50 protein-coding genes and 1 pseudogene (2 of these 51 running past the window's edge) are annotated in these 57,288 nt (G+C 70.6%); 19 read left to right on the plus strand and 32 right to left on the minus strand.

Translation table 11 applies throughout. The annotated features are described in order from the left end of the window. On the plus strand, nt 1-194 hold the final stretch of the coding sequence (locus ACWDR4_RS21705) for a RecQ family ATP-dependent DNA helicase (protein ID WP_450410695.1). Its footprint begins 1,972 nt before the window's first position; the window shows 194 of its 2,166 coding nt (coding positions 1,973-2,166); its start codon lies beyond the left edge, outside the window; the stop codon is at nt 192-194. Nucleotides 195-476: 282 nt separating this feature from the next. After that, nucleotides 477-1,118 carry a hypothetical protein gene (locus tag ACWDR4_RS21710; protein ID WP_450410696.1) on the plus strand — a complete coding sequence of 214 codons (642 nt, stop codon included), beginning with the start codon at nt 477-479 and terminating at the stop codon, nt 1,116-1,118. A 381-nt stretch (nt 1,119-1,499) separates the two neighbouring features. On the opposite strand, the gene ACWDR4_RS21715 is transcribed toward ACWDR4_RS21710, so the two are convergent. The 3 genes from ACWDR4_RS21715 to ACWDR4_RS21725 form a co-directional block, all read right to left on the minus strand. After that, entirely contained in the window at nt 1,500-2,189 is a 690-nt protein-coding gene (locus tag ACWDR4_RS21715; RefSeq protein ID WP_450410697.1) for a hypothetical protein, read from the minus strand. Between the two features lie 68 nt (nt 2,190-2,257). Next, on the minus strand, nt 2,258-2,959 hold the full coding sequence (locus tag ACWDR4_RS21720) for a ribonuclease HII (RefSeq protein WP_450410699.1): 702 nt from the start codon (nt 2,957-2,959) through the stop codon (nt 2,258-2,260). 59 nt (nt 2,960-3,018) lie between these two features. Beyond that, a complete protein-coding gene (locus ACWDR4_RS21725) occupies nt 3,019-3,642 on the minus strand; it encodes a TetR/AcrR family transcriptional regulator (RefSeq protein WP_450410701.1) in 624 nt (207 codons plus the stop codon). A gap of 226 nt (nt 3,643-3,868) precedes the next feature. Here ACWDR4_RS21725 and ACWDR4_RS21730 point away from each other — a divergent pair, with 226 nt between their 5' ends. After that, on the plus strand, nt 3,869-5,425 hold the full coding sequence (locus tag ACWDR4_RS21730; RefSeq protein ID WP_450410703.1) for an MFS transporter: 1,557 nt from the start codon (nt 3,869-3,871) through the stop codon (nt 5,423-5,425). Nucleotides 5,426-5,973: 548 nt separating this feature from the next. Here ACWDR4_RS21730 and ACWDR4_RS21735 read toward each other — a convergent pair. From ACWDR4_RS21735 to ACWDR4_RS21745, 3 genes are all read right to left on the minus strand, one after another. Continuing rightward, nucleotides 5,974-6,891 (minus strand): ADP-ribosylglycohydrolase family protein, encoded by a 918-nt coding sequence (locus ACWDR4_RS21735; protein WP_450410705.1) that lies wholly within the window; start codon nt 6,889-6,891, stop codon nt 5,974-5,976. 12 nt (nt 6,892-6,903) lie between these two features. Beyond that, on the minus strand, nt 6,904-7,563 hold the full coding sequence (locus ACWDR4_RS21740; RefSeq protein WP_450410706.1) for a histidine phosphatase family protein: 660 nt from the start codon (nt 7,561-7,563) through the stop codon (nt 6,904-6,906). Nucleotides 7,564-7,678: 115 nt separating this feature from the next. Continuing rightward, nucleotides 7,679-8,284, minus strand: coding sequence for a YdbC family protein (locus tag ACWDR4_RS21745; protein ID WP_189147543.1), 606 nt, complete (start codon nt 8,282-8,284; stop codon nt 7,679-7,681). A 154-nt stretch (nt 8,285-8,438) separates the two neighbouring features. Here ACWDR4_RS21745 and ACWDR4_RS21750 point away from each other — a divergent pair, with 154 nt between their 5' ends. Then, complete coding sequence (locus tag ACWDR4_RS21750) at nt 8,439-8,972, plus strand: TerD family protein (protein WP_450410707.1); 534 nt, start codon at nt 8,439-8,441, stop codon at nt 8,970-8,972. Here the strand turns inward: ACWDR4_RS21750 and ACWDR4_RS21755 are convergent. The 3 genes from ACWDR4_RS21755 to nrdR form a co-directional block, all read right to left on the minus strand. Further along, nucleotides 8,963-9,778, minus strand: coding sequence for a DUF2785 domain-containing protein (locus ACWDR4_RS21755; protein WP_450410709.1), 816 nt, complete (start codon nt 9,776-9,778; stop codon nt 8,963-8,965). The two genes, ACWDR4_RS21750 and ACWDR4_RS21755, sit on opposite strands and share 10 nt — an antisense overlap. A 78-nt stretch (nt 9,779-9,856) precedes the next feature. Continuing rightward, a complete protein-coding gene (locus ACWDR4_RS21760) occupies nt 9,857-12,760 on the minus strand; it encodes a vitamin B12-dependent ribonucleotide reductase (RefSeq protein WP_450410710.1) in 2,904 nt (967 codons plus the stop codon). A 170-nt stretch (nt 12,761-12,930) separates the two neighbouring features. Next, nucleotides 12,931-13,482, minus strand: coding sequence for a transcriptional regulator NrdR (nrdR, locus tag ACWDR4_RS21765; RefSeq protein ID WP_235474406.1), 552 nt, complete (start codon nt 13,480-13,482; stop codon nt 12,931-12,933). A gap of 543 nt (nt 13,483-14,025) precedes the next feature. Between nrdR and lexA the strand changes: the two genes are divergently transcribed. Next, nucleotides 14,026-14,805, plus strand: coding sequence for a transcriptional repressor LexA (gene lexA / locus ACWDR4_RS21770; RefSeq protein ID WP_450410712.1), 780 nt, complete (start codon nt 14,026-14,028; stop codon nt 14,803-14,805). Between the two features lie 145 nt (nt 14,806-14,950). Here the strand turns inward: lexA and ACWDR4_RS21775 are convergent, their stop codons facing one another. From ACWDR4_RS21775 to ACWDR4_RS21790, 4 genes are all read right to left on the minus strand, one after another. Next, nucleotides 14,951-16,966, minus strand: a complete 2,016-nt coding sequence (locus tag ACWDR4_RS21775; protein WP_450410714.1) for an ATP-dependent DNA helicase — start codon at nt 16,964-16,966, stop codon at nt 14,951-14,953. A gap of 63 nt (nt 16,967-17,029) precedes the next feature. Beyond that, nucleotides 17,030-17,725, minus strand: a complete 696-nt coding sequence (locus ACWDR4_RS21780; protein ID WP_450410716.1) for a GNAT family N-acetyltransferase — start codon at nt 17,723-17,725, stop codon at nt 17,030-17,032. A gap of 72 nt (nt 17,726-17,797) precedes the next feature. Then, nucleotides 17,798-19,738 carry an IucA/IucC family protein gene (locus ACWDR4_RS21785; protein WP_450410718.1) on the minus strand — a complete coding sequence of 647 codons (1,941 nt, stop codon included), beginning with the start codon at nt 19,736-19,738 and terminating at the stop codon, nt 17,798-17,800. Between the two features lie 81 nt (nt 19,739-19,819). Then, nucleotides 19,820-21,316 (minus strand): diaminobutyrate--2-oxoglutarate transaminase family protein, encoded by a 1,497-nt coding sequence (locus ACWDR4_RS21790; protein WP_450410780.1) that lies wholly within the window; start codon nt 21,314-21,316, stop codon nt 19,820-19,822. Nucleotides 21,317-21,674: 358 nt separating this feature from the next. On the opposite strand from ACWDR4_RS21790, the gene ACWDR4_RS21795 reads away from it, so the two are divergent. Further along, nucleotides 21,675-22,904, plus strand: a complete 1,230-nt coding sequence (locus ACWDR4_RS21795) for a trypsin-like serine peptidase (RefSeq protein ID WP_450410720.1) — start codon at nt 21,675-21,677, stop codon at nt 22,902-22,904. 112 nt (nt 22,905-23,016) lie between these two features. Here ACWDR4_RS21795 and hflX read toward each other — a convergent pair whose 3' ends face one another. From hflX to miaA, 6 genes are all read right to left on the minus strand, one after another. Beyond that, entirely contained in the window at nt 23,017-24,513 is a 1,497-nt protein-coding gene (gene hflX / locus ACWDR4_RS21800) for a GTPase HflX (RefSeq protein WP_450410722.1), read from the minus strand. A 180-nt stretch (nt 24,514-24,693) separates the two neighbouring features. Further along, nucleotides 24,694-26,148 carry a M1 family metallopeptidase gene (locus tag ACWDR4_RS21805; protein ID WP_450410723.1) on the minus strand — a complete coding sequence of 485 codons (1,455 nt, stop codon included), beginning with the start codon at nt 26,146-26,148 and terminating at the stop codon, nt 24,694-24,696. Nucleotides 26,149-26,217: 69 nt separating this feature from the next. Next, entirely contained in the window at nt 26,218-28,458 is a 2,241-nt protein-coding gene (locus ACWDR4_RS21810) for a RelA/SpoT family protein (RefSeq protein ID WP_450410725.1), read from the minus strand. 297 nt (nt 28,459-28,755) lie between these two features. After that, nucleotides 28,756-29,625, minus strand: a complete 870-nt coding sequence (dapF, locus tag ACWDR4_RS21815) for a diaminopimelate epimerase (protein WP_450410726.1) — start codon at nt 29,623-29,625, stop codon at nt 28,756-28,758. An 82-nt stretch (nt 29,626-29,707) separates the two neighbouring features. Beyond that, nucleotides 29,708-30,199: a hypothetical protein gene (locus tag ACWDR4_RS21820; RefSeq protein ID WP_450410782.1), complete on the minus strand. Its 492-nt coding sequence runs from the start codon at nt 30,197-30,199 to the stop codon at nt 29,708-29,710. A 108-nt stretch (nt 30,200-30,307) separates the two neighbouring features. Beyond that, nucleotides 30,308-31,246 (minus strand): tRNA (adenosine(37)-N6)-dimethylallyltransferase MiaA, encoded by a 939-nt coding sequence (gene miaA / locus ACWDR4_RS21825; RefSeq protein ID WP_450410728.1) that lies wholly within the window; start codon nt 31,244-31,246, stop codon nt 30,308-30,310. Between the two features lie 181 nt (nt 31,247-31,427). Between miaA and ACWDR4_RS21830 the strand changes: the two genes are divergently transcribed. Continuing rightward, on the plus strand, nt 31,428-31,703 hold the full coding sequence (locus tag ACWDR4_RS21830; protein ID WP_450410729.1) for a hypothetical protein: 276 nt from the start codon (nt 31,428-31,430) through the stop codon (nt 31,701-31,703). 23 nt (nt 31,704-31,726) lie between these two features. Next, nucleotides 31,727-31,999: an antitoxin gene (locus ACWDR4_RS21835; protein WP_450410730.1), complete on the plus strand. Its 273-nt coding sequence runs from the start codon at nt 31,727-31,729 to the stop codon at nt 31,997-31,999. Nucleotides 32,000-32,107: 108 nt separating this feature from the next. On the opposite strand, the gene ACWDR4_RS21840 is transcribed toward ACWDR4_RS21835, so the two are convergent. Genes ACWDR4_RS21840 through ACWDR4_RS21855 form a run of 4 tightly spaced genes read right to left on the minus strand, consistent with a single transcriptional unit; the run spans nt 32,108 to nt 35,139 of the window. Beyond that, complete coding sequence (locus ACWDR4_RS21840) at nt 32,108-32,818, minus strand: class III extradiol dioxygenase subunit B-like domain-containing protein (RefSeq protein WP_450410732.1); 711 nt, start codon at nt 32,816-32,818, stop codon at nt 32,108-32,110. A gap of 34 nt (nt 32,819-32,852) precedes the next feature. Then, on the minus strand, nt 32,853-33,122 hold the full coding sequence (locus tag ACWDR4_RS21845) for a hypothetical protein (protein ID WP_450410734.1): 270 nt from the start codon (nt 33,120-33,122) through the stop codon (nt 32,853-32,855). A gap of 36 nt (nt 33,123-33,158) precedes the next feature. Next, a complete protein-coding gene (gene miaB / locus ACWDR4_RS21850) occupies nt 33,159-34,676 on the minus strand; it encodes a tRNA (N6-isopentenyl adenosine(37)-C2)-methylthiotransferase MiaB (RefSeq protein WP_450410735.1) in 1,518 nt (505 codons plus the stop codon). 40 nt (nt 34,677-34,716) lie between these two features. Continuing rightward, complete coding sequence (locus ACWDR4_RS21855) at nt 34,717-35,139, minus strand: pyrophosphohydrolase domain-containing protein (protein WP_450410737.1); 423 nt, start codon at nt 35,137-35,139, stop codon at nt 34,717-34,719. Nucleotides 35,140-35,268: 129 nt separating this feature from the next. Between ACWDR4_RS21855 and ACWDR4_RS21860 the strand changes: the two genes are divergently transcribed. Continuing rightward, nucleotides 35,269-36,267, plus strand: a complete 999-nt coding sequence (locus ACWDR4_RS21860) for a TAXI family TRAP transporter solute-binding subunit (protein WP_450410739.1) — start codon at nt 35,269-35,271, stop codon at nt 36,265-36,267. A 6-nt stretch (nt 36,268-36,273) separates the two neighbouring features. Here the strand turns inward: ACWDR4_RS21860 and ACWDR4_RS21865 are convergent, their stop codons facing one another. Continuing rightward, the gene (locus ACWDR4_RS21865) at nt 36,274-37,686 is read right to left on the minus strand and encodes an ATP-binding protein (protein WP_450410741.1); all 1,413 of its coding nucleotides are present in this window, start codon (nt 37,684-37,686) and stop codon (nt 36,274-36,276) included. 9 nt (nt 37,687-37,695) lie between these two features. After that, nucleotides 37,696-38,382 carry a response regulator transcription factor gene (locus ACWDR4_RS21870; protein ID WP_450410743.1) on the minus strand — a complete coding sequence of 229 codons (687 nt, stop codon included), beginning with the start codon at nt 38,380-38,382 and terminating at the stop codon, nt 37,696-37,698. A 292-nt stretch (nt 38,383-38,674) separates the two neighbouring features. Here ACWDR4_RS21870 and ACWDR4_RS21875 point away from each other — a divergent pair, with 292 nt between their 5' ends. The 8 genes from ACWDR4_RS21875 to ACWDR4_RS21910 all read left to right on the plus strand — a co-directional run bounded on the left by ACWDR4_RS21875 (nt 38,675) and on the right by ACWDR4_RS21910 (nt 45,294). After that, nucleotides 38,675-39,436, plus strand: coding sequence for an amino acid ABC transporter ATP-binding protein (locus ACWDR4_RS21875; protein ID WP_450410783.1), 762 nt, complete (start codon nt 38,675-38,677; stop codon nt 39,434-39,436). A 105-nt stretch (nt 39,437-39,541) separates the two neighbouring features. After that, a complete protein-coding gene (locus ACWDR4_RS21880; RefSeq protein ID WP_450410744.1) occupies nt 39,542-40,384 on the plus strand; it encodes a glutamate ABC transporter substrate-binding protein in 843 nt (280 codons plus the stop codon). A 97-nt stretch (nt 40,385-40,481) separates the two neighbouring features. Beyond that, a complete protein-coding gene (locus tag ACWDR4_RS21885; RefSeq protein WP_450410746.1) occupies nt 40,482-41,156 on the plus strand; it encodes an amino acid ABC transporter permease in 675 nt (224 codons plus the stop codon). Next, nucleotides 41,153-42,037: an amino acid ABC transporter permease gene (locus ACWDR4_RS21890; protein WP_450410748.1), complete on the plus strand. Its 885-nt coding sequence runs from the start codon at nt 41,153-41,155 to the stop codon at nt 42,035-42,037. Before ACWDR4_RS21885 ends, ACWDR4_RS21890 begins: the two co-directional genes overlap by 4 nt. A gap of 278 nt (nt 42,038-42,315) precedes the next feature. Continuing rightward, nucleotides 42,316-44,052 carry an FAD-dependent monooxygenase gene (locus ACWDR4_RS21895; protein WP_450410750.1) on the plus strand — a complete coding sequence of 579 codons (1,737 nt, stop codon included), beginning with the start codon at nt 42,316-42,318 and terminating at the stop codon, nt 44,050-44,052. Nucleotides 44,053-44,234: 182 nt separating this feature from the next. Beyond that, a complete protein-coding gene (locus ACWDR4_RS21900; RefSeq protein WP_309506048.1) occupies nt 44,235-44,282 on the plus strand; it encodes a hypothetical protein in 48 nt (15 codons plus the stop codon). 77 nt (nt 44,283-44,359) lie between these two features. After that, nucleotides 44,360-44,905: a cupin domain-containing protein gene (locus ACWDR4_RS21905; protein ID WP_389356033.1), complete on the plus strand. Its 546-nt coding sequence runs from the start codon at nt 44,360-44,362 to the stop codon at nt 44,903-44,905. Beyond that, entirely contained in the window at nt 44,896-45,294 is a 399-nt protein-coding gene (locus ACWDR4_RS21910; protein ID WP_450410784.1) for a rhodanese-like domain-containing protein, read from the plus strand. The genes ACWDR4_RS21905 and ACWDR4_RS21910 overlap by 10 nt, the downstream gene beginning before the upstream one ends. A 144-nt stretch (nt 45,295-45,438) precedes the next feature. Here ACWDR4_RS21910 and recX read toward each other — a convergent pair whose 3' ends face one another. The 4 genes from recX to ACWDR4_RS21930 form a co-directional block, all read right to left on the minus strand. After that, complete coding sequence (recX, locus tag ACWDR4_RS21915; RefSeq protein ID WP_450410752.1) at nt 45,439-46,377, minus strand: recombination regulator RecX; 939 nt, start codon at nt 46,375-46,377, stop codon at nt 45,439-45,441. 3 nt (nt 46,378-46,380) lie between these two features. Beyond that, entirely contained in the window at nt 46,381-47,526 is a 1,146-nt protein-coding gene (recA, locus tag ACWDR4_RS21920) for a recombinase RecA (RefSeq protein WP_450410753.1), read from the minus strand. 383 nt (nt 47,527-47,909) lie between these two features. Beyond that, complete coding sequence (locus tag ACWDR4_RS21925; RefSeq protein WP_450410755.1) at nt 47,910-49,223, minus strand: AI-2E family transporter; 1,314 nt, start codon at nt 49,221-49,223, stop codon at nt 47,910-47,912. Between the two features lie 82 nt (nt 49,224-49,305). Then, nucleotides 49,306-49,500 (minus strand): DUF3046 domain-containing protein, encoded by a 195-nt coding sequence (locus ACWDR4_RS21930; protein WP_450410757.1) that lies wholly within the window; start codon nt 49,498-49,500, stop codon nt 49,306-49,308. 80 nt (nt 49,501-49,580) lie between these two features. Between ACWDR4_RS21930 and ACWDR4_RS21935 the strand changes: the two genes are divergently transcribed. Continuing rightward, the gene (locus ACWDR4_RS21935) at nt 49,581-50,525 is read left to right on the plus strand and encodes a hypothetical protein (RefSeq protein WP_450410759.1); all 945 of its coding nucleotides are present in this window, start codon (nt 49,581-49,583) and stop codon (nt 50,523-50,525) included. Nucleotides 50,526-50,551: 26 nt separating this feature from the next. On the opposite strand, the gene ACWDR4_RS21940 is transcribed toward ACWDR4_RS21935, so the two are convergent. The 3 genes and pseudogenes from ACWDR4_RS21940 to ACWDR4_RS21950 form a co-directional block, all read right to left on the minus strand. Continuing rightward, the gene (locus ACWDR4_RS21940) at nt 50,552-50,860 is read right to left on the minus strand and encodes an AzlD domain-containing protein (RefSeq protein ID WP_450410760.1); all 309 of its coding nucleotides are present in this window, start codon (nt 50,858-50,860) and stop codon (nt 50,552-50,554) included. Then, on the minus strand, nt 50,857-51,594 hold the full coding sequence (locus tag ACWDR4_RS21945; RefSeq protein WP_450410762.1) for an AzlC family ABC transporter permease: 738 nt from the start codon (nt 51,592-51,594) through the stop codon (nt 50,857-50,859). The genes ACWDR4_RS21940 and ACWDR4_RS21945 overlap by 4 nt, the downstream gene beginning before the upstream one ends. Beyond that, nucleotides 51,498-52,510, minus strand: a pseudogene (locus tag ACWDR4_RS21950) (helix-turn-helix domain-containing protein); the annotation flags it as partial. The gene ACWDR4_RS21945 and the pseudogene ACWDR4_RS21950, both read right to left, overlap by 97 nt. Nucleotides 52,511-52,755: 245 nt before the next feature. Here ACWDR4_RS21950 and ACWDR4_RS21955 point away from each other — a divergent pair. Next, nucleotides 52,756-57,288, plus strand: partial view of an ATP-dependent helicase gene (locus ACWDR4_RS21955; protein WP_450410763.1) — the 5' portion only. Its footprint extends 333 nt past the window's final position; the window shows 4,533 of its 4,866 coding nt (coding positions 1-4,533); its start codon is at nt 52,756-52,758; the stop codon falls past the right edge of the window.

A 57,288-nucleotide genomic window follows, 5' to 3' on the forward strand; every position in this document is an offset into this window, starting at 1 on the left:
AGCGACTGAAGGCGCTCGACGGAGCCCTGACCGTGCCGCCCGCGCTGGCCGCCGCCCTCGTCGATGCGCAGGGGCCAGTCCTCCTTTTGGACGACTTCACGGAGACCGGCTGGACGCTCGCGGTGGCGGCCCGGATGCTCCGCCGGGCCGGGGCGCGGGGGGTCCTGCCGCTGGTCCTCGCCCTGCAAGGCTGATGACGAGCACATGAACCAGGGTGGACACCCGGACCAACGGCATGTTCCGGGCCACCCCAGGCATCTACAAATGACACACCCGGCAGGGATATAATCCACAGATCACCAGAAGACGGTCGGTGGCCCCATTTGCTCGTTGCCGCAACCCAGTTCGACCGCAAGAATTGGAGTCCGCTCCCCGCACGGCTTCTTGCCCGTGGTCCGGCAGGGCTTCGCTGCGGTGTGCGCTCCCCCAAGTCCGATCTCCGCCCGCAGTGTGGGCGCGTAGCCGAAGGGAGGACCGTGACCTTCGGATTCGCTCCGTCCCCCGCGGCATCCATGTCGACGTCTGCCGACCTGTCCGCCGCTTCCACCAACTCAGCAGCCCGCATGCTCGAACCCGCGGAGTGGGCCGCAGCCGGGATTCCCCTGCTGCGCAATCCGCGAGAGGTCGTCAGCGGACTGCACTCCAGGCACAGCCCCAGACCCGCGACCGCGATCGTGGCCGTCCTCGATCCGGACGAGCGGGTGCGGGCGAGTGCCTCGTTCATCCGCCGCTCCGCGCCGGCCGACGGCTGGATGTTCCGCAACTCGCTGCTCGCGCAGCTGCGCCGGGTCATCCCGCACGACCTGCGCCGCCGTACGCCGGTGCGTACGGCCGTCCTGCTCTACTGCCGTGACGGCGACGCCCGTTGGACGCAGGAGGACGGCGCGTGGATGTGGGGTCTGCGCGACGCCTGCACCCTGCACGGGCTGCGCTGCGGGGCGTACATCACGCTGACCCGCGACGGCTGGCAGGTACTCGGCGAGGGCCGCGGCGGGCGTCGCCCGAACGCGGACTCCCCACCGGAGCCCCTCGCCATGTCCGAGGCACCGCCACCGCTGCCGATGCCCCGCACCGGAGGCGCCGCCTCGGACATCCTGCGCCGCGCGGCGGCCCGCTGACCCCGGCGCCCGACAGGGCCGCACCTGACGGCCATGGGGAAGGCGACCACGTCGTACGAGAACAGCCACCGCGGACAACGGCGTCCACCCGGTACGACGTACGACGACGCATCAGGGCATGCGTCAGCGATCATCTGCACGCGCGCGCACGTCGGCCCGGCACACGACGGCTCGCCCGTACGGCGTCCACAGCACAGGACGGGCGCACGCGCACGCGTGCCCCGGTCGACCGTACGATCTCGCTCTGTTGCCTGGGCCATGACATCACCGGCGTACGACCGCCCGGACGCGTCGAAGCGCGTCAGGGCATGCCGGATCACCCGCCGTACGAATACCGCTTCAGCGGTTCTCCGTCAGCCCGTCCGATGGCGCTGGACCGGCTCAGACCCCCGCGCCCAGCACCGAGTTGATCTGCTGCGGGTCGCCGCAGACGATCAGCAGGGCACCGGCTCGGCCGAGGGCCAGGGGAAGGGCCGTGGCGGCCGTGGTGTCGGCACCGCCGTTGACGGCGACCACGACCACGGGACGTGAACCGGCACGGCTCACAGCGGCGGCGTCGGCATAGAAGACGTCGTCGCCCGCGTCGTGCTGCGCCCAGTACGGGGCCTCACCGAAGGACAGTTCGTGCGCGGCCCACGGGTGCGGATCGCCGGTGGTGATCACCAGCACCTCGCCGGGGGCGCGGCCCGACTCCAGGAGCAGGTCGACGGCTTCCTCCGCAGCGTCCAGCGCGCCCTCGGCCGAGGCCGGGATCAGCTGGATCTGCGGGGCCGTCGAAGCCGCGGAGGCAGGGGCAGAGGGGGCGGAAGGGACAGGGGCGGCCGGAGCCGCGGACGGCCCGGGCTTGACCGCACCCGCGGTCGCGGCCACGGCGGTCGCGGGCGCGTCGTGCGGTGCGCGCTGGGCCGGCGCCGTGGGCCGGAAAGGCCCCGGACGGCCGGGACGCGGCGCAGCCGCGGGGCGGGGGCCGGGTACGGGACGGGGGGTCTGCGCGGTGCGGCCACTGGCCGGAGTGACGCGGGGACCCTGGGCACTCTCGTGAATCTGAGGCTCCTCGGGAATGAGAGGCATGACCTGATATTTATCAAACGCCCGTGCGACTCGCGTCGGCGGGTGGCACATGAGTGCGAACGGAACTGTCAGAAGTCGAAGCCGAGCTGGCCCTCGATCTCCGGAGCGTTCCCGTTCGCCCAACTGCGGGCCTTCTTGAGGTGCCGCCACTGGGGCAGCGCATCAAGATACGCCCACGACAGCCGGTGGTACGGGGTGGGACCCCGCTCCTCCAGCGCGGCCTTGTGCACGGGGGACGGATACCCGGCATTGGCCGCAAAACCGAAGTCTGCATGGTCGATACCCAGTTCGGCCATCATTTTGTCGCGCTGAACCTTGGCGATCACGGACGCCGCCGCGACCGCCACGCACGACTGGTCACCCTTGATCACCGTGCGGACCTGCCACGGCGACCCCAGGTAGTCGTGCTTGCCATCGAGGATGACCGCGTCGGGGCGGACGGGCAAGGCCTCCAGTGCGCGCACCGCGGCGAGCCGCAGCGCGGCCGTCATCCCCAGGTCGTCGATCTCCTCCGGAGAGGCGTGCCCCAACGCGTACGACGTGACCCATGTCCGCAGTTCTTCCGCGAGTTGGGTACGCCGCTTGACCGCGATGAGCTTGGAGTCGGTGAGCCCCTCGGGGGGCCGCCGGAGACCGGTGACCGCCGCGCAGACGGTGACGGGACCGGCCCACGCGCCCCGGCCCACCTCGTCGACGCCGGCGATGACCTTCGCTCCGGTCGTGGCGCGCAGGGAGCGCTCGACGGTGTGGGTGGGTGCTTCGTACGGCATGGCGGTCTCAGCCTACGCCGCCCGGAACCCCACGCGACACCCCGGCCCCCCAAGCCACTTCAGACACTTCCCGCCCGCAACAGCGGAACCATCAACTGGTCGATCATCTCTTCGATGTCCCGCTCGTCCCATTCACTCGCGCACATCTTCGAGCGGTACATCATCATGGCCGGAATGGCGTCGAGGACATAGCCGTTGGCGGCGTCGGGACGGGTCTCCCCTCGCGTGATTCCGCGGTCGATGATCTCCCGGAGGAGCCTCACCGTCGGCTCGACGAGCCCTCCGAAGATCACGCCCTGAAAGCGTTCCGCCTGCGGGCTGTCGCATTCGTGAATCACCGAGCGCAGCGCGAACCCCGGGCGCGAGAACATCGCCTCGCGCACCTGCCGGCACAGTTCGAGGAGGTCGTCCCGCACGTTCCCGAGGTCGGGCGCCCGGTCGAAGCGCGGCAGCCCGGCCTGGAGCGCGTCCGCGACGAGGTCCTCCTTCGAGGGCCAGCGTCTGTAGACCGCGGCCTTGCCGGTCTGGGCGCCGGCGGCGACGCCCTCCATCGTGAGGCCGTTCCAGCCGACCGTACTGAGCTGCTCCAGCGCGGCGTCGAGAATCGCGCGTTCGAGCACGGCGCCGCGCCGGCGGGGGGAGGCCGTCTGAGCGGGGGCGGCCGTCCAGCGCGAGGTAACCATCTGATGTGTCTCCAGCGGGCAAGGGTGAGCGGGCGGTGCGAGGATTATCAGGATTGTCGGTATTGAGGGGATCGCCGACGGGGTGAATCGCAGAGATTACCCGGGCGACCGGGGTGCGACACGGCGGCGACTTCAGTGAACGCTTGCGTTCACTGTCGGGGACTCACTACCGTTCGACGCAACAGTGAACGCGAGCGTTCACTAGTGCTCTTATGGGGGACCCATAGTGACTACCTCTTCATTGATGAAGGACCAGAAGCCAGGTGCGGCCCGCCGGGAGGGGCATCCCGGCATAGCGCTCACCGTCATCGCGGCCTGCCAACTCATGGTGGTACTCGACGCGACGATTGTGAACATCGCGCTGCCGCACATTCAAGACGCCCTCAAGTTCAGCACCACCGACCTCACCTGGGTGGTCAGCGCCTACACGCTCACCTTCGGCGGCCTGCTGCTGCTCGGCGGCCGGGCGGGCGACATCCTCGGCCGCCGCCGGGTCTTCATGACCGGCATCCTGGTGTTCATCGCCGCCTCCCTGCTGGGCGGACTCGCCCAGGAACCCTGGCAGTTGCTGGCCGCACGCGCCCTCCAGGGCGTGGGTGGCGCGATCGCGTCGCCCACCTCGCTGGCGCTCATCACCACCACGTTCGCCGAAGGCCCGGAGCGCAACCGGGCGTTCGGGGTCTTCGCCGCCGTCTCGGCGGGCGGCGGCGCCGTCGGCCTGCTCGCCGGCGGCATGCTCACGGAGTGGCTCGACTGGCGTTGGGTGCTGTTCGTCAACGTACCGATCGGCATCCTGATCGCCGTGCTCACGCCGCTGTACATCAGCGAGTCCGAACGCCACCCCGGCCGCTTCGACATCGTGGGCGCGCTGACCTCGACGCTGGGCATGGCGGCCCTCGTCTACGGCTTCATCCGCGCGGCGGAGGAGGGCTGGCGGGACAGCCTGACCCTCGCGTCCTTCGGCACGGCGGTGATCCTGCTGGCCGCCTTCGTCTTCGTGGAGATGCGCGCCAAGGAGCCGATCACCCCGCTGAAGATGTTCGCCGACCGCAACCGCTCGGGCACGTACGTGATCATGCTGAGCCTGGCCGCGGCGATGTTCGGCATGTTCTTCTTCATCGTCCTCTTCGTGCAGAACGTGTTGCTGTACACGCCGATCGAGGCGGGCCTCGCCTTCCTGCCGGTGACCTTCGCCATCGCCATCGGCGCGGGCCTGTCGCAGCGGTTCCTGCCGGTCCTCGGACCCAAGCCGTTCATGGTGGTCGGATCGGCACTGGCGACTCTCGGCCTCATCTGGCAGGCCTTCATCACCCCCGACAGCTCGTACGTCGGCGGGGTGCTCGGCCCGATGGTGGTCTTCGGCTTCGGTATGGGCCTCAACTTCGTGACGCTGACCCTGACCGCGGTCTCCGGGGTCGCCGCGCACGAGGCCGGCGCCGCGTCCGGGCTGCTCAACGTCACGCAGCAGGTGGGCGGTTCGCTCGGCCTCTCCATCCTGACGACGGTGTTCGGCGCGGCCAGCCGCGACGAGGCGGCGAAACAGGTACCCAAGTTCCTCGCCGAGGCATCGCCGGAGCAGAAGGCGGAGTTCGCCAGGACCAACCAGCTCCCGGCTCCCTGGAGCCACGAGGTACTCGCCCACGGCATCTCCACGGCCTTCATCCCGGCCGCCGCGATGGCCGTACTCGCCCTCGCCACCGCCTGGTTCGTGATCCGCGTCCGCAAGAGCGACCTGGAGGCCCTGTCGGGCACGGCGAGCACCGCGGGTCCGGCGGGCGGCTGATCTCCCGGCAGCGGGCCCGCAGGCGCCGCCCTGCGGGGTCGCAAGCGACGACGGCAGCCCTGCTCGCTCCGGATGCCCGGAGCGACGCAGGGCGCCGTGGGCCTCGCGAGGCGGCCACCCGCGCGGACGACGTCCCGTGCCCTACCGTCGCCGGCAGGGCATGTACGTCACTCCGGTACGTCACTCCGGGCACCGACGCGACACGCGGCGCTGCGGGCCCCAAGTGCCGGCCGCGCGGACGACGCCCAGCGGCACGGCGACGCTCCCGCAGCGGCCCGCGCCGTCAGCGCCTGACCGGGACCTACCTCGCCCCAGGCTCGCGTTTCCGGCACGCACGCGCGTGTGTGCGCCGCCATACGGCTTGCGCCGGCGTGGGGTCGGGGACACCGGCACGCACGCGCGCGTGCGCCAGCAGTAGATGCCGTCCTGCTCCATGGGTTCGCTCCCGGTGCGCACGCGCGCCCGGGCCCGCACGACACCTCTACGTCGCCCCGGCACGAAGCCGGATCACCGCCCGAGGCCGCCCCAGGGGCCCACACACCGCAGGACTAGGCCCCCGTCGGCACCCACTCCGGCAGCCCTTCCGTCCGCTCCAGCCACGCCAACGGCGGTGCCCCCGCCTTCCCCGCGGCGAGTACGCCGCCCACGATGGCGCAGTTCGTGTCCACGTCGCCGCCCGCCCGGGCCGTGACCCAGAAGGCCTCTTCGTAGTCACCGAGGGCGCGCGCGGCGGACCAGAGCGCGAAGGGCACGGTGTCGTGCGCCGACGTACGCCGGCCACAGCCCAGTACGGCCGCGACCGTGCCCGCGTCGGCGTAGTCGAGCATGTCCCGAGCGCGCCGCAGCCCGGCGGCGACGGCGCTTCGCGGGACGAGCGCGATGACACCGTCGAGGAGCGCACCAGGGCTCGGCGGGCCGTCCGGAGCGGCTGCCAGGGCGGCTGCCGCGGCGACGGCCATGGCGCCGACCACGGCCTCGCGGTGCTGGTGCGTGGGGTAGGCCGAGATCTCCGCCTGGTGGGTCGCCTGCTCCGGGTCGTCCGCGTACCAGGCGCCCAGCGGAGCGATACGCATGGCCGCGCCGTTGCCCCAGGATCCCTGCCCGTTGAACAGGGCGGACGCCAGCTCGCGCCAGTCGCCGCCCTCCCGGACCAGCCGCAGGAGCCGGTTCACCGCAGGGCCGTACCCGCGGTCGAAGTCGTGGTGGTGCGCGAAGGAGTGGGCCAGCGCGTCCTGGTCGATGCGGCGGTGCGCGGCCAGTACGGCCACCACAGAGCACGCCATCTCCGTGTCGTCGGTCCACTGCCAGGGGCCGGGCGGCAGCTCGCGGAGCCCCAGCAGCGGGTGGTTCACGGGCACGAAGAACTGCGACCCCAGCGCGTCCCCCACCGCGAGCCCGCGGAGGCTGGCCAGGGCGCGCTCCAGGCGCTCGTGCGCAGCGGAAGCAGGAGAGGAGTCAACGGTCATCGCCCTACCACCCTAACCGCTGATTCCGTACGATTCCGGGTCACGCCAGCGCTCGAACGGCCGGTCGAGGGTGTACCTGCCGTCACCCCCGAGAACGAGCATCCGCATCTCCGCGTTCCCCGGATTCGACAGCGACTCGAACTCCGCGACCGTCCAGTGGAACCAGCGCATGCAGAACAGCCGCATGGCCAGACCGTGGGTCACCAGCAGCACGTTGGGCGGATGGTCGGGGGCCTCGAAGCTGCGGTAGAGGCTCTCCAGGAAGCCTCCGACCCTGTCGTACACGTCGGCGCCGGACTCCCCCTGGGCGAACCGGTAGAAGAAGTGCCCGTAAGCGTCCCGGTACGCCTTCTGCAGCTGTACGTCGTCCCGGTCCTGCCAGTTGCCCCAGTCCTGCTCGCGCAGCCGGGGCTCCTCGCGTACGCGTATGAGGTCGGGGTTCAGGCTGAACGCGCGCAGGGTCTCGTGGGTACGGCGGTACGGGGAGACGTACACGCTGACCTGCTCCTGCCCGAACACCTCGCGCAGCCGTTTGCCCGTCTCCTCCGCCTGCCGCCAGCCGCGTTCGGTGAGGGCGAGGGCATGGTCCGGCTCGCGTTCGTAGACGGTGTCATCGGCATTGCCCATTGACTCGCCGTGCCGGACAAGGACGATGCGCCGTGGTCTTACCATGCCAAAACCCTAGATCGGCTCGGCGTCGAGCGGGCACTCGCACGGTCTCTATACGGCGTATGTCACACATGTCGTGCGCATTGGAGCACTCAGAGTGCTGATCCGGTACGGATCTTCAGACTATCCAGCTCGGTTCCAGCTCGACGATGTCGCCGGCGAGGGCGGCGACATCCGCCTCCAGCTGGGCCCGCAGCGCCAGCCGCTCCACGCGCTCGGCCCGGTACTTGCCGTGCTCGGCGGCCGACCGCCACATCGACAGGATCAGGAACTCGTGCCCCGGCGCCTCGCCGAACAGCCCACGCACCATGCCGGGGGAACCCGCCATCGCAGGGTTCCAGACCTTCTCCTGCATCAGCGCGAAGTGCTCCGCGCGCTCCTCGTGGACACGGCAGTGCGCCACCCGTACCAGGTCGGAGTCCGTGAAGCGCGGCTCGAAGCCGGTCTTCACGTCGAACCGGTGGTCGAACAGCTTGACCTGCTGTTCCTTGAACGTGCCCGACTGAGCGGTGGCGAGCCGGTCATGGGACCGGGCCATGAAGGAGTCGTAGAAGGCCCGGCTCTCCCAGAAGGCGAAGACGTGCGCCACGCCGGGACGCCCCCGGCTCCAGCCCCCGCCCTGCCCCCGGAATCCCGGCTCCCCCAGAAGTCCCGCCCACTTTCGCTGCCCCCGTTCGAAACCGCGGCGGTCCACCACGGTGCAGCGAATCCACTTGACCAGCACCGCGCCATCGTAAGGCCACGGAGCGTGGCGCCGGTCACGCTCGGGCGGAGTACAACCGCGCGAGCGCCCCCGCGCACGTGGCACGATGGACAACCAGCTGTGATGTACCGGCAGTTGGAGCGACCGCACACGGCGAACGGGGAAGGGAAGTCTGGTGAAGGCCCTCAACAAGGGGATCCGCAAGGCCGAAGTCTCACTGAAGTGGGATCCGAGTCCGGCGGGGCAGCCCCCCACCGATCTCGACATCGTCGCCGCGACCTACCCGGCGACCGATCCGTACGGCGATCCCGCCTATGTGGTGCACTTCGACAGCCGCTCCCCGGACGGCACGATCACGCTCAACCGGGACAGCAAGGACGGCAAGGGCTTCGGCTGGGACGAGGTCATGACGCTGGAGTTCGACCGCCTGGCCGCCCAGTACGCGCGCGTGGTGGTCGGCGTCATCATCCAACAGCGTTCCACGCACCGGACGTTCGTCAGCGTGATCAAGCCCGGCCTGCGCATCCGCGAGGGCTACGGCGTCCTGGCCGAGGACGACTTCGGCGGCGTTCTGGGGTCGACGGCGGCCACGGTCGCGGAGTTCGTCCGCGACGAGAGCGGGTCGTGGGACTTCCACTCCGGCGTCCAGGGCTTCGAGGACGACCCGGCTACGTTCACCAGGACGATGGGCCGCACGCGTCAGACCTGATCCTTCCCCGAAGGGGAGGGTAGGTAAGGGGTGACGATCGCGAGGGTGGCGGCCAGGGCATCGAGTACGGCCTCCCGATGGGTGACCGTGCTCAGCGGGCCGTCCCCTCCCGGCGCGCGAAGTCCGCGGTCCGCCAGCAGGTAGAGCATGCGCAGCGTGCGCATGGTGTTGGAGGCCCATGGCGGAACCGGCCCGGACTCTCCCGTCCGGAACGCCGCCGTGACGGCGTCCAGCCATCCCACCGACTCGGCGGCGCCGAGCCCGGGCCGGCACAGAACCTGAGCCAGCGCACGGGCGATCCGGTCGTCCTCCTGAGCGTCGAAGACATGGTCGGTGTCGGCCAGCAGCCGCGCGACGGCCAGTTCGATCAACGGTGCGGGCTCCTGCTGCGGGCGCCGTGCGAGAGCCGCCAGCAGGTCGGCGCCGTGCGCGGCGGCGTGCACCCAGCCGAGCGTGGTGTCGTACCCGCGCAGATCGGCCTCCCCGGGATACCACCCGGCGAACGCCTCCCACCACTCCTGCCGCCAGTCCCCCGCGTCGACGATCCGGGCGAGGACGAGGGGAGCGAAAGCACGCGCCTGAATGCCGGGATCGTCGAACAGCCCGGCCGTCCGGTCCCCGAGCCACCGGCGCTCCGCCGCGTCGAGGGCGGGTATCCAGCGGACAGCCGTGACGTACGCCCACTCGTCACGCACCACGGGATCCGGGGAACGGAGATCCACGACCAGCGCGTCCAGAGCGGCTGCCCGAGCAGCCGCCGAGAGCTCACCGATCTCACCGTCGTGACGCTGCGACTTGTCGTCCATGGACGGAGGTTACGTGGCCCAGGACATGACAGAGGAGGGGCACCGGCACATGGCCGGCGCCCCTCCCTCACTCACCGGTCAGCTGCAACCGCTGGTCGACCCGCAGCCCTCGCAGATGTAGCAGGACCCGGCCCGCTGCATCTTCGTACCGCAGGAGAAGCACAGCGGGGCGTCCGCCTGGATGCCCAGCTGCATCTCCACCAGTTCGGCGCTGGTGTGCACCTGCTGCAGAACGGGCTGAGGCGCTTCCGCGGCGGCCTTCGGGGCTGCCACGGCCTTCAGCTCCTGCGCGCGAGGCGCCGACTGGGCCAGGCCCTCGACCTCGATGCCGACCTCTTCGTCGGTCGGCTCGTAGGAACCCGTCTCCAGGTGACGCTGGCGCTCGTCGGCGGAGTGGATGCCGAGGGCGGAACGCGTCTCGAAGGGGAGGAAGTCCAGCGCGAGGCGACGGAAGATGTAGTCGACGATCGACTGCGCCATGCGGACATCGGGGTCGTCCGTCATACCGGCCGGCTCGAAGCGCATGTTCGTGAACTTCGAGACGTACGTCTCCAGCGGCACGCCGTACTGCAGGCCCACCGAGATGGCGATCGAGAAGGCGTCCATCATGCCCGCGAGGGTCGAGCCCTGCTTGGACATCTTCAGGAAGACCTCGCCGAGACCGTCGTCCGGGTAGGAGTTGGCGGTCATGTAGCCCTCGGCGCCGCCGACCGTGAAGGACGTGGTGATGCCGGGGCGGCCCTTGGGGAGGCGCTTGCGGACCGGGCGGTACTCGACGACCTTCTCGACGGCCTCACGGATCGTCGCCTCGGTCTTCGCGGTCACCGCGGTCTTCTCGTCGTCCTTCTTCTTGACGGAGAGCGGCTGGCCGACCTTGCAGTTGTCGCGGTAGATCGCGAGCGCCTTGACGCCCATCTTCCAGGCCTCGAAGTAGATCTCCTCGACCTCCTCGACGGTCGCCGTCTCCGGCATGTTGACCGTCTTGGACAGGGCGCCGGAGATCCAGGGCTGGATCGCGGCCATCATGCGGACGTGGCCCATCGCGGAGATGGTCCGCTCGCCCATGGCGCAGTCGAAGACCTCGTAGTGCTCCTGCTTGAGGCTCGGGGCGTCGATCACATGGCCGTGGTCGGCGATGTGGGCGACGATCGCCTCGATCTGCTCCTCCTGGTAGCCCAGGCGGCGCAGGGCCTGCGGGACCGTGCCGTTGACGATCTGCATCGAGCCGCCGCCGACGAGCTTCTTGAACTTGACCAGCGCGAGGTCGGGCTCAAGACCCGTGGTGTCGCAGGACATCGCGAGACCGATGGTGCCGGTCGGGGCGATGACGGACGCCTGCGCGTTACGGAAACCGTTCTTCTCGCCGATGCGGACGACGTCCTGCCAGGCCTCCGTGGCGGCGGCCCAGATCGGGGTGTCCAGGTCGTCGATCCGGACGGCCTTGTCGTTCTCGTCGGCGTGCTGCTTCATGACCCGCAGGTGCGGCTGCGCGTTGCGGGCGTAGCCGTCGTACGGGCCGACGACCGCGGCGAGTTCGGCGGAGCGGCGGTACGACGTGCCGGTCATCAGGGAGGTGATGGAACCGGCCAGGGCACGGCCGCCCACCGAGTCGTACGCGTGACCGGTCGCCATCAGCAGGGCGCCGAGGTTGGCGTAGCCGATGCCGAGCTGGCGGAACGCGCGCGTGTTCTCGCCGATCTTCTGGGTCGGGAAGTCCGCGAAGCAGATGGAGATGTCCATCGCGGTGATGACCAGCTCGACGACCTTCGCGAAGCGGTCGATCTCGAAGGACTGGCGGCCCTTGCCGTCGTCCTTCAGGAACTTCATCAGGTTCAGCGAGGCGAGGTTGCACGACGTGTTGTCCAGGTGCATGTACTCGCTGCACGGGTTCGAGCCGTTGATACGGCCGGACTCCGGGCAGGTGTGCCACTGGTTGATCGTGTCGTCGTACTGGATGCCCGGGTCGGCGCAGGCCCAGGCCGCCTCGGCCATCTTGCGGAAGAGCGACTTGGCGTCGACCTCCTCGATGACCTCGCCGGTCATCCGGGAGGTGAGCCCGAACTTGCCGCCCGACTCGACCGCCTTCATGAACGTGTCGTTCACCCGGACCGAGTTGTTGGCGTTCTGGTACTGGACGGACGTGATGTCGTCGCCGCCCAGGTCCATGTCGAAGCCCGCGTCGCGCAGGGCGCGGATCTTCTCCTCTTCCTTCACCTTGGTCTCGATGAAGCCCTCGATGTCGGGGTGGTCGACGTCGAGGATGACCATCTTGGCGGCGCGGCGGGTGGCGCCGCCCGACTTGATCGTTCCTGCCGAGGCGTCGGCGCCGCGCATGAAGGAGACCGGCCCCGAGGCGTTGCCGCCGGAGGAGAGCAGTTCCTTGGAGGAGCGGATCCGGGAGAGGTTCAGGCCGGCGCCGGAGCCGCCCTTGAAGATCATGCCCTCTTCCTTGTACCAGTCGAGGATCGACTCCATGGAGTCGTCGACGGACAGGATGAAGCAGGCCGAGACCTGCTGGGGCTGCGGGGTCCCGACGTTGAACCAGACGGGGCTGTTGAAGCTGAAGATCTGGTGCAGGAGGGCGTACGCCAGCTCGTGCTCGAAGATCTCGGCGTCGGCCGGGGAGGCGAAGTACTTGTAGTCCTCACCGGCCTTCGTGTACGTCTTCACGATGCGGTCGATGAGCTGCTTGAGGCTCACCTCGCGCTGCGGGGTGCCGACTGCACCACGGAAGTACTTGCTGGTGACGATGTTGACCGCGTTCACCGCCCACTCGGCGGGGAACTCGACGCCACGCTGCTCGAAATTGACCGAGCCGTCGCGCCAGTTGGTCATGACGACGTCACGGCTCGCCCACTCGACCTCGTCGTACGGATGCACGCCGGGGGTGGTGTGGATGCGCTCGATGCGCAGCCCCTTGCTCGCCTTGGTGCTGCCCTTGGCGCGGGAACTCCGTGCCGGACCGCTCGCCGTCTCTGTCATGCCGCCTCCCTGTATCGGGCAAAACGCCCAGAAGTGTCACGTTGTTCCCATGACACGGTGTTGTTTTCGCGCTGCGGGCACCCTTCGATGCCGCCCGCAGCAGGTCCTTGGATCGCCGTCACCCGGCCGGTTCCGAACTCCGAACACACCGTCCGGGTCCGGCCCGCCGGTCAGTCGGCGGCGTTGGCGGGCACGGGGACCTGAGTGGTCCCTCCGCTCCCGCGGTCGTCTTCCTGGCGCCCCACATCCGGGTCTTCGTCGTCCTCGGCGGGGCGGCGCGATGTTTCCCTGAGTTCCGCGACGGCGGCCTCGAAGTCGTCCAGCGAGTCGAACGCCCGGTAGACGGACGCGAATCGCAGGTAGGCGACGAGGTCGAGTTCCTGCAGCGGACCGAGTATGGCCAGCCCCACGTCGTGGGTGGTCAGCTCGGCACTTCCGGTGGCCCGCACCGCTTCCTCGACCCGCTGGCCGAGTTGGGCGAGTGCGTCCTCGGTGACAGGTCGTCCCTGGCATGCCTTGCGCACACCGTTGATGACCTTCGTACGGCTGAAAGGCTCGGTGACTCCGGACCGCTTGACCACCATGAGCGAGCACGTCTCGACGGTCGTGAACCGGCGAGTGCAGTCGGGGCACTGGCGGCGCCTGCGGATCGACGTGCCGTCGTCGGTCGTACGACTGTCGACGACGCGGCTGTCGGGGTGCCTGCAGAAGGGGCAGTGCATGGTCTCCAACCCTCCCTCACAGCAGACTCAATGGCCTCTCGGAACCCCTCGGGCCCCTCGAAGCAGCCCCCAGCATAGGCGATGCCCGAGGGACCGAAGACCCGGGGGACCACAACTTCTGGGCTACTGCCGCAATCCAACCACTAGATGTGGGGATTGGCCCGTACATCCATCGCGTATCCGCGTGTCGCACCCGTATTGGCATGTGCCGCATGGCCATACCGCCACGGCGGGCCGGTTCCGGCACGGCCGTACCGCTGGGGAACATGCGGAGATACGGTGAGAACCGCGTGCGGCGGGGGGCGAATCCCGGTTGACGGGCCCGCAGGTGGCAGACTTGGGGACCGGCCCACGAGGTCGTCACCCCGGCGGTGAAGGGTACAACAATGAGCCCTTTTGTCCGCCCGGCGCGGCAGGAGCCATACACCTAAACATCTGATCGCGGCAGGCCATCCTCAATTTTTCACTCGAACGTGTGTTTGGCGCAACCTTTCGAAAGCAACTACCGTTGCACTGCACGGGAGACCATCGAGAGGGGCCGACGTGACCACCACCGCAGACAGTGCCACCATCACTGCCCAGGACCGCTCCCAGGGCCGACTCGAGCCGGTGCATTCGATGAACGAAGCCACGAATCCCGAGGGACACAAGCGGTCCCTCCCTGGACGACCTCCAGGAATCCGAGCTGACAGCTCGGGACTCACCGACCGGCAACGGCGCGTGATCGAGGTCATCAGGGACTCCGTGCAACGACGCGGTTACCCGCCGTCGATGCGCGAGATCGGGCAGGCAGTCGGCCTCTCCAGTACCTCATCGGTCGCACACCAGCTCATGGCCCTGGAGCGCAAGGGATTCCTGCGCCGCGATCCGCATCGCCCGCGCGCCTATGAGGTGCGCGGTTCCGACCAAGGGGCTTCCGTGCAGCCCACGGACACCGCGGGCAAACCCGCGGCGTCCTATGTCCCACTTGTGGGACGGATCGCCGCCGGCGGTCCCATCCTCGCCGAGGAATCGGTCGAGGACGTGTTCCCGCTCCCCCGCCAACTGGTGGGCGACGGCGAGCTCTTCGTCCTGAAGGTCGTCGGTGACTCGATGATCGAGGCCGCGATCTGCGACGGCGACTGGGTGACCGTCCGCCGCCAGCCCGTCGCGGAGAACGGCGACATCGTGGCCGCGATGCTGGAGGGCGAGGCCACGGTCAAGCGCTTCAAGCGCGAGGACGGCCATGTCTGGCTCCTCCCGCACAACTCCGCGTACCAGCCGATCCCCGGCGACGAGGCGACGATCCTCGGCAAGGTGGTGGCGGTGCTCCGCCGCGTGTGAGTGCTGCGGCAGGCGGGCCGTACGCGACCCGCCCCTGACCGGGCCCCGGGACCCCTGCGCCGGTTCCGGGGCCCTGTGTTGTCCCGTGTTCAGGCGCGCGAATGTGCGGGCCACCGACCGAAGTCGGTGGCCCGCACATTCGCGTCTACGCTTCCTCCGCCTGCTCGGCCTCCCCGGCCGCCGCCGGAGCGTCCTCCGCCGTCTTCGCCGCCGCGTCGATCGCGGCCAGCGAGCGCCGGACCACATTGCGGTCCGTGGTGTACCAGAAGTCCGGCAGGGACGCCTTCAGATAGCTCCCGTACCGGGCCGTGGCCAGCCGCTGGTCCAGTACGGCGACCACACCGCGGTCCCCCGTCGCCCGTACGAGGCGGCCGGCGCCCTGGGCCATGAGCAGTGCCGCGTGGGTGGCGGCGACGGCCATGAAGCCGTTGCCCCCGGCGTCCTCGACGGCCTTCTGGCGGGCGCTCATCAGCGGGTCGTCCGGGCGCGGGAACGGGATCTTGTCCATGACGACCAGCTGGCAGCTGGCGCCCGGGACGTCGACGCCCTGCCAGAGCGACAGTGTGCCGAACAGACAGGTCTGCGGGTCGGCCGCGAAGTTCTTGATCAGCTCGCCGAGCGTCTCCTCGCCCTGGAGCAGGATCGGGAACTCGGGGATACGGGAACGCAGTTCCTCCGCGGCGAGCTGGGCCGCCCGCATCGAGGAGAACAGGCCGAGGGTGCGCCCGCCCGCCGCCTGGATCAGCTCCGTCAGCTCGTCGAGCATGTCTCCGCGGTCGCCGTCGCGCGCGGGGCGTGACAGGTGCTTGGCGACGTACAGGATGCCCTGCTTCGGGTAGTCGAAGGGCGAGCCGACGTCCACGCCCTTCCACTGCGGGAGGTCGTCGCCCGCCGTGCCCTCCGGGGCGAGGCCCAGCGAGGCCCCGACGCCGTTGAAGTCGCCGCCCAGCTTGAGGGTCGCCGAGGTCAGGACCACGGAGCGGTCCGTGAAGAGCTTCTCCCTGAGGAGGCCCGACACCGACATCGGGGCGACCCGCAGAGAGGCCCCGAAGCGGTCGTGCCGCTCGTACCAGACGACGTCCCACTCTGAGCCGTTCGAGATCCGCTCCGCGACGTCGTGGACGGACTCCACCGAGGCCAGCGCCTGTTTGCGGACCGCGTCCTCGTCCTGGACCGACTTGTCGCGGGTCGCGCCGATCCCGGAGATCACCGTGCGGGCGGCGTCCCTCAGTGCCATCAGGGCGTACCCGAGGTCTTCCGGGACCTCCTCCAGGCGGCCCGGCAGGGCCAGCTCCATCACCCGCTCGAAACCCTCGGCCGCGGTCTGGAGCTGGTCGGCGGCCTTCTCGTTGACGAGCTTCGCAGCGCGGCGCACGGCACGGTTGACCTGGCCGGGAGTGAGTTCGCCGGTGGCCACTCCGGTGACCCGCGAGACCAGTTCGTGCGCCTCGTCGACGATCAGCACCTCGTGCTGCGGGATGACGGGCGCGCCCTGGATGGCGTCGATCGCGAGCAGCGCGTGGTTCGTGACGATCACCTCGGCGAGCTTGGCGCGCTCCCGGGCCATCTCGGCGAAGCACTCGGCTCCGTACGCGCACTTCGTGGCGCCCAGGCACTCGCGGGAGGAGACGGAGACCTGCGCCCAGGCCCGGTCGGAGACACCCGGAGTGAGGCCGTCGCGGTCGCCGGTGTCGGTCTCGTCGGACCACTCGCGCAGGCGCAGCAGGTCCTGGCCCAGCTTGCTGGTGGGCGCCGCCGCCTCGAACTGGTCGAAGAGGCCCTCGTCCTCCTCCTGCGGCACACCCTCGTGGAGGCGGTGCAGGCACAGGTAGTTCGATCGCCCCTTGAGCATCGCGAACTCGGGGCGGCGGCGCAGCACCGGATGCAGTGCGTCGACCGTGCGCGGCAGGTCGCGTTCCACGAGCTGGCGCTGGAGCGCCAGGGTGGCGGTCGCGACCACGACACGCTCACCGTGCGCGAGCGCGGGCACGAGGTAGCCGAGCGACTTTCCGGTGCCGGTGCCTGCCTGCACCAGCAGATGGGAACCGTCGTCGATCGCCTCCGCGACGGCTTCGGCCATGGTCACCTGGCCGGGGCGCTCCGTGCCGCCGACAGCGGTGACGGCAGCATGCAGGAGTTCTGGGAGTGAGGGCTTCGTCATAGCCCGACCACCCTACGGGGCGGCACTGACAATCGTCTGATCAAGCCGGGAGATGGGAGGGCGCTACAACGCATCGCGCACGCCTCGGTCCCGGACCATGAGAGCGGCCCGTTTCGCGGGCAGGTCCAGCTCGGCGGAGAACCGGAAACCGGCGGTCAGAAAGGCCGACACGGACGGGGTGTTGCGCAGATCCGGTTCCGCCACGACCCGCGCGCAGGAAGGGCGATGGTCTAGTACGAGGTCGGCGACGGCTCTGAGCAGGGTGCTGCCCAGTCCGCGCCCACGATCGGCGACACCGCCGAGCAGGAGGTGCAGTCCGGTGTCGTGAGGGCGGGCGGGGTAGTGCCGGGCCAGTGGATCGAGGTCGGCGCGGTAGATCTCCCAGTAGCTCATCGGGGTGCCCTCCAGCACGCCGAGACAGGGCACGCTGCGTCCGTCGCCGTCGAGCTGGGACCGCAGATGGGCCTCGGTCACGCACTCGGTGCCAGCGAGTTCCCAGAAGGTGGCCACCGTGGGGTCGTTCATCCAGCGGCCGATCAAGGGGAGATCGCGCTCGACATCCACCGGGAGAAGCCGGAACTCGCCCGCGGACGTGCGGCTCGTCCCCCAGTCCCCGATCCGGTCGAGGAGATCGTCGGTGTACAACGCGACGAACTCGTCGGGCAGGCGCAGCTCCAGCGTGTCCTCGCTGTCGCCACCGGTGCGGAAGTCGGCGGTCGGGGCGGTACGGGCGTCGGTGCGCGCGTCGGCAGGAGGCACGGGACGCTCCTCTCAGGAGATGGGGTGTGTCGTGTTCCTCGGGGTGAAAGGGGCTCGGGGATGCCGGGGACGTCAGGGATGCAGGGGGTTGGCGATGCTGACGTAGACGGACTGCGTGTCGACCGGGCCGACCAGCTCGTCGAGACCGTGCAGCCGGGTGAGCAGGTTGGCCTTGCAGCGCAGGACGGGTGAGTCCAGCAGTCGTCCTGGCAGGGACGTACGCAGTCGGGCGGGGCCGGAGGCGATGTCGCCGAGGAAGCGTCGGAAGGCGGCGAGCAGCAGCTGTTCGTCGGCGAGGCGCTGGGAGCCGAACGCGCCGATGAGGCCGAGGACGTTGTTGATGCCGAGGTAGTAGGCGAAGCGTTCGTCGGTGACCTCGTCGGAGACGAACGTGTCGCTCCGCGAGCCGATGCCGGGCAGCCGGGCGTCGAGGTCGGCGCGCCGGGACTCGCGGAAGTAGTACCCCTGGTTGTCGCGGTAGCGGCCTCCCCTGGGCCAGCCGTCGCCGTCCAGCAGGAGCAGGGTGTTCTGCTGGTGGGCCTCCAGGGCGACGCCCGCCTCGCTGTCCAGCCACAGCACGGGCCGTACGACCTGCTCCAGGTAGCGCAGGAACCACTCGGTGGCGACGGCGCCGCGCGGGCGGCCGGTTCGTGCGGCGAGGCGTGTGACGACCTCGGCCAGTCTGGAGCGCGGGCTCGGGCCCTCCGGGTCGCCCAGGTGAGCGTGGGGTCGGGGCGAGACGAGCCCGGCGATGCAGGCGACATCGTCCGCCGGGTGGAACGGGTTGTGCCGGATCATCACGTCGAGGCCGGTGACGGGGCTGCCGTCCGGGTCGTCGACGGCGAGCCAGGCCGGGTCGCGGACGATGTCGAAGCCCGGGTGCGCGGACTGCCACTGCTTGGCCAGTCCGCCGCGCAGCAGCCGGTGTACCTCGACGCCCCGGTGCAGTTCCTTGCGGAGGTTCTCACGCCGGGAGTTGGTGATGCGCAGCCCCAGCGAGAGCTTCAGCATCGCGGGGGCGCCCGAGCGGTGGACGGTGCGTACGGAGGAGGTGGGGTGCCAGAGGGAGCCATGGGTGCAGAGGTCGCGCAGCAGACCGGCTTCGAACAGGGCCGCGGTCTGCGGGCGGTGCCGGGTCTCGCGGATCTGCCACGGGTGCAGGGGGAGGGCCGCGTAGCCGTCGGGCAGCGGGAGCGGCAGTGTGGCGCCGATGAGCCGCTCGGTGAGCTGCTCGGCGCGGATGGGCCGGCCTCTCTCGGTCCACGCGGAGTCCGTGGCGAGCACGGAGGGGGCCACCGCCAGCCAGTGCAGCGGGAAGGAGCCACGCAACTCCGGTGAGTAGAGCCGGGCTTCGGCCTCGGCGAGCCCTTCGCGGCTCTTCGGGGTCGGATGCAGCGGGTGGCCGAGCAGCAGCGCCTGCTCGGCGGCGAGAAAGAGGTCGGGCCCGTCGGCCGGCTGCGCCCGCCGGTCGCTGATGAAGGTGGCGGTACGCCGGACGGAGTCGGCGACACGAGCGACCAGGTCGACGGCGTCGGGGGGCAGGACGGAGGGGGCGAACTGGGGCGGGGCATCTGCTGAGGGCACCTCGGTCACGGGGCCGGTGCCCGTCCCCGCCGCCTTCGGGCCGTCGTACGCCTCCCTGGCGAGCAGTGTCGCGACGGTGACCGCGTCGGCGGCCGGGGCTCCTGCGGGGGCGTCGGCCAGGTGCGGGAGGCCGAAGCGGTGCCAGCCGGTCGGGGACCAGTAGTGGACCGGGGCCAGCAGGGCGGTGCCGCTGGTGGGGAGGGGGATACGGAGGGTGCCGTCGGTGGGGGCGGTGAGGTTGTTCTCCCGTACCCAGCAGCGCAGCAGGTTCTCGGTGGCGGCGGCCTGGGCCGCGGTGTGGGGGTCGAGGTGTTCCAGAAGGTCGGCCATGGCACCGCGCCCCCACTCGGCTGCCCCCTTCTGCCGGGGCACCGTGTCCCTCACGGGGGTGGGGTGGGAACGGCCTTCGGGTACGGGGGTGCTGTTCAAGACGGTTCCTCGTGGGGGTTGTTCGCGTGCGCGTGCGGGGAGGGTGCGTACCGGGGCGGTACGGGCGGGCGTCGGGTCCGGCTACCCCGCTCGCTCGGAGTGGGTGGTGGTCTGCGGGCGTCCTTCGGTGTGGCCGCGCGCCACCGCCGCCACGGCGTCGGCCAGTCGGTCGAGTACCGCGTCGGCCTGTTCGTCGCTGATGGTCAGCGGCGGCAGCAGTCGGACGACGCTCGCCTTGCGTCCGCCGAGTTCGACGATCAGGCCACGGCGCAGGCACTCCCGCTGTACGGCGGCGGCCAGCGCGGGCGCTGCGGGGCGCGGCCCTCCTCCGGCCGGGCAGGGGAACACCTCCGGATCGGCGCCCACGTCACCAGCAGCCACCGCGCGCCGCTCCTCCCCCGGCTCGACCAGCTCGACCCCGATCATCAGTCCCCGTCCGCGCACATCACCGATGATCGGGAACTCCGCCGCCAGCTGCCGGAGTTGGGCGAGCATGCGGGGGCCCAGGCTGGCCGCGCGTTCGGCGAGGCCGTGCTCGCGGACGTACGTCAGGGTGGCGGTGCCTGCGGCCATGGCGAGCTGGTTGCCGCGGAACGTGCCCGCGTGGGCGCCGGGTTCCCAGACGTCGAGGTCGTCGCGGTAGACCACGACGGCCAGGGGCAGGCTGCCGCCGATGGCCTTGGACAGCACCATCACATCCGGCGTGACCCCGCTGTGTTCCACCGCCCAGAAGGCGCCGGTGCGGCCGACTCCCGTCTGGATCTCGTCGGCGATCAGCGGGATCGAGCGGTCCTCGGTGATCCGCCGCATACGCCGCATCCAGGCGTCCGGCGCGGGAATCACCCCGCCCTCGCCCTGGACGGGTTCGAGGATCATCCCGGCGGGCAGGGGCACGCCCGACTTGGTGTCGTCGAGGACGGACTCGGTCCAGCGGGCGGCGAGTTCGGCGCCCCGGTCACCGCCCATCCCGAAGGGGCAGCGGTAGTCCTGAGGGAAGGGCAGCCGGGCGACCCGTACGTCGGCCGCGTGGCCGGAGGCGTCGAGCGAACCGGCGGTCATGCCGTGGTAGGCGCCCGTGAAGGCGAGCATGCCGGTGCGGCCGGTCGCGGCGCGGACGAGCTTGAACGCGGCCTCCACGGCGTCCGTCCCGGCCGGTCCGCAGAACTGCACGCGCGCGTGGCCGGCGAGTCCGGGCGGCAGGGTGCGGAACAGCTCGGTGATGAAGGCATCCTTGACGGGGGTCGCCAGATCGAGGACGTGCAGCGGTGCCCCCGAGTCGAGGACCTTACGGATGGCCTCCAGCACGACGGGGTGGTTGTGCCCGAGGGCCAGGGTCCCCGCGCCCGAGAGACAGTCGAGGTAGCGGCGGCCGTCGGCGCCCTCGATCGTCAGCCCGCGTGCCCGTACGGGAACGATCGGGAGGGCGCGCGCGTAGGTGCGTGCCGACGACTCACGCGCCGACTGACGCCGCAGAATCCCTTCGTGCGCCCCGCGCGCGCCGGCGCACACCTCGGCATCCACGTCAGCTTCCACCAGCGCCCGGGATTCCCGTGCCCCTGTGCGCTCCCCCGTCTCCATGGACTCCCGCAGCCCCAATGTCCCAACTCCCCGCTGCTCCGCTGCTCTGCCGCCCCGCCGGCCGCCAACTCGCCGGGACACTCCTCCCGTTACCAACACCCGGTGTGCCACCGGAGTCACGGGTCGCCTCAAGATCCTTGCCGGGACGGAAGAGTTGCCGGTGCGGCGCGGCCCCCTCGGCACTCCGGAATCAGCAGTGACAAGGCGTCACATCGGCGCCCCGCCGGACGATCACCAGACCAGGCTGCCTGTAGCGAAACAGTTGCCGTTCCACCGGATGGCCCCCACAGGGACCGCATAGTGTGTGATGCCGTGCAGGGACAGCACACGGTTGGACCACGCCAGGGGGAGACAGATCATGCGACGCATACGCCCACCCTTCATCGCCCGCCGCGAGAGGGGCGCGCGCCGCGGAACCTCCCCCGTACCGGCCACCGTCGGCCTCGTCCTGGCACTCGCGATCACTGCCACCGCCTGCGGTTCCGACTCCGGCGACTCCGACGCGAGCAGGCAGTCCTCCGCCTCCGCCGCTGACGACGGTGCCGGGAAGATCACGATCCCGGACGGGCTGAAGGACAAACTCAAAGAGCACGGGATCGACCTCGACAAGTGGAAGAACGGCGCCTGGAAGAACTGGGACAAGGACGACTGGCTGCGCGAGGCCGAGGACTACGTCAACCCGATCATCGAGGGCCTCTGGGACACGGACCGCATGCGCGAGGCCGACGACCCGGAGAAGAGCGTCGACGAGAGCGACCTCGCGGGCGACCAGGGCGTCACCGACCCGACGCCGGAGGCCGTGGACGCGAAGGCCGTACCGCCCGCCTACCACGCCAACGCGCCCGAGGCGGGCAAGGTGTTCTTCGACGGGCCCGAGGGCACGATGGTGTGCTCGGCGACCGTGGTCGAGGACCCCGCCCACCCCGGGAAGTCGAACCTCGTCTGGACCGCGGGCCACTGCGTCCACGCCGGCAAGAACGGCGGCTGGTACCGCAACATCGCCTTCGTGCCGTCGTACAACAACGCGGGCAGGTCGAGCGCCGAGGTGGAGAACGCTCCGCGCGCGGAGATCGCGCCCTACGGCGTCTGGTGGGGTGACTGGGCGCAGACCTCGGACCAGTGGATCGAGCAAGGTGGTTCGACGGGCGGCGACGGGGCGCCGTACGACTTCGCGGTCATCCATGTGACGCCGGAGAAGGGCGGCAGCGGCAAGTCGCTGGAGGAGACGGTCGGTTCGGCCCTTCCGGTGGACTTCAACGCGCCTGCCGTCACGCAGGTGGAGAGCATCACGGCGACCGGGTATCCGGCGGCGGAGCCGTTCGACGGCGAGACGATGTACCAGTGCGAGGACAGTCCGGGCCGCCTGTCGATCGTCAAGGCCGACCCGACGATGTACCGGATCGGCTGCACCATGACCGGCGGCTCCTCCGGCGGCGGCTGGGTCACCACAGGCTCGGACGGCACCCCGGCCCTGATCTCCAACACCTCGATCGGCCCAGTCAGTTCAGGCTGGCTGGCAGGCCCAAGGCTGGGCAAGGTGGCAAAGGGCCTGTACGACGAGGTGAGCGAAAAGTTCGCCGACCAGTGAGGAAATGGGCCCCCATGCCGAAGGCATTGGGAGCCCATTTCAGGGGCGCGGGGAACTGCGCGACCAGCCACAACGCACCCGCAGAAAACCAACTCACCGGACCCGGCGGAACCTAAAGCGCCGCAGCCGCCGGAACATACGGCGACAGATCCGCCGCCAACTCCTCATGCACCCGTGCCTTGAGCAACGTGCCCTCCCCGGTGTGCTCCTCGGAGATCACCTCACCCTCGGTGTGGGCACGGGCGATCAGCCCGCCGTGGGTGTACGGCACGAGCGCCTCGATCTCGACCGAGGGCCGGGGCAGTTCGTTGTCGATCAGCGCGAGCAGCTCGTCGATGCCCTGACCCGTACGGGCGGACACCGCGATGGAACGCGTCTCCATCCGCATCAGCCGCTGAAGCGTCAGCGGGTCCGCCGCGTCCGCCTTGTTGATCACGACGATCTCGGGTACGCCGGTGGCGCCGACGTCCCTGATCACCTCGCGCACGGCGGCCAGCTGCTCCTCCGGCGCCGGGTGCGATCCGTCGACCACGTGCAGGATCAGGTCGGAGTCGCCGACCTCCTCCATCGTGGAGCGGAACGCCTCGACGAGGTGGTGCGGCAGGTGCCGTACGAAGCCGACGGTGTCCGCCAGCGTGTAGAGGCGCCCGCTGGGTGTCTCGGCCCGGCGCACGGTCGGGTCGAGGGTCGCGAACAGGGAGTTCTCGACCAGCACGCCCGCGCCCGTGAGGCGGTTGAGCAGCGAGGACTTGCCGGCGTTGGTGTATCCGGCGATGGCGACCGAGGGCACCTTGTTGCGGCGGCGCTCCTGGCGCTTGATCTCGCGGCCGGTCTTCATCTCCGCGATCTCCCGGCGCATCTTCGCCATCTTCTCGCGGATCCGGCGCCGGTCCGTCTCGATCTTGGTCTCACCGGGACCACGGGTGGCGAGGCCGCCGCCCTTGCCGCCGCCCATCTGACGGGACAGCGACTGACCCCAGCCGCGGAGCCTCGGCAGCATGTACTGCATCTGCGCGAGCGCGACCTGCGCCTTGCCCTCTCGGGACTTGGCGTGCTGGGCGAAGATGTCGAGGATCAGGGCCGTACGGTCGATGACCTTGACCTTGACGACGTCTTCGAGGTGGATCAGCTGGCCCGGGCTCAGCTCACCGTCGCAGATGACGGTGTCGGCGCCGGTCTCCAGGACGATGTCCCGCAGCTCGTTGGCCTTGCCTGAGCCGATGTAGGTGGCCGCGTCGGGCTTGTCGCGGCGCTGGACGACGCCGTCGAGGACGAGCGCGCCCGCGGTCTCCGCGAGGGCCGCCAGTTCGGCGAGGGAGTTGTCCGCGTCCCGGATGGTCCCCGTGGTCCAGACGCCGACGAGCACGACCCGCTCCAGACGGAGCTGGCGGTACTCGACCTCGGTGACGTCCTCGAGCTCGGTGGAGAGGCCTGCCACGCGGCGCAGGGCCGCGCGCTCGGAGCGGTCGAACTGGTCGCCGTCCCGGTCTCCGTCGATCTCGTGGCTCCAGGCGACGTCCTCTTCCATCAGGGCATCGGCCCGAAGACCTTCGGGGTAGGTGTGCGCGAGGCGCTCAGTGTCCTGGGAAGGGGAAGAAGAGGAGGTCATTGGGTCCTTACGTCGTCGGTGATTCGGTGGGCGGCGACGGATTGCGCGTCGTCACTGATCACAACGCACGAGCGTCCCGGGAGATTCCCGGAACCCGTCCCGTGAGGCCGGGGGCAGCGCCGCCGACCTGACGATGGTCGCACGGCACGCCCCGTCTCGTCACGGTGTTATTTCGCGGCGCTATGTGGCGGGCGCGACGGACTTCCAGTCCGGGTGACCGGGCATCGGCGGCGTCTTCTCGGCGTACAGCCAGGCCTGGAAGAACGCGCTCAGGTCCCGTCCGGCGATGTCCGAGGCGAGGCGCTCGAAGTCGGCGGTGCCCGCGACGCCGTCCTTGTGGAGGCCGACCCACGCCTCCTCCACGCGCTCGAAAGCCGGGCGGCCGATCTCCTGTCGCAGGGCGTAGAGGGCGAGGGCGGCGCCGTCGTAGACGTTCGGGCGGAAGATGCCGATCTTCTGGCCGGGCTTGGGCGCCTTGGGGGCGGCGGGTGGTCCGCCTGCGGCGCGCCAGCGGTCGGAGGAGCCGTACGCGGCCTTCATCCGGTCCGCCAGCTTCCGGCCCGCCTTCTCCTCCGCGTACAGGGCCTCGTACCAGGTGGCGTGTCCTTCGTTCAGCCACAGGTCGGACCAGGTGCGCGGGCTGACGCTGTCGCCGAACCACTGGTGGGCCAGTTCGTGCACCATGATCGAGTCGACGTACCACTCGGGGAAGGCGGGCTCGGTGAACAGGTCTCTCTCGAAGAGAGAGAGGGTCTGTGTCTCCAGCTCGAAGCCGGTCGACGCCTCGGCGATGAGCACCCCGTACGTCTCGAACGGGTAGCGGCCGACCTTGCTCTCCATCCACTCGATCTGCGCGGGCGTCTTCTTCAGCCACCGCTCCAGGAGGACCCGGTCCTTGGTGGGCACGACATCGCGTACGGGCAGTCCGTGCGGGCCAGTGCGGTGCAGCACGGTGGAGCGGCCGATGGACACCTGGGCCAGTTCGGTGGCCATGGGGTGCTGGGTGCGGTACGTCCAGGTCGTGGCGCTGCCGACCCGGTCGACGCCGGTGGGCAGCCCGTTGGCCACCGCCGTGTAGCCGTTCGGGGCGGTGACCCTGATGGTGTACATCGCCTTGTCGGAGGGGTGGTCGTTGCACGGGAACACCAGGTGCGCGACATCGGCCTGGTTGGCCATCGCGAGCCCGTCCTTGGTCCGCACCCAGCCCCCGTCCCGGCCGGCCGCGGACACGGGATCACTGCTGTGCCGCACGGTGATCCGCATCCAGCTCCCGGCGGGCAGCGCCGCCCGGGGCGTCACCACCAGGTCCTCGCCCGCACTGGTGAACGACGCCGGTTCACCGTCGACCTCGACCGACTCGACCTTTCCGTGGGAGAAGTCGAGGTTGACCTGTTCGAGCGGGGTGGTCGTCCAGGCGTCGATGGTCGTGACGGCGGACAGCGGCTTGCTGTTGATTCCGGGGTAGCTGAACGCCAGGTCGTACGACGCCACGTCGTACCCGGGGTTGCCCAGGTGCGGGAAGAGGCGGTCGCCGACCCCCAAGGGGGCCGCGGGTGCACTCGCGGCGACGAGGCAGACGGAGACGGCGGAGGCGAGCAGCGCCGACGTGAACCGGGTACGGGGGTTGAGCAGCATGCACCACCGCTACCAGCGCCCGCCCGCCCGACGGCGACGACTCGCGCCGGGCCCACCCGAACGGGTACCTCAGGGAACCGCCACGTGATGCTGCGCCCGGCTCACGTCGTACACGCCCGGCACATTGCGCATGGCCCGCATGAGGGCCGGAAGGTGCGCCGCGTCCGGGAGTTGGAGCGTGTAGGTGTGGCGTACGCGCTGCTGCGTGGGGGGTTCGACGGTCGCCGAGACGATCGCGACGCCCTCCAGGGCGATGGCCTCGGTGAGGTCGGCCAGCAGATGGGGCCGCCCGAACGATTCGGCGACCAGGGTGACCCGGGCCTCGGTGGTGTCACCCCAGTGCACGCCGACCTCCGCACGCCCCGTGCTCTTCATGCGCGCCACCCCGGCGCACTCCACGCGGTGGACGGTCACCACTCCCCCGCGCACGGCGAAGCCGGTGACCTCGTCGGGCGGTACGGGCGTACAGCAGCCGGCGAGCCGGACGGTCGCGCCGGGCTGGTCGACGACGGCGGTCGCGGCGGCCGGGGCCTCGGCGGAGCCGTCCTGGGCCGGACGGGCGCCGACGGGCTCACGGGCGGGCTCCGCAGGGGTCTCCTCGGCCTCCGGGAGGTCACCGGAGGTCTCCGCACCGTCCGCCGGTTCGGCGTGTGTCGGATGGGCGGCGAGCCAGCGCTGGATGGCGATCCTGGCGACGGGTGTGCGCGCGTGCTCCAGCCACTCCCTGGAGGGCTCGGAGGCCGGGTCCTGCCCCATGAGGAGCTGGACCGTGTCGCCGTCCCGCAGAACCGTGCTCAGCGTCGCCAGCCGGCCGTTGACCCGGGCGCCGATACAGGCGTGCGCGTCCTCGCCGTACTGCGCGTAGGCCGCGTCCACGCAGCTCGCGCCCTCGGGCAGCCCGAGCGAGCCCCCGTCGGCCCGGAAGACGGTGATCTCGCGGTCCTGGGCGAGGTCCTCGCGCAGGGTGGACCAGAAGGTGTCGGGGTCGGGCGCGGCCTCCTGCCAGTCGAGCAGGCGGGAGAGCCAGCCGGGCCGGGTGGGGTCGATGCGCTCGCCGTCGCCTTCGAGGTCGGCCCGCGCCCCGTCGCCGTCGGTCTGCTCCTCCGAAGGAGGAGCGTAGGGATTGCCGAGCGCGATCACGCCGGCCTCGGCGGCCTTGTGCATCTGGTGGGTGCGGATGAGGACTTCGGCGACCTGGCCGTCCTTGCGGGCGACGGCCGTGTGCAGCGACTGGTACAGGTTGAACTTGGGAACGGCGATGAAGTCCTTGAACTCCGAGACGACGGGCGTCATGCACGTGTGCAGCTCACCCAGTACGCCGTAGCAGTCGGCGTCCTCGTTGACGAGCACCAGGACCCGCCCGAAGTCGGAGCCGCGCAGTGTGCCGCGTTTGCGCGCCGTCCGGTGCAGGGACACGAAGTGCCGTGGCCGGATGAGGACTTCGGCCTGGATCCCCGAGTCGCGCAGTACCGCGCGTACCTCGTCGGCGATCTCGGCGAGCGGGTCGTCCGCGCGGGAGGCGTTGTTGAGGATCAGCTCCCGGGTGTGCTGGTACTCCTCGGGGTGCAGGATCGCGAAGACGAGGTCTTCCAGTTCGGTCTTGAGCGCCTGGACGCCGAGCCGTTCGGCGAGCGGGATGAGCACGTCCCGGGTCACCTTGGCGATGCGTTCCTGCTTCTCGGGGCGCATCACGCCCAGGGTGCGCATGTTGTGCAGCCGGTCGGCGAGTTTGATCGACATCACGCGGACGTCGTTCCCGGTGGCGACGAGCATCTTGCGGAAGGTCTCGGGCTCGGCTGCGGCGCCGTAGTCGACCTTCTCCAGTTTGGTCACACCGTCGACGATGAAGCGGACCTCGGCGCCGAACTCCTCGCCGACCTGATCCAGCGTCACATCGGTGTCCTCGACGGTGTCGTGGAGCAGAGACGCCGTCAGGGTCGTGGTCTCCGCGCCGAGTTCGGCGAGGATCAGGGTCACGGCGAGCGGGTGCGTGATGTACGGCTCGCCGCTCTTGCGCATCTGGCCGCGGTGCGAGGACTCGGCCAGGACGTAGGCCCGGCGCAGCGGTTCCAGATCGGCTTCGGGATGGTGGGCGCGGTGCGCCTCAACCACGTGGCCGATCGCGTCGGGCAACCGGTCGCGGGTGGCGGAGCCGAGGAAGGCCGCTCTGCCCAGCCGACGCAGGTCGATCCGGGGGCGGGCCCGTCGGCGGGGCGCGGGAGTCCCCCCTTGCTCCAGCGAGACCGCGAGCTTGGGCGAGGTGGACGTCACAGCACCTGGGCTCGCGGGATTCGTGGCCTCCGCACTCATGGGCACCTCCGGCTACCTGGACCGGCGGACGGGATGCCCCATGGCGGACGGCGGCTCAGGGGATGGCGTTGTTCCCCCGTCCGGGCCGGTGCTTGATGCTACCGAGCCCACCACGCGCGACTGACCACCTCTCGTCGAGCGTGAAACGGATCACCCATTCGAGCGACGGTTCGAGGGCCTGTGCATTCGAGCCACCCGACCTGCGATCGACCCTGTTTCCGAGGCGCACAGAGCTGTGGGACTACGGTTCCACGGCCCACAGGGCCCGTGGACTGCGATATCCGACCGCCCTCCGCCTCACTTGACCAGGTTTTCCAGCCACTCGGCGTCGATCTCGCCCTCGGCGACGATCACCGCGGGCCCCGTCATCTCGATCTCGCCGTCGGCCCGCTCGGTGATCACCAGGCGCCCGCCGGGCACATCGACGGTGTACGTCACCGGGGTCCCGGTCACGGCCGGGTCCGCGCCGTCGCGCCGGGCGGCGGCCACGGCGACGGCACACGCGCCCGTGCCGCACGAGCGGGTCTCACCGGCCCCGCGCTCGTGCACGCGAAACGCGACATGACGCGGGCCCCGGTCGACCACGAACTCGACGTTGACCCCGTCCGGGTAGACGGAGGCGGGACTCAACGGCGGCGCGGTGAACAGGTCCCCCGCGTGTGCGAGATCCTCCACGAAGGCGACCGCGTGCGGGTTGCCCATGTTCACGTTCCGCGCGGGCCAGCCACGCTCCCCCACGCGCACAGTGACCTCCCCTTCGGGGAGGAGTGCCTTGCCCATGCCGACGGTGACGTCGCCCTCCTTGGCGATGTGCACGCTCTTCACGCCCCCGCGCGTGGCGACGGCGATGTCCCCTTCGGTCACGTGTCCGGCCCGCTGGAGATAGCTCGCGAAGACCCGCACCCCATTGCCGCACATCTCCGCGATCGAGCCGTCGCCGTTGCGGTAGTCCATGAACCACTCCGCCTCGGCCGCCATGCCCCTGGCCTCGGGATGCGCGGCGGACCGCACGACGTGCAGCAGCCCGTCACCCCCGATGCCCGCACGCCGGTCGCACAGGGCGGCGACGGCGGCCGGGGAGAGGTCGATGACGTTCTCGGGGTCGGGGACGATCACGAAGTCGTTCTCGGTCCCGTGCCCCTTGAGGAAGGCGATCCGCGTGCTCATCCCTCGATCGTACGGCGTAGGAGCGCCCCAAAGGGGCGCGGGGAACTGCGCGGCAAGCCACGATGGCGCCGCAGCCGAACTGCTAGCGCAGCCGGGCGACTCTCCACACGGCGAGCGCGATCACCACGGTCACCATCACGACGTACGCCACCACGACCCACCAGCCCCGCCGACGGCCTTCGCCCAGCCCCGGTGCGGTGTAACCCACCCGGCGCGCGGCCATCATGCCCCACCCCGCCGCGCAGGAGCAGATGAGCAACCCCAGCATGGCGATGACCGCTCCGCTGTCGCCGAAGTCGAACGCCAGCGGGAAGGCGAACATCAGGGAGCCGAGCGCGGCCAGGACCACGATCGGGGCGAGCTGCCAGATGCGCAGACGGCGCTGCGGACGCAGTTCGACCTCGACCTCGGGCCCGAGGAACATCTCGTCCGGTTCGGGTCCGTCGGCGGTCACGCCGCCCTGGGTGTCGTCGGGCCCGTCCGGGCTCAGACGGTCCTCGCCCTGTTCCGTTTCGCCACCGTCACCGGTGACGTGTCCCGCGCCTTGTGCGGTGTCGCGAGGGCCGGCCTCCATCGCCACGCGCCCTCCCAACTCGGACTCCACTTGGTCGATCGAAGCTCGATGATGGCACGGCGCCGGAGGCCTGGATGACGGCCGGAGCGTCCCGATGCCATGACGTGATCAGGCTGTGACCGGTCGTTCGACCAACGCCAGTGCGAGGCCCGGAAGTTCTGTGAGATCCGCCGCAGCCCCACTGAGCCAGTGCACCCGGGGATCGCGTCTGAACCATGAATCCTGACGGCGCGCGAAGCGCTTGGTGGCGCGTACGGTCTCCGCGCGCGCGTCGTCCTCGCCGTACTCCCCCACGAGCGCCGCGAGCACCTGCTGGTAGCCCAGCGCGCGCGATGCCGTGAGCCCCTCGCGCAGGCCGTGCGCCTCCAGCGCGCGCACCTCGTCCACGAGCCCCGCCGCCCACATCCGGTCGACCCGGCGCGCGATGCGCTCGTCCAGCTCGGGGCGGGACACGTCGACGCCGATCTGGACGGTGTCGTACACGGAGTCGTGGCCCGGCAGGTTGGCGGTGAAGGGCTTGCCGGTGATCTCGATGACCTCCAGGGCCCGGACGATACGGCGGCCGTTGCTGGGCAGGATCGCCAGCGCGGCCTCGGGGTCGGCGGCGGCCAGCCGGGCGTGCAGGGCGCCGGAGCCGCGCAGGGCCAGCTCCTCCTCCAGGCGGGCCCTGACCTCGGGGTCGGTGCCGGGGAACTCCATCTTGTCGACGGCGCCACGGACGTACAGACCGGAGCCGCCGACCAGGACCGGCCAGCGGCCCTCGGCGAGCAGTGCGTCGATCCGCTCACGCGCGAGGCGCTGGTACTCGGCGACGCTGGCCGCGACGGTCACGTCCCAGATGTCCAGGAGGTGGTGCGGGACGCCTCCGCGCTCCTCGGGCGTCAGCTTGGCGGTACCGATGTCCATCCCTCGGTAGAGCTGCATCGAGTCGGCGTTGACGACCTCCCCGCCGAGACGCTGGGCCAGGAAGACGCCCAGATCGGACTTTCCGGCCGCCGTGGGGCCGACGACGGCGATGACTCGGGGGGTGGGGGGTGCGCTGCTCACCTCCCCAGTCTCCCAAACCCGGGACCCCTCCTCGAACGAGTTACGTGACGGCGGCGGTCCCGGGTCGTTGCCAGTTGCGAGGTTCGTGCCGCCGGATTCGGGAGGCGGTGACGGGGGCGACGCAAACGGACGCACCGGGCGACGCGGGATTTCGCCCGCACGAGTAACGTATGGAGTGGATATGGGCGTTTTTGCACGGCTTCTTGGACGGTCGAAGACTGCGGAGGAGGCGGCAACCGCCGAAGAGCAGTCCGTCGCGGTGACGGACGCGTCTACGGCGGAGGAGACGGAAGCGGCGAAGGGTTCGTCCGAGGCCGGCAGCGGTGCCGGGGCGGAGAGTACGGCGGAGAAGACGGAAGCCCTGGCCGTGGCCGCCACCGAGGGCGTCGAGATCCCCAAGCAGCAGTCCGCCGAGGAGGCCGCCGACAGCGAGGCCGGTGAGGGCGCCCGCAAATAACTGCCCGCGAGGGAAGGTGAACCATGGGTCTGCTGGACAGTTTGAAGGCGAAGCTCACCCCGGCCAAGGACAAGGTCTCGGACCTCGCGCAGCAGCACGGGGACAAGATCGAACGGGGTCTCGACAAGGCCGCGAAGGTGGTCGACGAGAAGACCAAGGGCAAGTACAGCGACAAGATCCATACGGGCACCGACAAGGCGAAGGGCGCCGTGGACCGCATGGCGCACAAGGACGGTGCCACCGCCCCTGACGACACGTTCACGCCGCCGCCGGACGCGCCACCACCGGCTTCCTGACCGGCACGAACAGCACCACCGCAGCACATCGGCGGACGGCCGCGGAGCAGTCGCTCCCGGCCGTCCGCCGCGTCACAGCACCGGCCGTATGCCCCGCGCGGGCGCCCCCTACGACCAGGCCGCGACCACGTACCCCACACCGTACGGCGCGTCCTCGTACAGCAGCGTCCCCGTGAGACCGGCGTCCTCGGCCGCGCCCGCGAGGACCTGCCAGGGGGCGCGGCCCGAGACCCTCAGTTCGTACGCCAGTTCCACGTCCAGCGCCTTGAGCGCCGCCACGTCCGCCGCGCCCAGCGCCCGCCCGACCTCCTCGTCGAACCCGGCCGCCCGCTCGTCCAGATACCCCGGCGCCTTGAGCGTGCGACACGCGCTGGCGTCGCCCATCACCAGCAGGGCCAGCCGCTCCGGCCGTCCGCCGATGTCCCTTCCGGCCTCGAAGCACCGCTCGGGCGCCAGTGGTTCCCCCACGCCCAGACCTTCCACGGGCGCCACGGACCAGCCGGTCCGCTCCAGCAGCCAGGCGGCGACGGCGAGCGCCGACGGCAGTTCCCCCGCCGCCTCCGCCGCTTCGGCGCCCAGGCGTACGTCGACGTCCACTCCGAAGCCGCGGAACGAGCCCCGCGTGCCCTCCGGGTGCGGTCCGCGCCCGCTCTCCCCGGCGGGCCCGACCACCAGCAGGCGGTCGGGGCGGGAGGCCGCGAGGACGCCCAGCGCGTCCGTGCAGGCGGTGCGGGCGGCGTCCAGTTCGGGAGCCGCGCCCGCGGCCACCTCGGGCACGAGGAGGGGCGGACAGGGGCAGATGGCGGCGGCGACAAGCATGATCGGGAGCGTAACCCCGGAGGACGGCCCGGTGTCACTCCTCGAAGAGCACGTCCGTCAGGTCGATGACCGTGAGCACGAGCACCACGAGCTTGCCCTCACTGATCACGTACTCGATGAAGAGATTGCGCGACAGGGCGAGCCCGCGCGTGGACTCGTCGCCGAAGACGGAATGGGAGAGCTTGTGCCGCGGGTCGGTCGCCAGTATGGCCAGGCCACGCTCCAGCAGGTCGCGCCTGTCGGCGGTCAGGCTGTCGCGCACTTTGGCGGCCTGTTCGGTGAACGCAACGCTGTACGGCAACATGTGATGCTCCTTCCCTGTCCGCATTGTGCCAGGACGTCAGTCGCAGCCGCAGCCGCTCGCCGCAGCCACCGGCAGCGGTGCCGGCGCCCCGATCTTCGGCAGGCCGAGCATCACGCCCGCCGGCTTCGCGGCCTCCGCGGTGTTGCGCTTCTCCCAGGCGTCCCCCGCGCGCGTGGGACGCACGTTGAGGACTGCGCCCTCGGCGAGGAGGTGGTGCGGGGCGGCGTACGTGATCTCGACCGTGACCACGTCGCCGGGGCGCACCGCGGTGTCCGGCTTCGTGAAGTGGACCAGGCGGTTGTCGGGGGCGCGGCCGGAGAGGCGGTGGGTGGCGCCGTCCTTGCGGCCCTCGCCCTCGGCGACCATCAGCTCCAGGGTGCGGCCGATCTGCTTCTTGTTCTCGTCCCAGGAGATCTCCTCCTGGAGGGCGGCGAGACGCAGGTAGCGCTCCTGGACGATCTCCTTGGGGATCTGGTTCTCCATGGTGGCGGCGGGCGTGCCGGGCCGCTTTGAGTACTGGAAGGTGAACGCCTGTGCGAACCGCGCCTGGCGCACCGCGTGCATCGTCTGCTCGAAGTCCTCCTCGGTCTCCCCGGGGAAGCCGACGATGATGTCGGAGGTGATCGCCGCGTGCGGGATGGCGGCCCGCACCTTGTCGATGATCCCCAGGTAGCGCTCCTGGCGGTACGAGCGGCGCATCGCCTTGAGGATCGTGTCCGAGCCGGACTGCATGGGCATGTGCAGTTGCGGCATCACGTTCGGCGTCTCGGCCATGGCGGCGATGACGTCGTCGGTGAAGTCGCGCGGGTGCGGGGAGGTGAAGCGGACCCGCTCCAGGCCGTCGATCTTCCCGCAGGCCCGCAGCAGCTTGCCGAATGCCTCGCGGTCGCCGATGTCGGAGCCGTACGCGTTGACGTTCTGGCCGAGCAGGGTGATCTCGGAGACGCCCTCGCCGACCAGGGCCTCGATCTCGGCGAGGATGTCGCCGGTGCGACGGTCCTTCTCCTTGCCGCGCAGGGCCGGGACGATGCAGAAGGTGCACGTGTTGTTACAGCCGACGGAGATCGACACCCAGGCCGCGTACGCGCTCTCGCGCCGCGTCGGCAGCGTCGACGGGAACGCCTCCAGCGACTCGGCGATCTCGACCTGCGCCTCTTCCTGCACGCGCGCGCGTTCCAGCAGGACGGGCAGCTTGCCGATGTTGTGCGTGCCGAAGACGACGTCCACCCAGGGCGCCCTCTTCACGATGGTGTCGCGGTCCTTCTGCGCGAGACAGCCGCCCACCGCGATCTGCATCCCGGGACGCTTCGTCTTCATCGGGGCGAGCCGGCCGAGGTTGCCGTACAGCTTGTTGTCGGCGTTCTCGCGCACCGCGCAGGTGTTGAAGACGACGACGTCCGCGTCTCCGTCCGCGCCCTTGGGAGCGCGCACATAACCGGCGTTTTCGAGCAGCCCGGACAATCGCTCGGAATCGTGGACGTTCATCTGACACCCGTAGGTGCGCACTTCGTAGGTCTTGACGTCCACTGCCTGACTCCGGTCACTGCTGCTCATGCGACAAGGGTAGGCGGTGCCCGGAGTACGGCCGTACGGGTTACCGCTCGCCCGTGTCCCAGCCCTGGCGGCGCAGGACGGCCCCGACATCGGGCGCGCGGTAGTGATCGCCCTTGAGTACCTTGCCGTCGGCCCTGCGGGCGACCAGGCCGTCCGGGCCCAGCTTCGTCATGTTGGCGCGGTGGATCTCCGCGATCACCGCGTCGAGGTCGATCCCGTGGACCAGGGCCGTGCCGTACGCGACGTACACGACGTCGGCCAGCTCGTGCGCCAGCCGGTCCAGCGGGCCCGTGACCGCGACCTCGGCGACCTCCGCGGCCTCCTCCGCGAGCAGCTCGCCCCGGTGCGCCGCGAGTTCCGGGGAGACCTCGGCGGGCGTACTGCGGGCGTCGAGACCGAAGGCGAGGTGGAACTCCCGGACGAGGTCGGCGGGCGACGGAGCGGCGGTGTCAGTGGGGCGCATGCGGTGACTCCAGCGATCTCGTGGCCGCCCTCCGGGGGCCGGTCCGATCGTCGTACGGCAGACAACGCCGCCCGCGCCGGCTCCCGCTCCCCTGGCCATTACCGGGGCCGTACTGGCAGGATCGCGCGCATGTTCAAGGTGCTCCCCCGGATCCGCAGGCGCCAGGCACTCATGGGCTCGGCCGCCGGTTTCGTGGTCTTCGGGCTGCTGCTGTGGTGGCTGCTGCCGCTGGACGAGGAGCCTCCGGACGGGACGATCACGTTCAGCACCGGGACACAGGCCGGTGTCTACCAGCAGTACGGCTCGCGGCTCAGCAAGGCCTTCGCCAAGGACATGCCGAAGCTCGAAGTACGGCTGATGACCAGCCAGGGATCGCAGGAGAACGTCGAGCGGGTGGCCACGGGCAACGCCGACTTCACCATCGCGGCGGCCGACGCGGTGGAGACGTACAAGCTGAGGGGTCGGCCGGGGGCAGACACCCTGCGCGGGGTCGCGCGTCTCTACGACGACTACGTACAGCTCGTCGTGCCCCGCGACTCCAAGATCTCGACCGTGGAGGACCTGCGGGGCAAGCGGGTGGCCATAGGGCTGGAGAACTCGGGCGTACGGCTGATCGCGAACAGGGTGCTGGCCGCCGCCGGTCTCGACCCTGCCAAGGACATCAAGCCCTTCGCCGACGGCATCGACACCGGGCCCGGGCGGCTCAAGCAGGACCAGATCGACGCCTTCTTCTGGTCGGGCGGGCTCCCGACGAACGGGCTGGTGCAGCTGGCGAAGGACTTCCCCTTCCGCTTCGTCCCGATCGACGCGGACCTGGTCGCCAAGCTGCACGAACAGGGCGGCGCCTCCCGCTACTACCGGGCCACCAACATGCCCGAGTCGGCCTACCCGTCCGTCCAGGACGGCGAGACCGTGGCAACGATCGCGGTGTCCAACCTGCTCATGACACGCGAGGACGTGGACCCGAGGCTCACCGAGTGGCTGACCCGGTCGGTGATCAACAGCCGGGACGGCATCGGCGCCCATGTGCACTCGGCGCAGCTCGTGGATCTGCGGACCGCCATCTACACCGACCCGCTGACCCTGCACGAGGGCGCCCGGCGTTACTACCGCTCGGTCAAGCCGTAGGACCCTTCAGGACGCCGGGCCCGACCTGGGCACCCGGACGGTCACCTTCAGGCCGTGCGGCTCGTGATGGTCGTACGAGATCGTGCCGCCGCCCGCCGCCAGCAGGACCCGGGAGATGGACAGGCCGAGGCCCGAGCCCTTGATGTTCTGGTGCCTGCCGCTGCGCCAGAAGCGGTCGCCGATACGGACGAGTTCCTCGTCGGTGAGGCCGGGGCCGCCGTCGGTGACCACGACCGTCGAGGTCTCGCCGTTCGACGCGACCGACACCTGCACACGCTCGTCCTCGGGGGTGAACTTCACGGCGTTGTCGATCACCGCGTCCAGGGCGCTGGACAGCGTGACCGGGTCGGCCCACGCGGTGGTGGCCGGGCAGTCGCCGACCAACTGGACGCCCTTGGCCTCGGCGAGCGGGGACCAGGCCGCGACGCGCTCGGCCGTCAGCGCGCCGATGTCGGTGAGGGCGAGGTCCGCCTCGGCGTGCTCGGCCAGCGCCAGGTCAAGGAGGTCGTCCAGGACCTCGGCCAGGCGCTTGCCCTCGGTGCGGACCGAGGCGATCTCCTCATTGTCCTCCGGCAGTTCGAGTGCGAGCAGTTCGATGCGCAGCAGCAGCGCCGAGAGCGGGTTGCGCAGCTGGTGCGAGGCGTCGGCGACGAAGGCACGCTGCTGCTCCAGCACGTCCTCGACGTTGTCCGCCATCTCGTTGAACGACCGGGCCAGCCGTCTGAGTTCCGGCGGCCCGCCGGCCACCGCGACCCGGGACTTCAGGCTCCCGGTGGCGATGCGGTGTGTGGTGGCGTCGAGCACGCGTACGGGCCTGAGCACCCAGCCGGTGAGGCGCAGCGCGGCTCCTACGGCGAGCAGCATCGCGGCGATCTCGCCGGCGCCGATGACGATCCAGCCGTGCAGTGTCTGCGAACGCATGTGCCCGGTGGGCGAGTCGGTGACCACGACGGCCACGACGTCGCCGTCCCGGATGACCGGCGAGGCGACGACGAGCCGGTTCCGCTGCCAGGGCCAGACCTGTTGCGGATCGTGGCTGCGGCGCGAGAGGAGCGCTTCGGCGAACGCGTCGCGCACCTCGCCCGTTTCCGGCAGATACCAGTCGGCCGGCGCGTTGGCCATGGGGACGTCGTTGCGGTAGAAGACACCGGCACGGATGCCGTAGACGTCGTAGTAGCTCTCGAGTTCCCGTTGGAGGGTCTCGCGGCGTTCGTCGGCGGGCATGTCCTTGACCCGGGACCCGGTGGGCCGGTCGGTGACGAACTGGGCGAGCGCCGCGAAGCGCGCGGTGTCGTCGATCCGGTCGATGACGACGGTCTGCTGCTGGGCGGCGGCCACGCTGATGGCGAGCGGGACGCCGAGCGCCAGCAGGACGGCCGCCATCAGGACGATCAGCAGCGGGAGGAGACGTGTGCGCACCCGTCCCCGCTACGACGTCGGGGCGACGAGCCGGTAGCCCACGCCGCGCACGGTCTCGATCAGCGCCGGCATGCGCAACTTGGCGCGCAGGGACGCGACATGCACCTCCAGGGTGCGGCCGGTCCCCTCCCAGCTGGTGCGCCAGACCTCGCTGATGATCTGTTCGCGCCGGAACACCACTCCGGGACGCTGTGCGAGGAGGGCGAGCAGATCGAACTCCTTGCGGGTCAGCTGGACGACCGAACCGTCCACGAGGACCTGCCGGGTGGACAGTTCGATCCGCAGGGACCCCAGAAGCAGCGCGTTCTCACCGGCCTCGGCGGAGTCCTCGTGGAAGGTGCGCCGGCTGACGGCGTGGATGCGGGCGAGCAGCTCCCCGGTGTCGTACGGCTTCACCACGTAGTCGTCGGCGCCGAGGTTGAGGCCGTGGATGCGGGAGCGGACGTCGGAGCGCGCGGTGACCATGATCACGGGGGTGCTGGTGCGCTTGCGGATCTTGCCGCACACCTCGTAGCCGTCCTGGTCGGGCAGGCCCAGGTCGAGCAGCACCACACCGAAGCCGTTGCCCTCCGGAACGAGCGCCTGGAGGGCCTCCTCGCCGCTGCGGGCGTGCGTGACGTCGAATCCGTGCCGCGCCAGGACCGCGGAGAGCGCGGCAGCGACATGGTTGTCGTCCTCGACCAGGAGCAGTCGCATCGCGGCCCCCTTCGGTTCATCGGCCGTACCGCTTCGACTTGTACACCACGGGCGGTGCACCAGCGGAGTACACCATGTGGACACTCGCACGCGCGTGCCTGGTTCCGGCTGCGGACCGCTTCCGTTATCCAGCCGGTACACCTCTTTCGAGGGGCGCTACAAAGCGTGTTGACCTGACATCGGATCGTTATGCTCAATTCTCCCTCAGATGTAATGACGCTGGTCTCACGGGGTCACTACTGTCCTCCGAAACCGAGCAGGACGGAGCCAGTCAGCGATGACCGAAGTATCGATGACCAAGGACGACGTGGCCGCGACCGGCGAACTGGTCGTCCTGAAGAGCGTCAACAAGCACTTCGGCGCGTTGCATGTTCTCCAGGACATCGACCTGACCATCGCCCGCGGCGAGGTGGTCGTGGTCATCGGACCCTCCGGGTCCGGTAAGTCCACCCTGTGCCGCGCCATCAACCGGCTGGAGACGATCGACTCCGGCGACATCACCATCGACGGCAAGCCGCTGCCCCAGGAGGGCAAGGAGCTGGCCCGGCTGCGCGCCGACGTCGGCATGGTGTTCCAGTCCTTCAACCTTTTCGCGCACAAGACCGTGCTCGAGAACGTGATGCTGGGCCAGATCAAGGTCCGCAAGGCCGACAAGAAGGTGGCCGAGGAGAAGGCCCGCGCCCTGCTCGACCGGGTGGGCGTGGCCACGCAGGCCGACAAGTACCCCGCACAGCTGTCCGGCGGCCAGCAGCAGCGTGTCGCCATCGCACGCGCCCTGGCCATGGGCCCCAAGGTCATGCTCTTCGACGAGCCCACGTCGGCGCTCGACCCGGAGATGATCAACGAGGTCCTCGAGGTCATGCAGCAGCTCGCCCGCGAGGGCATGACCATGATCGTCGTCACCCACGAAATGGGGTTCGCCCGTTCGGCCGCGAACCGAGTGGTGTTCATGGCCGACGGCCGCATCGTCGAAGAGGCTGTGCCGGACCAGTTCTTCAGCAACCCGCGCAGCGACCGCGCGAAGGACTTCCTGTCCAAGATCCTGCACCACTGACGCTCTGCACCACCGACGATCTGCGCGTCTCCGACAAGCCTCGCCCGTCAGGCCCCGCACGGCACCGACGGCCCGCGTCTCTCCATCAGTCAAAGGATGTTCACCATGAAGCTCCGCAAGGTCACCGCCGCGGCGGCCACCGCACTCGTCCTCGCCCTGACCGCGACCGCATGCGGAGGCGACGACAGCGACAGCAGCGACACCGGCTCGGGTTCCAGCGACAAGATCAAGGTCGGCATCAAGTACGACCAGCCGGGGCTCGGCCTGAAGAATCCCGACGGGTCCTTCTCCGGCTTCGACGTGGACGTGGCGACGTACGTGGCCAAGGAACTCGGCTACGAGCCCAACCAGATCGAGTTCGTCGAGACCAAGAGCGCCGACCGCGAGAACGCGCTCGCCCGCGGCGACGTGAAGTTCATCGCGGCCACCTACTCGATCAACGACGAGCGCGCCAAGAAGGTCGACTTCGCCGGCCCGTACCTGCTGGCCCACCAGGACCTGCTGGTCAAGGCCGACTCGGACATCGCCGAGGGCACCGACCTCAACGGCAAGAACCTGTGCTCGGTGACCGGCTCCACCTCGGCGCAGAACGTCAAGGACGAGATCGCCCCGAAGGCCAACCTGAAGGAGCTCAGCGGCTACTCGGAGTGCGTCTCCGGCCTGCAGAGCGGCTCCGTGGACGCGCTTACCACGGACGACTCGATCCTCGCGGGCTTCGCCGCCCAGGAGCAGTACAAGGGCCAGTTCAAGCTCGCCGGCCTCAAGCTCAGCAACGAGAACTACGGCATCGGTGTGAAGAAGGGCGACACCGAGACCGTGAACAAGATCAACGATGCCCTGGAGAAGATGGTCAGCGACAACTCCTGGCAGAAGGCGGTCGACGCGAACTTCGGTCCGGCCGGCTACAAGAACGAGCCCGCGCCGAAGATCGGCAACATCGTCAAGTAACGCGAGGGTTCGCCGGTGTGCCGTCGCGGATCGCGACCAAGGCGACGGCACACCGCGCTGTCCACGTACGCCACCCACCCCGGAAGCGCGGGAGATCGTGTTCGACTTTCTTTCAGACTATGACGACCCGAGTATTTGGGGCGCCTTCTGGATGACGGTGAAGCTCACCGCCCTATCCGGAGTCGGCTCCCTGGTCTGGGGCACCCTCCTGGCCGCGATGCGGGTCAGCCCGGTCCCGCTCATGCGCGGGTTCGGCACCGCCTATGTCAACATCGTCCGGAACATCCCCCTGACGGTCATCATCCTCTTCACCTCGCTCGGTCTCGCCGACATCTTCGGCGTGACGATGGGTTCCTCCGACTTCAAGGTCCAGGGCTTCCGCCTGGCGATCCTCGGTCTCGTCGCCTACACCGCGGCGTTCGTCTGCGAGGCGATCCGCTCCGGCATCAACACCGTGCCGCTCGGCCAGGCCGAGGCGGCACGCGCCATCGGACTGAGCTTCAGCCAGATCCTGTCGCTGATCATCCTGCCGCAGGCCTTCCGCTCGGTCATCGGCCCGCTGGCCAACGTACTGATCGCGTTGACCAAGAACACCACCGTGGCCGCCGCGATCGGCGTGGCCGAGGCCGCCTACCTGATGAAGGGAATGATCGAGAACGAGGCCCAGACGCTGCTCATCGGCGCCGTCTTCGCCTTCGGGTTCGTGGTGCTGACCCTCCCGACCGGCCTCATCCTGGGCTGGCTGAGCAAGCGACTGGCGGTGAAGCGATGAGCTCCGTCCTCTACGACGCCCCGGGGCCCCGCGCCAAGAAGCGCAACGTCCTCCTCTCGGTGGCCTTCTTCGTCCTGCTGGCCCTGGCCCTGTGGTGGATCTGGCAGACCATGGACGACAAGAACCAGCTGAACTGGGCCTTGTGGAAGCCGTTCACCGAGTCGCAGGCCTGGACGACGTATCTGCTGCCGGGACTGGCCGACACGCTGAAGGCGGCTGCTCTCGCCATGGTGATCGCCCTTCCTCTGGGCGCGTTCTTCGGCATCTCCCGCCTCTCCGACCACCGTTGGGTGAGGGTTCCGGCCGGTGCGGTGGTCGAGTTCTTCCGGTCCATCCCGGTGCTGCTGCTGATGCTGTTCGCCAACGAGTTCTACGCCCGCTACACGGGCGTCGGCACTGAGCAGCGGCCCCTGTACGCGGTCGTCACCGGCCTCGTGCTCTACAACGCGTCCGTCCTCGCCGAGATCGTCCGGGCCGGCATCCTCTCCCTGCCGAAGGGGCAGTCGGAGGCCGCGATGGCGATCGGTCTGCGCAAGGGGCAGACGATGACCGCCGTCCTGCTGCCGCAGGCCGTCACCGCGATGCTGCCGGCCATCGTCAGCCAGATGGTGGTCATCGTGAAGGACACCGCGCTGGGCGGCGTGATGATCGGGTTCACCGAGCTGCTCAACACGCGCAGCACACTCGCGGCCGTCTACGCCAACGTCATCCCCAGCTTCATCGTGGTGGCGGTCATCTTCATCGTGATCAACTTCCTCATCACCAGCTTCGCGAGCTGGCTGGAGGGCAGGCTGCGCCGAGGCAAGAAGTCGACCGGTGTGGTGCTCGGACCGGCGACGGTGGCCGGCACGGAGGCGACCGGCGCGGGCGGCAGCACCTGACGGTCAGTCAATTCGTATGACCTGCCTGGAGGCAGTGGCATGACCGACACTGAGGCAGTGGCGCGTTCGCCACTGCCTCAGTCATTTGCCGTCGGCACGGGGTGCACATGCCGTACCAGGGGAAACGTCGAATCGGTCGGGGCAGGAGCCTGTAGTGCGTCCAGCTTGACCGGGTGGCGCGGAGTCTGTTGCATACGTTCTGTGATCGTGCACCCTGCTCAAACTTCCTGTTCACTTACGTCAATGAAGACGTCGCTCTGGGCAGGGGGCGCCGCGCCATGGACCCGGTGATCATCGTCGGAGCGGGGCCGGTCGGGCTCACGCTGGCGCTTGCGCTGGCGCGCCAGGAGGTCCCCTCGGTCGTCCTCGACGAGGGACCGGGCAAGGACGACCAGCGCCCCGCGCGCACGGTCGTACTGCGCGAGGACACCGCCGCGCTCCTGGAACGGCTGACCGGTGCGCCGATCGCGGAGGCCGGTCTCCACTGGGCCGGATGGCGGTCGATGCGGCGCAAGCAGGTGATGCGTCAGATCTCTTTCGGGGCCGAGGAAACCGACGAGCCGGCCGACGCGCCCCCCTCGGGTCCCGGACCGGAGCCCTTCACGGAGTCCGACATCCCCCTGCACGTCGCCCAGCACGTGCTGACCGGCGCCCTGCGGACCGCCATCGCGCGCGAGCGGCTCGTCAAGGTCGCCGTCAGCAGCCGCCTCGACTCCGTCGAGCAGGAGCCCGCCGGCGTCACGGCACACACCCGTGGCCCGGGCGGCACCTGGTGGCGCGGCAGTTACCTGATCGGCTGCGACGGCCCGCGCTCCACCGTGCGCAAACTCCAGGACATCCGCTTCCCCGGACGTACGGCCGTGGAACGACACGCCGTGGCGGCGCTGCGTACGGAACTTCCGTGGCCCGGTGAGGCGTTGTTGCACCGGATGCCGCCGTGGCGGACATCGGGGCCGTCGGCCGGGGAGATCACCGCCCGCCCGCTCCCCGACGGTGTGTGGCGCCTGGACTGGCTGCTGCCGCCCGGCAAGGACCTGGTCACGCCCGAACTCCTGGTGACCCGCGTCCGGGAGACCCTCGCGGGCTGGAGCGGCGGGACCACACCGCCGTACGACCTGCTCGACACGGGCGTCCACATCGTCCACCACCGGCTCGCCCGGCGCTGGCGGGCCGGCCGGGTCTTCCTCGCCGGGGACGCCGCGCACCTGCTCGGCGCGCTCGGCACCCAGGGGCTGGACGAGGGGCTGCGGGACGCCGACAACCTCGCCTGGAAGCTGGCCCTGGCCTGGCACCACGGGCCGCACGAGGCGCTGCTGGACAGCTACCAGACCGAGCGGCGCGCCGCCGTCTCCGCCCGGCTGCGCGCCGCCGACCAGACGCTGCCACTGCTGCGCAGCGGCGGAGGGCTGCGGTCGTACGTCCCCGGGTCGGCCCGTGGACACGACTCGCTGCTCACGGACGGTCACTTGGGGCGCGGCATCCTGGGCGCGCCGGGGGCGTACGCCCAGTCACCGCTCGCGCCTCAGCACATCGAGGCGGAGACCCCGGTGGAGACCCCGCCGGGCGCACAGGTGACGGACGTACGGGTCACCGCGGAGGACGGTTCCTTCGTGGGGCTGCGGGAACGACTGGGGCGCGGTGCGCTCCTGGTGGTGCTGGTCGCGCCGGGTACGGGTGTGTGGGAGCGCAAGCACTGGGTGAGCGCCGGGCTCATGCCCCGGCTTGCGGCCGCGGTGGCCGCGCTGCCGCACCCCGCCGAGCTGCTGGTCACCGAGAGCTACCCGGGCGCCGCCGCCCACACGGTGCTTCTGATCCGCCCGGACGGACACCTGGTCACGGCGCTGAGCGGGGTGCGCCCGGCCGACCTGTACTCAGCGGCCGAGGCGACGCTGGGCGGTCCCGCGCGGGACCGCACGGACGACACCACGGGCAAGGCGGGCAGGGCTGACGGGAACGGCAAGGCAGGCGAGTCGAGCGCATCGGCGAACACCGAGGCCGCGGCGAGCACGCGCTGACGCCTCCCGGTGCCCCCGCCCGTTCTGCCGCCTCCGCTTGCCGTCCGCTCCCGCAGCGGCCACCCCCTCCCACCAGCACCCGTCCACATGGTGACAACGAGTTGACCACTCCGCACCGTCATGCTGTACTCCGGAACGTGACCGATGCCGACACCGATGTGCGCCTGTGGCGGAGGGTCCATATGGACCTCGTCCGCTACGCGGGCTGCGTGTGTCGTCCGTCCTGCTGAATTCGCATCCCCTTTTCCCGCGCGCGCCGCTCTCCGGCGTTTCCGCGCTTCCGCGAACGTTCACCAGGACGGTACCCGTGTCCGTGTCACCCTCCGTATCCGCCCCCGCTCAGGTCTCTGGGACCCCGAAGACCCCGACGCAGGCCGATCTTCTCGACTTCGTACGCCGTACTGCCGCCGACGCCGAGTTGATCGCCTCCCTGCCGCTCGACCCCGAGGGCCGCACCTGGGTGCGCCTTGAGGGCCCCGGCGGCAGCGAGGCCTGGCTGATCGGCTGGCCGCCCGGCACCGGTACGGGCTGGCACGACCACGCCGAGTCGGTCGGTGCCTTCATCACCGCGACCGGCGAACTCAAGGAGCACTCGCTCGCCGCCCGGCTGCCCGCCGACGGCTGGAAGACCCTCGAACTCACCGAGGGCGTCGACCGGGAGCGGCGACTGCCGGCCGGCCAGGGCCGGGCCTTCGGCCGCCACCATGTGCACGAGGTGCTCAACGAGTCCGGCGACCAGCACGCGATCTCGGTCCACGCCTACTACCCGCCGCTGCCCCAGATCCGCCGCTACAGCCGTACGGGACAGGTGCTGCGGCTGGAGCACGTCGAGCGCCCGCAGGACTGGCAGTGAGTGAACAGCCCGTCCGCATCGACGAGTTGCTGGACCGCGTACGCGACAGCTACGCGCGCGTGGAGACACCCGAGGCGTACGAGGCCGCGCAGGCCGGCGAGGCGCTGCTGGTGGACATCCGGTACGCGGCCCTGCGGGAGCGGGACGGCCTGATCCCCGGTGCGCTCGTGGTCGAGCGCAACGAGCTGGAGTGGCGCCTGGATCCCCAGGGCAGCCATCGCGCGCCTCAGGCGACCGGCCACGACCTGCGGATCGTGGTGATCTGCAACGAGGGGTACGCGTCGAGCCTCGCGGTCGTGTCCCTGCACCAGTTGGGGCTGCACCGGGCGACCGACCTGGTCGGAGGGTTCCAGGCGTGGCGGGCGGCGGGGCTTCCGGTCACGCCATAGGCCCACTGCGCACCCGAAGCAGTCGTACCGTCCACCCGGCCCTGAACGCGATCGGCGCCCCCGCGCGTCCATCGTGTCCAGGGCCGTGGACGCAGACCTCCCGAGCCGTCGACTGCCTCGGGACGGCCGAACCTCGGCACGGGCTCAGTACCCGTCGTCCGCGAGGAACTCGGTGTCCTCGCCCTCTTCCTCCAGCGCCTGCCGGACCACCCTCAGGGCCATGCCCTGGGAGTAGCCCTTGCGGGCGAGCATGCCCACGAGCCGCCGTATCCGCTTGTCGCGGTCGAGGCCGCGGGTCGCCCGCAGCTTGCGGGCGACGAGTTCACGCGCGGTCGTCTCCTCCTGCTCGGAGTCGAGCTGTCCGACGGCCTCGTCGATGAGCGTCGCGTCCACGCCCTTGGTGCGCAGTTCCTGTACGAGCGCCCGCCGGGCCAGTCCCCGGCCGTGATGCCGGGACTCGACCCAGGCGTCCGCGAACGCGCTGTCGTTGATCAGTCCGACCTCCTCGAACCGCGACAGCACCTCCTCGGCCACCTCGTCCGGAATCTCGCGCTTGTGCAGGGCGTCCGCGAGCTGCTTCCGCGTGCGCGGGGTCCCGGTGAGCAGGCGCAGACAGATCGCCCGCGCCCGCTCAGCCGGGTCCCCTGGGGGCTCCGCCGTCTCGGCCCTCGACGAGGAGACGGAACCTCCGTCCTGTGGGTCGCCGCCCTGCTCACCGAAGCCGCGCCGCCGACGGCGACCACGCCCGCCAGTCGAGCCCTCACCGCGTGAGCCGCCCTCGCCGAACGGGCTGCTTCCGCCGCTCAGGCCACCGCCGCCACGGCGTCGTCCGCCTCCCGGGGAACCGTCGCCCCGACGCGGGCCGTCCCCCGACGGCCCCTCACCGCGACGCGGTCCGGCACCGGAGCCTCCGTCGCCCTCGTACCACCCGTCGCCCTTGTGGGTCCCGCGGCCACCCCCGTATGGCCCGGTATCCCCGTCGGCGCTGTCACCACGTCCGGCGGAGCCCTCGCGGCCCTCGTCGCCCCGGTCCTCCGAGGCACCGGGGTAGGCGTACTCGGCCCAGTCGGTTCGTCGTGTCATCGGCTAGCTCTTGGCCGCCGTGACCTTGGACTTGGCGGTCTTGGCCGCCGACGCGGGAGCCGGGACCGTCTTCGCGGCCTCGTCCGTGGTCGTGCCCGGGGCTGCCGAGCCCGCCGCGTCCGCACCCGGCTCGGCGGTCGGCTTCTCGGGCCGTACGCCGACGCCCAGCTTCTCCAGGATCTTCTTCTCGATCTCGTTGGCGAGGTCGGGGTTGTCCTTCAGGAAGTTACGGGCGTTCTCCTTGCCCTGGCCGAGCTGGTCGCCCTCGTACGTGTACCAGGCGCCGGCCTTGCGGACGAAGCCGTGCTCCACGCCCATGTCGATCAGACCGCCCTCGCGGCTGATGCCGTGCCCGTAGAGGATGTCGAACTCGGCCTGCTTGAAGGGCGGCGCGACCTTGTTCTTGACGACCTTGACGCGGGTGCGGTTGCCGACCGCGTCGGTGCCGTCCTTCAGCGTCTCGATGCGACGGATGTCGAGCCGCACCGAGGCGTAGAACTTCAGCGCCCGGCCACCGGTCGTGGTCTCCGGGGAGCCGAACATCACGCCGATCTTCTCGCGCAGCTGGTTGATGAAGATCGCGGTGGTCTGGGACTGGCTCAGCGCACCGGTGATCTTCCGCAGCGCCTGGCTCATCAGACGGGCCTGGAGACCGACGTGGCTGTCACCCATCTCGCCCTCGATCTCCGCGCGCGGGACGAGCGCGGCCACGGAGTCGATGACGATGAGGTCCAGGGCACCGGAGCGGACCAGCATGTCCACGATCTCCAGGGCCTGCTCGCCGTTGTCCGGCTGGGACAGGATCAGGTTGTCGATGTCGACGCCGAGCTTCTTCGCGTACTCGGGGTCGAGTGCGTGCTCCGCGTCCACGAAGGCGACCTGGCCGCCGGCCTTCTGCGCGTTCGCCACCGCGTGCAGGGTCAGGGTCGTCTTGCCGGAGGACTCCGGGCCGTACACCTCCACCACTCGGCCGCGCGGCAGCCCGCCGACACCGAGGGCGACGTCGAGCGCGGTCGACCCTGTGGGGATGACCTCGATGGGCTCGTTCGGCCGCTCACCGAGGCGCATCACCGCGCCCTTGCCGAACTGCCGTTCAATCTGTGCGAGAGCGGCGTCGAGCGCCTTCTCGCGGTCAGTACCTGCTGCCATGGGTTCCACCCGATTTGCTTGAGTCGATCGCTTCACGTCAAAGACGCTAACGCCTGCCACTGACAATGCGCCCCGACGCCCGTCCGGCCTGTGGATAACTCGGGCACATCTCCATGAAAACCCTGACGAAATCCCCGTCGAGAGCCTCGCCGGAATCTCCATCAGAACGGATGTTCGATTTTCGTGTCAAGCGCGACACCCGGCACCTTCGAGACTACGTTCGCGGTCCGACAACGGGCCGGATGCCGGGTGCGACACCCCAGGGGCGCATGACATGGGGTGGCGTGCCCTCGACCGGACAGGACGGTGCCGAGCCCCCCTGTCACGCGGTTGGTGGCGGGGCTACGCGGCGTCCGTCGCCGACGCCGCGGCCCGGGCGCCTCTCACGCGGGTGCGGAGCCCTTCCCCGACCCGGATTCCGTCGGCGGGTCCGATTCCGGCGCCCCCGCGGGGTCCGTCGAACCCTCGGGGCCGGCGAGCCGGCGCCCCTCCAGCAGACTCCGCACCCGCGTGACGACGCTCGCACCCCGGCCCCGTCCGCGGTGCCCGTGGACACGGGGGTCGTCCGTGACGTCGTACCGCTTCACGTACGCCCCCAGGAACGCCTGGAGCGTGGCGACCGCCGGGATGGCGATCAGGGCGCCGACGGCACCGAGGAGCGCGGTGCCTGCGATGACCGAGCCGAAGGCGACCGCGGGGTGGATGTCGACGGTCTTCGCGGTCAGCTTGGGCTGCAGCACGTAGTTCTCGAACTGCTGGTAGACCACGACGAAGACCAGCACCCACAGCGCGTACCAGGGATCGACGGTGAAGGCGATCAGCATCGGCAGGGCGCCCGCGAGATAGGTGCCGATGGTCGGGAGGAACTGTGAGACCAGCCCCACCCAGACAGCCAGCACGGGCGCGTACGGCACGTCCAGGAACTCCAGCAGGATGTAGTGGGCCACCCCGGAGATGAGCGCCATCAGACCGCGCGAGTACAGATAGCCGCCGGTCTTGTCGACGGCGATCTCCCACGCACGCAGGACCTCGGCCTGTCGGGCGGGCGGCAGTACAGAGCACAGCGCGCGGCGCAGTCTCGGCCCGTCGGCGGCGAAGTAGAACGAGAACAGGGTGATCGTCAGCAGCTGGAAGAGGCCGCCCAGCACCTGGGCGGAGACGTCCAGGACGCCGGTGGCGCTGTTCTGGACGTAGCTGCGCAGCCAGTCGGAGCGGAGCAGACCCTCCTGGACGTCCACGCGCTTCAGGTCGGTGTTGAAGTGCGCGTTGATCCAGCTGATGACGGAGTCGAGATAGGCCGGGAAGTCCTCGACGATCTTGATGATCTGGCCCGCGAGCATGGAGCCGAGCAGGGTGATGAATCCGGCGATCGCGATGAGCAGGCCGATGAAGACCAGGAAGGTGGCCAGACCCCGGCGCATCCCGCGCGCGGCCATCCGGCTCACCGCGGGTTCGATCGCGAGCGCGGCGAAGAACGCGATGAGGACGTTGATCAACAGGCCCGTGAGCTGGTGGAAGGCCCAACTGCCCAGCTGGAACAGGCCGACGAGGGCGAGCGCCAGCATCATGGCGCGCGGCAGCCAGCGCGGCATGCGCGCGCCCTGCCCGGCGGCATTCCCGTCCGGGGGTGTGGGCGGCGTCGTGCCGAACGGGGACGCCTGCTGTCCGAGCTGCCCGGTCTCGTCTGTGGATGCCACGGTGCAAGTCTCGCCCACGCCACGGACAATCAGTCGCCGCCCTACGATCTTCGCGGCCAACCGATGACACTTCAGTGCGATTTCAGCGGTTTTCCACCGGAACGTTCATGGCCGTGCACACCACACGCCACACGTCCTTCGCCTCCCAGCCGGCGTCCAGGGCTTCGTGGACGGTCCGTCCACCGAGTTCCGTCATCACGTGATCGCGCGCGAAGGTGTCGGCGTACCCCGTACCGAAGTGATCCGCCATCCGCTGCCAGAAGACCGTCAACCGCATGACTTCAGTATCCCGCCCCTGAGAGTGGGCCCGCGCCGGGACCGCTCACCGGGACCGCTTCGCGCCCTACGGTCAGACGCATGGCCGAAACAGGAGCAGCCCCACTCCCCCCGACGCCCCCGGCGCGTTCCCCGCTCTTCCGTGCCGAGCACTTCGTGTGGCTCACCGCGCGCGTGCTGGAGCAGCGCCGCTTCGCGTATCACTTCCTGAACGGGGGCGCCGACGCGGTCGAGACCGCGCTGGACGCCTACCGCAACGAGGACGGCGGATACGGCCACGCGCTGGAACCCGATCTGCGCGGCCCCGTCAGCCAGCCTCTGCACACCGGGCACGCGCTGCGGGTCCTGGACGCCATCGGGCGCTGCGGCGGGCAGCGGGTGGAGCGCGTGTGCCGCTATCTGACCTCCGTCTCCACACCGGACGGCGCGCTGCCGGCGGTCCATCCCAGCCAGCACGGCTATCCGGCGGCGCCGTTCGTGCGGGTCGTGCCCGAACCGCCGAGCGAACTCCTCGCCACCGGCCCGGTGGTGGGCCTGCTGCACCGCAACGAGGTGTGGCACGCCTGGCTGTTCCGGGCCACGGACTTCTGCTGGCAGGCGATCACCTCACTGGAGAAGTCCCATCCGTACGAGGTGCAGGCCGCCGTGGCCTTCCTGGACTCGGTTCCGGACCGCTCACGCGCGCAGGCGGCGGCCGACCGGCTGGGCCGTCTGGTACGCGAACACCGGCTCGTGGCCCTCGACCCGGAGCGCGTCGACGCCCACCCGGTGACGCCCGGCTGTACCCCGGGCGAGCACCACTTCCCGTACGACTACGCGAGGACGCCGGGCTCACTCGCGCGCGCGTGGTTCACGGACGAGGAGATGACCCGTTCCCTGGACTTCCTCGCGAGCGAGCAGCGCGAGGACGGCGGCTGGCCCGCTCGCCGGCGCGCGTGGGCACCGGGCACCGCCCTGGAGGCACGTCCCATGGCGACGGTCGAGGCACTGCGCACCCTGAAGGCGTACGGCCGCCCCGTCGGCTGAACCAAGAGCGCGGGCACGGCCGGCACTCAGCCGGTCATCGCCCGGACCCCCGCCGTCACCACCACGGCCGCCGCGACGACGACCAGGAAGGGAGCACGCAGCACCAGCGCCACGGCGGCTGCGGCGAGCCCTGCGGCCTTCGCGTCCAGGACGAGCACCCGCCCGTCCGCGAAGGCCTGCTGGGCCGTGAGAGCGGCGAGGAGGGCGACGGGCAGCAGGGCGGCGAGCCGCCTGACGAGCGGGCGTTCCAGGACACCGGCGGGCACGAGGAGCCCGACGAGCTTGACGACGTAACAACCAAGAGCCGTCACACCGATCGCGATCCAGACGTTCAACGGTCTCCCCCCTTCCCGTCCTTCGCCGCACGCCGGCCCTCCGCGTAGAGAACGACCGGCGCCGCGAGCGCGGCCACCAGAACAGGCACACCGCCCGGCAGTACGGGCAGCAGCCCGAGCCCCAGCACCACGGCGAGGCCCGCGACGGCGCGCTCCACACCGGACTTCAGCATGGGCGCGAGCAGTGCCAGGAAGACAGCGGGCCCGGCGGCATCGAGACCCCACGCGTCGGTGTCCCCGATGGCCTCGGCCCCCAGCCCGCCGAGCAGCGTCGTGAGGTTCCACAGCACATACAGGGTGAGCCCGGTGACGGCGAAGCCGATACGGGCACCGCGTCGCGTGGGCTGCGCCAGGGCGACCACCGTGGTCTCGTCGATGACCCATTGGGCGGCGAACGGATGCACCGCGCGCGGGAGGGCCAGCAACTGCGACAGCCGCAGCCCGTAGAAGGCGTTGCGCACCCCCAGGAAGAAGGCGCCCGCCGCCGCGGTGAGCGGATTGCCGCCGGCCGCGAGCGCGCCCACGAGCGCGAACTGGGAGGCCCCGGTGAACACCAGGAGGCTGAGCGCACAGGTCTGCAGAAGGGTGAGCCCATTGCCGACCGAGGTCACCCCGAAGGCGAAACCGGACAATCCGACGGCGACCCCGACTCCGAGGGCGTCTCGTACGACGGCGGCGTCCGGTTTGCCTCCGCCGTCGGCACGTGTGTCTGCGAGAGCTGCCTGTTCTGCCACTCGTCGGACGATAGGAGAAGCTGCCCCGACGAATCTTGTACGTTCTTGCGCTCCCGCTGGTATGCCCCAGGAGGCACGCCCACGATCCGGGCGAAGTGCCGGTTGAGATGTGGCTGATCGGTGAACCCGACCGCGACAGCCACGTCGGCGGGCGCGGTACCCGCGTCCAGCAGCCGCCGTGCCCGACGCACGCGCGCGTCCGTCAGCCAGGCGTGCGGCGGCAACCCGTACGCGTCACGGAACGCCCGCAGCAGCGCGAAGGGGCTGGTGCCCAGATCCTTGGCAAGCCTCTCCAGGGTCGGCGGCTCGGCCATCGTCTCCTCCAGCACAGCACGCGCGCGTGCCGCGATCCGCCCACCCGCCGTACGCACGGCCCGCTCCTGAAGGACCCCGCCATTGAGCCGGAGCAACCGGGTCACCGCGACCCGCAGCAACGTGTCGGCGGCCAACGCGTTGCCCTCCTCGGCCGCACGCAGCACCTCATGAACAAGAGTGACCGAGTACGGATCGTCGAACACGGGAGCGACGAATCCAGGCGTCCCCCGAATCACCGTGGTCTCCGCGGCGATCTCCGCCACCACCTCGGGCGCCGGATAGACAGCCCCGTACCGCCACCCCTCGGGAACCCCGGCACGCCCCGTGTGCGGCGTACCGGGATTGACCAGAGCGAGCGCCCCGACCCCGCGTACTAATCGGTCCCCCGATGACGGAAGACCTCCACCGTTCCTGTGGACTGAGCGGGCGTGAGCCTGTTCAGCCGCGCGCCCCGAACGGTCTTGGGCGAGCTGGTCCCCGGCGTACTCGACCCCGGGGCGGCGACACGCATCCTGTGCGTGGTCCGGGCCCGGGAGGCCAGTTCCCTGCGCGACCTGGCCAATTGGCTACGGCCAGAGACGACGGGGAGGCCCTGAACCATCACTCCGGAGGAGCAGGGGCCCCGCACGCTGGCGCCGTACCCGGGCGTCCCAGGTCGCGTGATCACGTTAACCCGGACGGCCCAGCACGCCGCAAGCCCAGGGGCCAACCATCACACGATCGAGCTAACCGGCCTCATGTAACCCGCACACGACCTCGCCCCACTCACCGCCGCCCCCCGCCCCACCGCCGGAGGCAAACCCGCAGGTCAGCCCGATTGTCAGTGCCGAGGTGCAGGATGGACGCATGGTCAGCTCCGCACACCGAGCCCTGGACGGCTTCTCCCCCGCGACCCGCGGCTGGTTCACGGGGGCCTTCTCCGCGCCCACCGCGGCCCAGGCGGGCGCGTGGCAGGCCATCGGCGAGGGCTCGGACGTGCTGGTGGTAGCTCCGACCGGCTCCGGCAAGACCCTGGCCGCGTTCCTCGCCGCACTCGACCAGCTCACCTCGACACCCCCGCCGGCCGACCCCCACAAACGCTGCCGCGTGCTCTACGTGTCACCGCTCAAGGCCCTCGCGGTCGACGTGGAACGCAACCTGCGCAGCCCCCTCACGGGCATCCGCCAGGAATCCGTACGCCTGGGCCTGCCCGAGCCCGAGGTCAAGGTGGGCATCCGCTCCGGCGACACCCCGCCCGCCGAGCGCCGAGCCCTGGCCACCCGCCCGCCGGACATCCTGATCACCACCCCGGAGTCACTGTTCCTGATGCTCACGTCGGCCACGCGCGACGCGCTGACGGGCGTGGAGACGGTGATCCTGGACGAGGTGCACGCGGTCGCGGGCACCAAGCGCGGCGCGCATCTCGCGCTCTCTCTGGAGCGGCTGGACGAGCTGCTGCCGAGGCCCGCCCGGCGCATCGGCCTCTCCGCGACCGTCCGCCCGGTCGACGAGATCGCGCGCTATCTCTCCCCCCAGCGCAAGGTGGAGATCGTCCAGCCCAAGTCCGGCAAGGAGTTCGACCTCTCGGTCGTCGTCCCGGTCGAAGACCTGGGCGAACTCGGCGGCTCCCCGGTCGCCGACGCGAACGACGGCGCCGAGCGCCCGTCCATCTGGCCGCATGTCGAGGAACGGATCGCCGATCTCGTCCAGGCGCACCGCTCGACGATCGTGTTCGCCAACTCCCGGCGCCTCGCGGAGCGCCTGTGCAACCGGCTCAACGAGATCGCGTACGAGCGGGCCACCGGCGAGCCCCTCGCCGAACACCACGCGCCCGCAGAGCTGATGGGCGGCTCGGGCGCGGCCCAGGGCGCGCCTCCGGTCATCGCCCGGGCCCACCACGGCTCGGTCTCCAAGGAGCAGCGCGCGCTCGTCGAGGAGGACCTCAAGGCGGGCCGGCTGCCCGCCGTGGTGGCCACCTCCAGCCTCGAACTGGGCATCGACATGGGCGCGGTCGACCTGGTCGTCCAGGTCGAGTCACCCCCGTCCGTGGCCTCCGGACTGCAGCGCGTCGGCCGCGCCGGGCACCAGGTGGGCGCGGTCTCCACGGGCGTCGTCTTCCCCAAGTACCGGGGGGACCTCGTCCAGGCGGCCGTGGTCACCGAGCGCATGCGCACCGGTTCCATCGAGTCCCTGAGGGTCCCCGCCAACCCCCTGGACGTCCTCGCCCAGCAGCTCGTCGCGATGGTGGCGCTGGACACCTGGCAGGTCGACGACCTGCTGTCCGCGGTCCGCCGCGCGGCCCCCTTCGCCGCCCTCCCGGATTCGGCGTTCACCGCGGTCCTGGACATGCTCGCGGGCCGCTATCCGTCCGACGCGTTCGCGGAGCTGCGCCCGCGCGTGGTGTGGGACCGCGTCGCCGGCACCGTGACCGGCCGCCCGGGTGCGCAGCGCCTCGCCGTCACCTCCGGGGGCACGATTCCGGACCGCGGGCTCTTCGGCGTCTTCCTCGCCGGTGCCGACCCCAAGAAGGGCGGCGGCCGGGTCGGCGAGCTGGACGAGGAGATGGTGTACGAGTCCCGCGTGGGGGACGTCTTCACGCTCGGTACGAGTTCCTGGCGTATCGAGGACATCACCCGTGACCGCGTCCTGGTGTCCCCCGCTCCCGGGGTGCCCGGCCGCCTCCCCTTCTGGAAGGGCGACCAGCTGGGCCGCCCGCTGGAACTGGGCCGCGCGGTGGGCGCGTTCCTGCGCGAGGTCGGCTCACTGCCCGAGGAGGCCGCCCGCAGCCGCCTGCTCGCCGCCGGACTCGACACCTGGGCCGCGGGCAACGTCATCTCCTACCTGGCCGAACAGCGCGAGGCCTGCGGCCACATCCCGGACGACCGGACCATCGTCGTGGAGCAGTTCCGCGACGAACTCGGCGACTGGCGGGTCGTCGTCCACTCCCCCTTCGGCGCCCAGGTCCACGCCCCCTGGGCACTCGCGCTGGGCGCCAAACTCTCCGAGCGGTACGGCATGGACGCCCAGGTCATGCACGCCGACGACGGCATCGTGCTGCGCCTCCCGGACGCCGATCTGATGAGCCTGGACCTGCTCGACCAGGAACCGCTGAAGACCGGCACGGAGTATGACGCGGAGCAGGCTCCCGTAGGCGCGGCGGACGTGACCTTCGACAAGGGCGAGGTCGACCGGATCGTCACCGAACAGGTGGGCGGCTCGGCCCTGTTCGCGGCCCGCTTCCGCGAGTGCGCCGCGCGCGCCCTGCTGCTCCCGCGCCGCAGCCCCGGCAAGCGCACCCCCCTGTGGCAGCAGCGCCAGCGGGCCTCCCAACTGCTCCAGGTGGCAAGCGAGTTCGGTTCGTTCCCCATCGTCCTCGAAGCGGTCCGCGAATGCCTCCAGGACGTCTTCGACGTGCCCGGGCTCGTGGAGCTGATGGGCGACATCGAGTCCCGCAAGGTGCGCCTGGTCGAGGTCACCACCCCCGAGCCCTCCCCCTTCGCCCGCTCCCTCCTCTTCGGGTACGTCGCACAGTTCCTGTACGAGGGCGACTCACCGTTGGCCGAACGGCGCGCCGCCGCCCTGTCGCTGGACTCGCGGCTGCTGGCCGAGCTGCTGGGCCAGGCGGAGCTGCGCGAGCTGCTGGACGCCGAGGTGCTGACGGAGCTGGAGCGGGAACTCCAGTGGCTCACCGAGGACCGACGCGTGAAGGACGCCGAAGGCGTCGCGGACCTGCTGCGTCTGCTGGGCCCGCTCACGGACGCCGAGCTGGCCGAGCGCGGCGCCGATCCGCAGTGGGCCCGGGAGCTGGCCGGCGCCCGCCGCGCGATCCGGGTCCGTATCGGCGGCGCCGACCACTGGGCGGCGATCGAGGACGCGGGCCGCCTGCGCGACGCGCTCGGCACGGCACTGCCGGTCGGCGTCCCGGAGGCCTTCACCGAGCCGGTCAAGGACCCGCTCGGCGACCTCCTCGCCCGCCACGCCCGCACCCACGGCCCGTTCACCTCGGCCACGGCGGCGGCCCGTTTCGGCCTGGGCGTGGCGGTCACCGAGGGCGCGCTCCAGCGGCTGGCGGCGACCGGCCGTGTCGTACAGGGGGAGTTCCACCCGGCGGGCATCGGCCAGGAGTGGTGCGACGCGACGGTCCTGCGCCGCCTCCGGCGCCGTTCGCTGGCCGCTCTGCGGCACGAACTGGAGCCGGTGTCGCCCGCGGCGCTCGCGCAGTTCCTGCCGCAGTGGCAGCACATCGGCAAGGGCCACGGGCTGCGCGGTATCGACGGACTGGTCCGGGCGGTCGAGCAACTGCAAGGGGCCTCCGTGCCGGCGTCCGCCCTGGAGAAGCTGGTCCTGCCGTCCCGGGTGGCGAACTACGCCCCGGCGATGCTCGACGAACTCACGGCAGCCGGGGAGATCGTCTGGGCCGGGGCGGGCGCCCTCCCCGGCAAGGACGGCTGGGTGTCCCTGTACCTCGCGGACGCGGCCCCGCTGCTCCTGCCACCGCCCCACCCCCTGGAACCCACCGCACTCCACCAGTCCGTCCTCGACATCCTCGCCGGGGGCTACGGGCTCTTCTTCCGCCAGATCGCCGACCAGGTCCGCGCCACCACGCACCCGGACGCCACGGATCCCCAGCTGGCCGACGCCGTCTGGGACCTGGCCTGGTCGGGCCGGCTCACGAACGACACGCTCGCCCCGATGCGCTCGCTCCTCGGCTCGGGCCGTACGGCGGGCTCGACGGCACACCGGGCGAAACGCGCCGTCCCGCGCGGCCGGTACGGCTCGCTGACGGCCGCCGCACGCCCCGCCTCACGCAGCGGCCCCCCGACCGTGGCCGGCCGCTGGTCCCTGCTCCCCGCCCATGAGCCCGATCTCACTGTCCGCGCCCACGCCCTGGCCCGCACCCTGCTCGACCGCCACGGCGTGGTGACCCGGGGAGCCGTTGCCGCGGAAGGCGTGGAGGGCGGCTTCTCGGCCGTGTACCGCATCCTCTCCGCCTTCGAGGACAGTGGTCAGGCCCGTCGCGGCTATGTGGTGGAGGGCCTCGGAGCCGCCCAGTTCGCCATGGACGGCGCGGTGGACCGCCTCCGGGCAACGGCGAACGCCCGAGACCGCGGCGACTACCGACCGACCCCGCCCTCCGGCACGACCGACGCACACAACGTCGACTCCCCCACAGACCACGGCTTCGTGGCGGACCTCGACTTCGACCTCGACTTCAGCCCCGAATCCCCCCACACCCCCACCGCCCGGAACACACCCACGCCCACTCCCACCCACGGCTTCGCCACGAACGCCATGTCCCGCACCCACTCCGCCGCCTCCGCCCCCACCACCCCCTCCGGAACCTCCCGTGCCGTAGTCCTCGCAGCCGCCGATCCGGCGAACGCGTACGGCGCCGCGCTC

It is taken from the genome of Streptomyces sp. NPDC000878 (assembly GCF_053599695.1).

Excerpts from the sequence above, each read along its gene's own strand:
- ACWDR4_RS21715 (WP_450410697.1), bottom strand. The coding sequence starts at position 2,189 with ATGCCTCTCATTCCCGAGGAGCCTCAGATTCACGAGAGTGCCCAGGGT.
- ACWDR4_RS21720 (WP_450410699.1), bottom strand. The coding sequence starts at position 2,959 with ATGCCGTACGAAGCACCCACCCACACCGTCGAGCGCTCCCTGCGCGCC.
- ACWDR4_RS21725 (WP_450410701.1), bottom strand. The coding sequence starts at position 3,642 with ATGGTTACCTCGCGCTGGACGGCCGCCCCCGCTCAGACGGCCTCCCCC.
- ACWDR4_RS21735 (WP_450410705.1), bottom strand. The coding sequence starts at position 6,891 with ATGACCGTTGACTCCTCTCCTGCTTCCGCTGCGCACGAGCGCCTGGAG.
- ACWDR4_RS21740 (WP_450410706.1), bottom strand. The coding sequence starts at position 7,563 with ATGGTAAGACCACGGCGCATCGTCCTTGTCCGGCACGGCGAGTCAATG.
- ACWDR4_RS21755 (WP_450410709.1), bottom strand. The coding sequence starts at position 9,778 with ATGGACGACAAGTCGCAGCGTCACGACGGTGAGATCGGTGAGCTCTCG.
- ACWDR4_RS21760 (WP_450410710.1), bottom strand. The coding sequence starts at position 12,760 with ATGACAGAGACGGCGAGCGGTCCGGCACGGAGTTCCCGCGCCAAGGGC.
- nrdR (WP_235474406.1), bottom strand. The coding sequence starts at position 13,482 with ATGCACTGCCCCTTCTGCAGGCACCCCGACAGCCGCGTCGTCGACAGT.
- ACWDR4_RS21775 (WP_450410714.1), bottom strand. The coding sequence starts at position 16,966 with ATGACGAAGCCCTCACTCCCAGAACTCCTGCATGCTGCCGTCACCGCT.
- ACWDR4_RS21790 (WP_450410780.1), bottom strand. The coding sequence starts at position 21,316 with ATGGAGACGGGGGAGCGCACAGGGGCACGGGAATCCCGGGCGCTGGTG.
- ACWDR4_RS21795 (WP_450410720.1), top strand. The coding sequence starts at position 21,675 with ATGCGACGCATACGCCCACCCTTCATCGCCCGCCGCGAGAGGGGCGCG.
- hflX (WP_450410722.1), bottom strand. The coding sequence starts at position 24,513 with ATGACCTCCTCTTCTTCCCCTTCCCAGGACACTGAGCGCCTCGCGCAC.
- ACWDR4_RS21805 (WP_450410723.1), bottom strand. The coding sequence starts at position 26,148 with ATGCTGCTCAACCCCCGTACCCGGTTCACGTCGGCGCTGCTCGCCTCC.
- ACWDR4_RS21810 (WP_450410725.1), bottom strand. The coding sequence starts at position 28,458 with ATGAGTGCGGAGGCCACGAATCCCGCGAGCCCAGGTGCTGTGACGTCC.
- dapF (WP_450410726.1), bottom strand. The coding sequence starts at position 29,625 with ATGAGCACGCGGATCGCCTTCCTCAAGGGGCACGGGACCGAGAACGAC.
- ACWDR4_RS21820 (WP_450410782.1), bottom strand. The coding sequence starts at position 30,199 with ATGGAGGCCGGCCCTCGCGACACCGCACAAGGCGCGGGACACGTCACC.
- ACWDR4_RS21830 (WP_450410729.1), top strand. The coding sequence starts at position 31,428 with ATGGGCGTTTTTGCACGGCTTCTTGGACGGTCGAAGACTGCGGAGGAG.
- ACWDR4_RS21835 (WP_450410730.1), top strand. The coding sequence starts at position 31,727 with ATGGGTCTGCTGGACAGTTTGAAGGCGAAGCTCACCCCGGCCAAGGAC.
- ACWDR4_RS21840 (WP_450410732.1), bottom strand. The coding sequence starts at position 32,818 with ATGCTTGTCGCCGCCGCCATCTGCCCCTGTCCGCCCCTCCTCGTGCCC.
- ACWDR4_RS21845 (WP_450410734.1), bottom strand. The coding sequence starts at position 33,122 with ATGTTGCCGTACAGCGTTGCGTTCACCGAACAGGCCGCCAAAGTGCGC.
- miaB (WP_450410735.1), bottom strand. The coding sequence starts at position 34,676 with ATGAGCAGCAGTGACCGGAGTCAGGCAGTGGACGTCAAGACCTACGAA.
- ACWDR4_RS21855 (WP_450410737.1), bottom strand. The coding sequence starts at position 35,139 with ATGCGCCCCACTGACACCGCCGCTCCGTCGCCCGCCGACCTCGTCCGG.
- ACWDR4_RS21860 (WP_450410739.1), top strand. The coding sequence starts at position 35,269 with ATGTTCAAGGTGCTCCCCCGGATCCGCAGGCGCCAGGCACTCATGGGC.
- ACWDR4_RS21870 (WP_450410743.1), bottom strand. The coding sequence starts at position 38,382 with ATGCGACTGCTCCTGGTCGAGGACGACAACCATGTCGCTGCCGCGCTC.
- ACWDR4_RS21875 (WP_450410783.1), top strand. The coding sequence starts at position 38,675 with ATGACCAAGGACGACGTGGCCGCGACCGGCGAACTGGTCGTCCTGAAG.
- ACWDR4_RS21880 (WP_450410744.1), top strand. The coding sequence starts at position 39,542 with ATGAAGCTCCGCAAGGTCACCGCCGCGGCGGCCACCGCACTCGTCCTC.
- ACWDR4_RS21890 (WP_450410748.1), top strand. The coding sequence starts at position 41,153 with ATGAGCTCCGTCCTCTACGACGCCCCGGGGCCCCGCGCCAAGAAGCGC.
- ACWDR4_RS21895 (WP_450410750.1), top strand. The coding sequence starts at position 42,316 with ATGGACCCGGTGATCATCGTCGGAGCGGGGCCGGTCGGGCTCACGCTG.
- recX (WP_450410752.1), bottom strand. The coding sequence starts at position 46,377 with ATGACACGACGAACCGACTGGGCCGAGTACGCCTACCCCGGTGCCTCG.
- recA (WP_450410753.1), bottom strand. The coding sequence starts at position 47,526 with ATGGCAGCAGGTACTGACCGCGAGAAGGCGCTCGACGCCGCTCTCGCA.
- ACWDR4_RS21930 (WP_450410757.1), bottom strand. The coding sequence starts at position 49,500 with ATGCGGTTGACGGTCTTCTGGCAGCGGATGGCGGATCACTTCGGTACG.
- ACWDR4_RS21935 (WP_450410759.1), top strand. The coding sequence starts at position 49,581 with ATGGCCGAAACAGGAGCAGCCCCACTCCCCCCGACGCCCCCGGCGCGT.